This is a genomic window from Pseudoalteromonas luteoviolacea NCIMB 1944 (assembly GCF_001625565.1).
Lineage (GTDB): Bacteria > Pseudomonadota > Gammaproteobacteria > Enterobacterales > Alteromonadaceae > Pseudoalteromonas > Pseudoalteromonas luteoviolacea_F.
Window position 1 is genome coordinate 1 of the sequence record NZ_AUXS01000037.1, and the last position, 57,671, is coordinate 57,671.

Here is a 57,671-nt window from a genome sequence, read left to right on the forward strand (position 1 = left end):
TGGCGGAGAGATAGGGATTTGAACCCTAGATACGCTATTAACGTATGCCGGTTTTCAAGACCGGTGCTTTCAACCACTCAGCCATCTCTCCGCAGCGGGGCGAATAATAGGGAAACACTTTTAGAATGTGAAGCTTTTTTTTTGCTTTTTTGATTGTTTGGCTAATTTTCGGCTCGTTTGTAGACAAATCCATCTGTTCTGGTGACTTTTTTATCAATCTCTTGTTATCCCTGAACTATTTGTCTCAAAATATGGTCTACTATTCGAGAAAGGTTTGCTCAAGCATGTAACTCTTGGTAATCTTTGATAAGTTTAATTATCGGAACATCGTGTTTCTTTTAAGGAGCTATAATATGGCGTTCAATCATTCGTACACTACTGAAAAAGCAGTATTGTCAACGACTGAAACTAATAAAGTGCTTAAAAACACTTATTTTCTGTTAGCAATGACTTTGGCCTTTAGTGCCATTACTGCTGCAATATCAATGACAATGGCACTGCCACGTTTCACAGGCATGATCTGTTCACTCGTGGCTATGGGTCTGATTTTTGTAATTCACAAAAAAGCACACTCTCCATCTGCAATTGGTTTAGTATTTCTTTTCACCGGTATCCTTGGTTTTGGCTTAGGTCCGATGCTTAACGCTTATTTAAGTTTACCAAATGGTGGACTGTTGATCGCACAAGCTCTAGGTTCTACGGCTTTGATCTTCTTCGGTCTTTCAGCATACGCATTGACTACTAAGAAAGACTTTTCTTTCATGGGTGGTTTCTTGACTATCGGTATTTTAGTTACGGTAGGTGTTTCTATCGTAAATATCTTTATCGGTAGCCCAATGTTGTTCATTGCAATTAATGCGGTATTTGTACTGCTTATGTCTGCAATGATCTTGTTCGAAACAAGTAAAATCGTTACTGGTGGCGAAACAAACTATGTAATTGCAACGGTTGGATTATATGTTGCTATATATAACTTGTTCACGTCATTGCTTATGCTTCTTGGCATGTCAAATGATGACTAATCTCGTCATTCTGATAAAATAAGCCCCACTTGGGGCTTTTTTTATGGGTTTTCTTTGAGCCAATTTATTATTTCAGTACATTGTGGTCCTGAAGATCATGACTCTTTACAATGTATAGAGCGCTTCGTCAGCGCCGCACTCCAACAAAAGCACACAATCAAGTGCGTTTTTTTATACCAAGAGGCTGTACTACACGCCAGCCAGCACTTTCATTTATCCAGCGATGAGCTGCAAGTCAGCAATGTTTGGCAAAACATTCACAATCTAGGTATTCCACTTAAGTTATGCGTCACCGCAGCTGAAAAACGCGGTATCAACACCGCTGATACAGGGATATTTACAGTTGCCGGTCTCGCTGAGTTCGCAATGGAAACGTGTCAAAGTGATAAATGGGTACAATTCAAATGACCAAAAAAGTATTAGTGATTTGTGACGCTTCCCCCTTTGATAGTCAAAGAATACGAGACAGTCTAGATATGGCCTTAATTTTTGCAGCTGTCGATCAGGAAGTAAGCTGGCTGTTCAAGGGCCCCTCAGTTCTGGCGCTTAAAAAAGGCCAGCAGCCAAGTAAACTAGGCATAAAAGACTTTTTGAAACAGTTAAAAACATTAGAAATTTACGATGTTGACCGAATTTTTGTTTGCGAGTCTGCCCTGGCACAATTTGCATTGACTCCCGACCAAATGAGCATAGATATTGAGGCCTTAAACATTGATCAGCAAAAAGTGTTGATTAGCACACAAGAGCATGTGATTAAGTTATGAGTTCTACATTACACATTTTTTCAAAGCCCAAAAGCTATTACACTGCTTTTGATATAAACCTTGTTAGCGAACATGACAAAGTTTTACTGCAACAAGACGCGTGTTATGACCAATCTCAGTTTGCTTTAAACTGCCCTGTTCAAATCTATATGCTGGAAACATGTGCGATAGCTCGCGCAGTGACGCCAATAGACTCGATACAGCAAGTCGATGACCTGAGCTGGGTTGATCTTATTGCCAAATGTGACAAATCAATAACGTGGTAAATTATGCTAGAAGTAGATAACAAAATAATTGAAACCGACAAAGAGGGCTATCTTTTAGATCATTCAGACTGGGATGAGAGCCTCGCACCAATCATAGCGTCTCAAGAAAATATTACTTTGACAGACGCACATTGGGAAGTCATCAAGTTTGTGCGCAACTTTTATGAAGAGTACGGTACGAGTCCCGCAATCCGTATGCTAGTAAAAGCAATTGCGAAAAAGCTTGGTGAAGACAAAGGTAAAAGCATTTATTTATATAAACTTTTCCCTAAAGGCCCAGCAAAACAAGCAACTAAAATTGCCGGTCTGCCAAAACCAGCAAAGTGCATATGAAAAAGAGAAGGTGTTACCTTCTCTTCAACTTATTGTTCTAAAAACTTGATATCATTCATCAACGGGCCAAGTAAACGGCACGTCAGGAATAGAAAGGCCTCTTGCCAATACTGATTCTGCAACACTAAGCGTTGGATCTGTTGGAGCCCATAAATCTGAATTAAACGCCGATGATGCATCTTCTGAGGCAATATCACCTAATACCCCGCTTGCATCTATATCAAATACGAAAGATCCTGAGCCATCATAACCACATGAGTTGGTTGGCGCATATTCAATATTTGCTCTATGGTCTGTACCTAAATATACATTCGTTGAAGAGTCAAACTCGAAGAATTGCCTTTGCGTAAATTCCTGCAAACTGTGGCTATTACCTGGACCGGCCCAATTACAAATAAATCCCTGTACCAAACCACTGGTTTCGTCAATATCAGTTCCATAGCCAAAATGCGCCTCGCCATTTTCCAATGTCTCATCATTAAATCCAATGTTTAATATACGGCTATGAGAGTCATTGACACCAGCCTGCCACACGTAAGCATAATCACCAGCTAAACTAGTTAAGTTGAAATTTGCACCAAAGATTGCGAAGTTTTCACTCCAACCGTCGCTATTGTCAGTACTATGATATTTATTTTTTACATCCACTTGTTGGTCACTATTGAATGCATCTGCAACAGAGTGCCCACAGTTAACAGCTGACCTTGATTGCAATGACATTTGTTCGTTATTACGCTCATAGGCAAGCGATCCCACCAATGTACGCTCATTTTGACTGCAATTGCCACCCGGGAATTCAATTCCAGCTACGCCAACTTCGCCTTCAACTGAAAAGTTTAATAACCCGGTATAGTTTGTCGCGCTGCTCCCTGGTGTATGCATCATCGACATCATTATCTCATAGTCCGAGCCTGAGACTGTATAAGTCAAACCAATACTATATTGCCAAACCCCTGACGCAAGCTCTATATTCGCAGAACTGAAGGTGATATCAGCCAGCCCTTTCGAGTTCATTTGTGTGGTTAAGTCAACTGAGCTTCCTTCGGACGGTAACCCTGCCCCATCATCTATCACAGCGGACACCATACTCGCCAATGTCATTAGCGCCATACGAGAGCGCTCTCTAACCGCGCGAAGTTGCGAATTTGTTTGCGCGACAGCACAAGCATTACCATTTTTTGCACTTGCGAGCCAAAGGCCAAGATCACCTGTTGGCAAAGTTCCTGAGCTAGTGCTTGGATCAGCAGCATCAGGGTGGCCCTGATAAGCAACTTGAGGGCCAAAGCAGTCAGCATTTACACTGTTTCTATAAAAAGAGCCAATTCTAAATACATCTCTCAGTGGCGTTTCTCCACTTAATAACGCGTCAATTCTTCTAGTTGCCCAGAAATAAGTTGGCGATGCCGGCCCTCTTGCTTCATGTGCTCGATAAACGTACTGCCGATCTTGCTCATCACTGCTATCTGAAAAAGGAGAGGCCACCGCCAGTGACTTGGGAAAATAAAGCCCTCTTTCACCCACTTCATTAGTGCTACTGTCATTTGTTGTGCCATCCTGTGTCGATGAATCATTATTCACGTCACTATTTTGATTGCCACTACTTTGACCCGAGTTGCTACTCTGATCACTCGAAGTTTGTTCACTCGCAGAGTCCTGCTGTGATTCGCTATTTACTTGAATTGGACTATCGCTCTCTGACGAAGAGCAACCAACAACCAAAGATGCCATAATTACGGGAATATAAGCTTTCATATTTGCATACCTTCTTTGTCTAACCCTGTACAAATAACTTATGCTAAAAAGTGCAGCGAAACAAAACTGACAGCATTAACACCTGTCATCAATTGTTCATAAAACACCCACCTTATGATGAGTTTTCGGCCATCTCAATGAGAATAATTATTCATTAAAATTGAGTATTAATTTCAATCATTAGATAACTTAAAGAATTACAAACACTTTCTCTAATGTAGAAATGTTAGCCTAAAACAACAGGCTTTATACAATTTCTTACATCAAATAGTGAACTTTCTCAGCGATTAGGTGCATCAAAAGCGGTAAAACGGGTTGTTAAGCCTAATTGGACGGGTCCGAGAGGCTTAACCTGTGAGCTTTGAGAGGTGTTGGGGATTCGAAACCTGATGCAGTAACTCGCTTACTTACTCAACCCGTTTCCAGATCTCGTATTCAATAAACTTTCCATCTTCAACCAATTTGTGGTGCCATAAATTGTCTTTAACTTCGTACGTAAACGACATTGTGCGGCCAATCAAGCTATCAACATTTCCTAATGTTACTGTTTCAATGAACTTATTTCCTTTCACTTGATAAGTGCCTCCACCTGCATAGTGAAACTTATTGCCGCTGCTTGTTATATAACTGAAGTGAGACCCATTGATTATCTTAGTAGAGGTTACTTGAGGTGCGGAAGCCTTAACCCTGCCCGATTCAGTGGCATATTCGCCACTGACGAACTCCCAAGTTCCAACTAATGGGTTTGCAATTGTAATAGGACTTACAAGCAAACACATCAACGCTAAATACTTCATAATTATCACCTTAATTCTTTGTAACTATTTTTAAGGCAATTATAAAATTAGGGTACTGCGATGAACAAATGCTTATTTTTCAAGTTGCCGTCGCTTCGATCATACAGCCTGCCCACAATCAGATTCATCAATAACTTTATTTATTAGGTCAAATAAACGTGCAAGCACTTTTTCAACATCTTGCCAGTTCTCTTGTTTCAGTAATAAATCAATTTGTGACACAGTTTGATATATTTCGTGACAATCAAACATCGCTGACGTGCCTTTCAAAGCATGAATGGAGCGTGCAAGGCCTTCATAGTCCTTATATTTTAGTTGATTCTGTAATTGCACGAGTTGCTCGTGCAACCCGTCAATATACTGCATTTTAAGCTGCTTAAACTCTTCATCAGGTAGACTAAGTTCATCATCAACAATAATGTTTAGATAGTGAGAAATCTTCTTTGCAAATTGCGCCCTGTCTATGGGCTTTGCTAAGTGATCTGTGAAACCTAATTTTATATACCGCTCGACTTCATGGCTCATTGTGTTTGCAGTAAGTGCAATGACAGGAGCAGTACAGCCTGTTGCTTGAATAAAGTTGAATGCTTGTTCGCCATCCATAACTGGCATTTGAATATCCATCAGGATTAAATCAAATTCATTGTCCAAAACAGCTTGGACCGCTAACTGGCCATTTTCTACTGCAGTAACATTCAGGCCCATTCTTTCTAATATACGAGTAATAAGGCGGCAGTTATCGCTGTGATCTTCTGCCAGCAACACCTCTCCTTTTAAATCTTCGGAATCTAATTCATGATTGGACTGCACATAAACATCACCTTGATGGTGAATATCTTCAAATGAAGTTACCCATTTAGTGCGTTCCGTAGTAAACAAGCTCAGCGACAAAGTAAATGACGTGCCTGAGCCAACCTCACTTTCAACTTCAATATCACCGTCAAGCTTTTGTGCCAAACTCTTAGAGATATTTAGTCCAAGTCCAGTCCCTCCATATTTTCGAGTAGTGGAGGAATCAGCTTGATAAAACGCGCTAAACAATTCTTTTTGCTCTTCTGACGTCATACCAATCCCTGTGTCTTTCACACTGATGAAAAGCCTTTCATCTTTACAGCTAACTTCAATTGAAATTTTTCCTACCGACGTAAACTTCAATGCATTTGAGGTTAAATTTAGTAATATTTGCCTTAACCTGGTCGGATCAATCACAACAAAATCGGGCAAAGGAAATTGATAATTGAGCTCAAACTCGAGTCCTTTATCACGTATTTGTTTACCGAGCAAAGACTCAACATGAGCAATCGATTGGAACAAGTTCGCTTCAATAAGCTCTACTTCAAGGCGATTAGCCTCAATCTTAGACATATCTAAAATGTCGTTTATCAACCCTAATACATGTCGTGAGTTTTGCAATATAACTGTGATGGCATGATTTCTCTCGTGCGGTTTAATATCGCCCAATATGATGCCATCGGCATAACCTATAATAGAGGTCATTGGTGTTCTAATTTCATGGCTCATATTTGCCAAGAATCGACTTTTAGCTTCGCTTGCATCGCGCAGTTCCGAAGCAAGCTGTTCCAATTCATAAGTCCGTTTAAGTACTTTCGCTTCTAGGTTTTTATTCAGCTCAATATTCTCTTCACTGGTCAAACGAACTTTATCCGCTACGGCAAATGCTAAAAACATCGCATCCAACGCGACACCAATTAGTCCGAGCAAATACAAATTAACAGCAATTGGCGGCAACAAACCTAGGTTGGTAAAGTTGCCAATCATATTTGGCACCGCCATACATACGTAGGCTAGTATGAAATATCTGGCAGGTTTAAACCCTTCTGATATACGTAAAATCCCGATATAAACGCCAAGGCACAATGCAACACCGGTGGACATAGTTGCCCATAAAAAGCCAAAACCAGGAAACAGAATACTAAATGGTGTCCCTATAGCAGCGATAACGCCAACCCAAATTGACGCAGAAGAAAGGTTTGGGTGTTTCTCCTTCAGTTTCAATAGGCAATTATAAAACAGCGCATTGCTAATTGGTGATAATGTAAAGCCAAGCCAATGTAAGTGAGCCGAATAAAAACCAAATAGTTGGTCCGAAATATGAAAGAAATGACTCCATGCAAACACCATGGTCGCCGCAAAAATCGCATAATATAGGTGAGTTAAATCTTTTGAGCCAATGTAGATGAGTAAATTGTATAAACCCAGCACGATACCAACGCTAAAGCATATCATCATGATTAAATTATCAATCACAACTTGCTCTTTAAAGTCTTTTACAGGCACCAACTCTAGCTTAATCGGAGTATAGAAATAGTCGCTTTCGAACAAGGTGACGATGTAATAGTCTTGATTTGGCAGCAGCTCAATAGTATTTCCATAATGAAACGCAAATTCATTTTGTACCATGCCACCGGAGTAATAACGTTTCACATCGTTTTTAGAATAGATCCTAGTTTCTATATTAGATAATACAGTGTTATACGGATATAGTACTAGCTGCTCGTAATTGGAAATATTCTTTATTTTGGTGACAAGCCAATAGCGACCTGAAAATAGCGCGCGATCTTGTTGCGCTTCAAGCCCACTTGCCCAGCTTGTTACGCTTTCAAATGAATCGGGGAAACGAGTGTCATCTTTTGCGGCAAGGACCAAGCCCCTGTCATGCAAATTAACCCCCGTCTCTATGCCATCGAAAACATACTGCTGAGCACTCAAAGAGCACGATATCAACAAAACTATAAAACTAAGTATTAATCTAATTCGATACATTATCGGCCTGACAACCCATTAAGATGAGCTAATAATACTCTAAAAGTTATATGTAACATCGATACCAACTCTTTGCCCCTCTCCTTTAAAGTCTTCCAACATTCCCAAAAATGAACTCAAATCAAACTTTAAGTGACTATATTCTTTATCAAACAAGTTCTTGCCCCAAAGGCCAACCTGCCAGCTTTCATATTGATATGTAATATTCGCTCGCCACAACGCGTAACTTGGTTGCATTGCATAAGGATTTTGGTTTTGGTCAAAGTAATACTCAGATTGATAGTCTACACCAATCACTGTATTTAACTCTCCGCTATTTATAGGATATGAATACGCCAGTTCAGCACCAATATTCCACTCAGAGGTAAAGGGTAGACGGTTATCCGTCAACTTATTACCTAACGGATCTATGAATTCTTCAAAGTTTGCTTCGGGAATATAGCCAATTGCCAAACGTGTTGTTAAATTGTCTACAAAGACATATTCAAGTTCTAACTCAGCGCCATAAATCGTTGACTCACCCACATTTTCTAGCAACTGTAGAGGCGGCGCATTTGGCGTAGAAGACGCTTGGTTCATAAATACTTGCTGGTCTTTGTAGTCATAATAAAACATCGCACCAGAGAGGAAGAATAGCCCGTCTCCATTTAATTTGAAGCCAACTTCATGCGCAAGAGTCTCTTCAGGGCCATAATCAGCCAGCCTTGCTTGTTCTGCAGACGAGAGCAAACCTCCATTATACCCCCCGCTTTTAGTGCCATTGGCAAGAGAGTAATATATTAGCAAGTTGTCTTTGGGTGTGTAATTCCATGCAAGCTTTCCTGAAATCCCATCGTCTTTAACTTCACCTTTGACTGTATAAAAAGGAATAATCGTGCCATCCAATTCACCTGGGGTGGTAATAAAGTTTAATCGAGAAACAGAATCATACTCCACAGATTCATCAGAATATCGAGCACCTATAGTGAACATGTGTTTCTTATCGAGTCGCCATTCGTACTGAGAAAATAGCGCAAGCGACTTAGATATTATTTCATTGTCATAGAAAAATGTCGTCGTTAAGGCCGGTGCTAAAACCCCCCTCAAGTCTCGTAAAATATCATTGTGATTATTTTGATAGATCCGCTCTTCAAGTTGGAATACCCCCAACGTCCAGTGGTTTTGACCTAGTTGACTTTGATACCTTAGTTCATTCGTAACAAGTTCACTTTTCAGCCCGAGCTCCCCTTCACATAAGCGAGCTGGGCTACCATCGCAATTAAAAGCGTGATCTCTATCTAGTCGATTAAAGCCATTTAAATAGGTCAAGTAGGCATCTTGTTGAACCTCCCATTGAAGCTCAAGCCCCCACCCTTTATATATACTTAAGTGCGGAGAATTATTGTTTACACTGACAGCCCAAAAATCTTCGCTACCATCATTAAAACCAAAACTGTCAACACATCCTGCACTCCCCGCTTCTCTTGGTGAACATTTTATCGGATTTGCAGGGTTAGGATCTTTGTATATACCGATATTGCCAACGGGCTGCACTATACCGTCCCAATGTCCGAAATAGCCTTTAATGTATGCGCTCCAGTTGTCCCATTCACCAAGGTAACTGACTCTGAGATCGCTTTGCGTTAAACCCGCTTCTGGGGAAGACTCCAAAAGGTTGTAACTTGTGTACTCGTAATCTGTGTGATTAAAAGCAAATCGGACAGCACTTTCGTCATTAATAGTCGCATTATAGGCACCTTGGGCCCTGCGCCAATCATCTGTTCCAACTCCAACTTTCACATAGCCATAATTACCATCGTCGGGGCGTTTCGACCTCACTAATAGCGCCCCTCCTGTACTATTCCTGCCAAATAAAGTGCCTTGTGGCCCCTTAAGCACCTCTACTTGTTCAATATCAAACAAGTTTGCAATTTGATTGTTGGCAGAACCCACAGATAAGCCGTCGACATACATAGCGACTGGCGAGGTATTTGCCGTGTTGTAGTCCAGCAGGCCAATGCCACGAATATTTATTGCTGGCGGCGTACCTTCAGCTGCATTTTGGCTGATCTTCAAGTTTGCCACATAATGACCAAGCTCTGTGGCATCTTTGATCCCTTGCTGTGTGATGCGCTCAGCGCTGATAGTGGAGATCGAGACGCTCACATCCTCGATATTTTGTTTACGTTTTTGGGCATATACCTCAATGACTTCCATCGAGTCATCGGTTGCATGTGTTGTATATGAACTTAAAAGTACCGGCATTAAAGATATAGATATGACAGAGAGTTTAAACATGTCCGTTCTCGTTAGTTTTTGCAGTATTCACCTTGCACTACTCAGTATAGCCCAAATGAAAAGACCTCCAATAAAATTGCAGGTCTTTTCTGTTACTTACCTCATATTATCTCTTAAGTACCATCTGGCTCAAAGCCATTTTCTCCACTGATTTCGTTTGGAAGCCCACAAATTGCTCTAGAGGTTTGCATACCGGCCATCACCGCAGCTTCAACACACCCTGCGTTGACACCCGTTTTGATCCAATCCCCTGTTATGAAAAGGTTTTTAAATATTGTGCCGTCGGTAGCTAAGCGAAAGTCACTGCTGCCAGTAACAGACAATACGTAGCGTTCACTTGGATCGACATTGACACGCCAATATTGTGAATCAAACCTTTGCTCCGTTGGCGCACTTTCAGGGTCATAAACAACATCCCAGATGAATTGATCAGCAGCTGTATAAGCTGAGGGCCACAAAGGTTTCATTTCTTTATTAAGCTTTTCAATAGCATTCGCTTTCACCTTAGCGGTTTGCTCTATTGGGAATGTGTGCTCACTTTCAGGAGGGTAATAATCACATGTAAATGCACTACAAAAATATGCTATGTTGCACGGGCCATCCGCAGGCCAATCTTCAACGGGCAATAAGTTTGACATAGCAGCCCACGTATCAAATGGTTGTGAAAAAGCACTGAGTATTGGTCGCTCTTCACTTGGCGGAGTATAGTTAAACCCAAGTTGCTCGTCAGTTTTATTTAACCACACTTGAAACGCTTGCGTTGCAACTGTTTTGACCTTTGTGCTTTGTTGTTCAAACCCATAATCAAGCGACAATAACTCAGGGCACAGGTGTTCTAATGAACCAACAGAAATACCAAATACAACTTTGTCGAAGTCACGCATACGTTTTAGCGTTTTTCTTGGCAAGGGTCTTTGATAGTGCCGCTCATATACACTTGGCCAGTCACTCCAAAATGACTCCAAGTTGATGTTATTTGCGCGAATGAGATCTGCTTGTTCATCGACAATTTGATCAAGGTTAGGTTTTGCCGGCCAGCATGGTAGGCCTTTGACATCTACAAAGGGTTGATACGCGCCATTTTTAAGCTCTACTTGCTCAATGATCGAAATTTCATCGACAACATAGTTCCCGTTCTCATCCTGTCCAGGCTTGAGATGTTCGACCTGATTAAAGAACTCGAATTTTACCCCCCGCTCGCTTAGCAACTCATAAATTGGCGAGAAAATGATGTCTCCCATGCCAGCTTGCATTTTCCACATTACACCGCCTTTATAGCAAAGCATAATTCGCAGCATTGCCAAAGATGCGACACCAGCCTCAACATCACCTCGCTCAAAGTCACCATCCACATAGCCAAATACAAGGTCATAAAAACCTCTAACTGGAGCAGATTCAACCGCGTACTCTTTGTCAGCGCCATTTCGCGCCAACCAATACTTAAAATCGTATTGATTGAGCACACCGAAGCCATTGGCATGAACTCTATCTCTGATCATCCCTACAGTCATAGCGATTGCCAAATCGGCACATATATACGCGCGTCGAACATTGGGGTTATCATCAATTAACTCGAGCGCCTCTGATCTCAGCCAGCGTTTTAACTTTCTGACAATATACCAAGTGACTAATCGATCTTTGGAATTTGATAATTTTTTGTCTTTTGCTCTCAGGCTCATTAAATCATGCAACTGAGATATAAGCAGTTTTGGTGTAGACAAAATGTCCTGAGCCTCGTCAACGGCACTGTCAAAAAATGATTTTACCTTGTCTTCCACACTGTCAAAAGCATCGGAAATTTCACCTGCCAAATGCTGTAATAGACTTCGGTCACGCTTTTTTCGCGTTTGCAGTTGAGTTTGCCGATTAGACGCCTCAATGGCCTCTTCCAGTTCATCAATCCATTTATGCAACCAGGCAACAACCAGCTCGATCAGTTGCCAAAAATGTAGATCGAGTGTGCCATCGGCAGGATTGCCGTCAATGAGTGGAAAGTCAACTGGCCACGTTTCCCATTGATTATCAATATACTCTTGTAATACAACAAAGCTATGGGGCTTAAGTGCTTGCTGCCATGTATGGATAGGCACGGTCGATGGTCGGTTCAGTTCATTATAAACCGTCTCTATCGCACGAAACGAGTTTACATAAGCCCCAAACCAAACATGCAAACCATGCTCCTCGATTCGCTCACCTAACTGTGCGTTTCTGCCACTTGCGCCTTTACCGCCTAAACGCCACCCCAATTGATAAACAGTGATGTCGTAAAGGTCTTGCCAATTTTCTTTTTCAGTTAGATAGACAGCGGCCGTCATTGCAGACACACCGCCGCCCAAAATAGCAATATGTTCTTTAGTCATGTTGTTCCCTTACTTTGTATTATAGATCTGCGGTGACGATCTCTTTTGCACCGTCTTGATCAAAGTCCATGCATAAAAAGTAAGGAAGCTTTGCAAATTGCTCACCCACTTTTATGCCGAACATTTCTTGTAAGGGAAAAGCATCCACTTGGTTAAAAGTAACCTTATATTCATCTTTCAAAAAGCCCAACTTGTGGACTTTTTTCACTGTGGATGGAGAGTGAACAACCGCACTATAAACACTGTTTTCAGCATAACCATCTGGAAACTGTTTAAATAATATTTGTGCGAGTTGTGGATTGGTAAAACCTGTGAACAGTTGTTTGAAAAAGTCGATGCTAACGCCCAAGTCATGCACACTACTGTGGATCAAATCAGCCACTTCTTTGCCAATCTCTATGGCTTCTTCAAACCATGTATCATCATCAGCAACACGATTGATCGACAACAGTTCATACCAAGCCATTTTTTTGTTTGGCTCAAAAGGCTGAAATGTCTCTAAGCTCAATGAAAAATGATCGGCCCTATCTTGGCTACTTGGCATTTGGTACTTACATAAATACTTGTTGTACCCCCAAGTTTCGCGGCCATTGACCAATGCATTGATATTATTCACTGTAATAAATGCGGGATACCAATACAGATGGGTCATTTTATTTTGTTGTTTATTGATCTGAGCAATAGGCAACCAAACGATAATATCTGTCTCTTGCATATAGCCATAATCACTAAACGGCGGTACTTTTGAGGCAATATTTTCAATATCTGTAAATGTTAAGAGGCAGTACGACGACAATGCCCTAAACGCGATGGTTTCACTTGGAACACTATTGAGCGTGGAGTCAACGTAACTTTGAATAGTTTCCAGCTCCCCTTTAACAAAAAAGCCATACATCATTGCATTTAGCATTCTGCATGGCGGTTTAGCAATTGGGTTACCGGGGAAGTGTCTATAAGGAATACGGGGCTGATCTGACATACATAACTCCTTTTCATTAAGTTTTACATAGTCAATTCTAGTCCACTTTTTATCCTTCGGTTGGCTAATTTCAACTTAATTGCTTCTTCAATACTGTACTGACACAATGCCGTAAAATGCTGTAAAGCAGACGCATTAAATTGAGCAGACAATGAATTCATAAAGCCATGTTCATACCGTGTTCGATAGCATTGTATACCGGGCATTGTTGAGAGGTGGTGGATCACAGGTTTAATATCAAAATGCTTTTCTTGGTAAGGGAAATAGATATCAACATCACATCTAGGGTGAAGCTGCAAATAGTTTCTAATTTGACCTGGATAAAATGCGATAAGTTTAGTGGTGCTTTTAATTGGCATTGCCGAAAGAGCACGCCAGCTAGCTACAGCACCTGCTGAAAAGCCAATAATCAGATCAGGTTGCTTGTCTGAGATAGCCTCAACCACTTTTTGAAAATATTTATCATGGCCTACAGAGCCAATAAATTGCTTATAGGCACTTTCTTCGTCTCTATTCAAATGCCCTTGTCTAAAAGGGTATGGAGAACATATTGAGGTATTTCCATCTAGCTCATTGACGAAGTTCTCTAAACATTTCGTTTGTCCAAATATATCACTGACGATAAGCGTATTCATAGTTTTCTCTTATTATTGAAATTAACTTAACTCGCCAACCTTGTATTTTACCTTAAGTATGATTTGTAGAACACTCTTTAATACTCAACAACAAGACCAATCCTTGAATTAACTCATTGGCCACCGCTTTAACTTGCTTTAAGGCTGGTGTACGAATTTAAATGTAGCAAATACATATAATTTGTAAAATAAATTACAATTAATATACATAACGAAAAATTATTTAATTTGTTCTGAATTGGCAATTCAAGGGGGTTTGTTGCTAAGCTTTATTAGTAACAACAACATGAGGGCTTGATGTGCGCAAAGCTTTGCTACTATTAATAATGTTGACATGTGCAGCTGAAAGTAAAAGCATTGACTGGATAATCACAGACTTCCCGCCCTATTATATGATCAGTGATGCCAATGAAGGTACGGGCCGAGACGAGTTGATCATTGACTTACTTCATCAATATTTACCAGCATACAGTGACAACAAAGTGTATTTTCCGGCAAGTCGTGCGATAAGAGCACTCAGTGACAAGCGACACACATTTTGTATGCTCTCTTTACATAAAACGCCGCAACGTCAAAAGTTCATTCAATTTAGTAATCATTACACCACGGTAGGGCTCTCCCCCACTATTGTCATGGCCAAAAAAACACTAGAGGCATTGGGCTATCAGGATCTTGAGCAAATCAAACTCAAAAATTTTATAGAACAACACAAGCTAGTGCTTGGCGTGATGATGCAACGCTCATACGGAAAACAATTAGATGCTATCATTGGCTCAATGCCTAAAGGGCAAGTTGTTGTTCGGCCTGGTCAGGATGCACTGGAAAGTTTGACACACATGTTAAGCAAAGGTCGCGTAGATGCCGTCATTGGCTATCCAAGTGAACACTTTTACTTACACCAATTAACTGGTCAAAAAGAAATGGTTCAGTTACTAATTGAAGATGTGCAACCCATTGCATATGGGTATGTTGGGTGCACTAACAATGAGGATGGTAAACAAATAATTAATGAAATTGATCAGGTTTTAAACGACGTAGCTAAAAGTCAGGCATTTAAAGAGATCATGCTAAAGTGGCTGCCAAGTTACCTCAATATCAAGCTCAGCACGCTGATGAAAACCTCTAAAGCAGAATAACCCAGATACTAAATCTCTCAGTATCTGGGACGCATCGATTAAATATTTGTCACATCGATAAACAGCGACTCATCAATGTTAGTAGATGACACCGTCGCCTCACTGAATTGATATTCGTCGCGATCAGCTTCTCTATCAATGGGTAAGTTTTCGAAGTCAAACAAGTTGGTATCTGCGAGTTGGCTTGGACTTACGTTTTGAAGAGACTTGAAAATACTGTCAACGCGTCCAGGTGTCTTTTTGTCCCACTCGATAAGCATCGCCTTGATATTCTGTCTCTGTAAGTTTTCCTGAGAGCCACATAGATTACATGGAATAATAGGGAAGTTTTTATGTTCCGCATACTTGATCAGATCTTTTTCTCGGCAATAGGTTAAAGGCCTGATAACGACGTTTCTACCATCGTCCGATCTTAATTTTGGCGGCATTGCTTTTAATCGAGAGCCATGAAACATGTTTAAAAACATCGTTTCAACAATATCATCCATGTGGTGACCCAGCGCCAATTTAGTCGCGCCGATCTTTTCAGCAAATGAATATAAGGTGCCACGGCGTAAGCGAGAACACAGACCGCAAGTTGTCTTTCCTTCAGGCACCTTCTCGCGCACGACTGAGTAGGTATCTTTATCAACGATATAATAAGGAATACCCAAAGTTTCGAAGTACTCAGGCAAAATATGCTCGGGAAAGCCCGGTTGCTTTTGATCCAAATTTACGGCGATGACTTCAAATTTAATGGGCGCAGCTTTTTGCAAATTCAGTAAGATATCTAGCATGGCAAAAGAGTCTTTACCGCCACTAATACAAGCCATTACAACATCACCCTCTTCGATCATGTTGTAATCTTTAATTGCGTTACCTACATTTCTGCGCAGTTTCTTCTGCAACTTATTAAACTCTAGTATTTCTTTTCTATCGTCTGTTTGATTCATTACGACTTCTCAAGCCCAAAACGGATGGCTTTTAATTGCTACGGGTAAAAATTTTAAGGTGTGAATTATACGGGCTTTTACATGAGGTTGGAACATATCAATTTAGATAAACAAATTACATTTCGAAAAAGTGCTCTTCTGGCATAAAAAAGCCTCAAAAATCAGCGTTTTTGAGGCTTGTAAAGGACCTTTACAATAATGAATCTAGCGCATAGCCATCATCATTTTTGCTGGCTCTTCCAAGTATGACTTCCACAAATTATTGAAACGAGCAATGGTTCCACCATCAATAACTCGATGGTCGCCAGACCAACTAACTTGCATAATAGAGCGTGATACTACGTTACCGTTTGCATCAAACCTTGGCAAATGTTGCAGCTTACCGAGCGCTACAATTGCCACTTCAGGTTTGTTAATGATCGGTGTAGCAGTCGTGCCACCAATTGCACCAATGTTAGATATCGATATCGTGCCACCTTTTAAGTCATCTGGTGATACACGCCCTTCTCTGGCCGCATCAGTAAGCTTTGTCACCGCCTCAGCAACATCGACAATCGACTTGTTTTGGCACCCTTTGATATTTGGTACCAACAAACCTAACTTACTGTCGACTGCCATACCAATATTATGGTCATCAAAATAGGTGATTTCCGTGCAGTCATCATTCACTTGAGAGTTCAAGATTGGGAACTCTTTAATTGCCAATGATAGCGCTTTGATAAAGAATGGCATCATTGTCAACTTAATGCCTTGCTTCGCATACTGCTCTTTCAAAGACAATCTCAGTGCGATTAGATCTGTTAAATCAATTTCATCACTGTAGGTAAAATGCGGAATTGTAGAAACAGATGCTACCATTTGCTTGGCCATCGCAGCTTTCATGCCGCGAATAGGCTCAACGCGTGTGCCACCAACTCTTGGCGTCGCTACTGGCGCAACTGGACTTTGAGGCTCAGTTGTCGCTACAGCTGGCGCAGCACCTTGTTTAAGGAATTTTTCTAGGTCTTCTTTATAGACACGACCATTTTTGCCACTGCCTGGGACCAATCGAATATCAATATCCATTTCGCGAGCACGGCGTCTAACTGCTGGAGAAGCGACCGCTTTACCATTGACGACAGGTGCCTGGGCTGCTGGTGTTTCGACAGCTTGTGGTTTATGTATAGCAAGCTCAGCTTCAACTGATTTCGCAGGTGTTGATGTAGCACCAACAGAGTCCGCCAAACGAACTTGGAATAATGGGCTGTGTACTTGAGCAATATCGCCCTTTTGGTAGTAAAGCTTTTCAACAATGCCATCATACTTAGCAGGTATTTGGACAAGCGCTTTGTCAGTCATCACATCGCAAACTGCTTGATCTTCTTTGATTGACTCACCTTCGCTTACTAACCACTCAACGATTTCACACTCAACTATCCCTTCACCAATATCTGGCAAGATAAAGTCTTCAAGGTGTTCACCCTGTGTGCTTACTGCCTGTTCACTCTCTTCAACAGCATTGTTCGCAGCCTCTTGTGGTGCCTCACCTGCTACGTTCATTGCAAATAGCGGCTCATGTACTTTTGCGATGTCGCCTTTTTCATAATGCAGTTGTGTGATCACACCGTCATGGACCGCAGGAATTTGTACTAAGGCTTTGTCAGTCATAACATCACAGATTGGCTGATCTTCTTTAACTGTTTCGCCGACTGCCACTAACCATTCGACAACTTCACATTCAACAATGCCTTCGCCGATATCTGGTAAAATAAACTCTTTAGACATGACTTATCCTTAAAATTCCACTGACTTTTTAATTGCTTCAAACACTTTTAGTGCATCTGGCACATACTCTTTTTCAAGTGCTAAAGGATATGGCGTATCTAAACCACAAACACGCTCAATGGGTGATTCTAAGTGTAAGAAACACTCTTTTTGAATAGTCGCCGCGATTTCTGCACCGAAGCCGTTCGTGATTGGTGCTTCATGACTGATAACCAATCGACCGGTCTTCGTCACCGATTCAATTAACGTCTCAGCATCCCAAGGTAAAATTGAGCGAAGATCGATAATTTCACAGCTGATCCCGGCTTCCTCTGCTTTAATAGCTGCCTGCTCAATGATTTCCATTTGTGCACCCCAAGCGAGCACTGTAATGTCAGAGCCCTCTTTAACCACTTCAGCCTTGCCGATTTCAATGCTGTAATCTTCTTCTGGTACTTCACCAACAGATGCGCGGTACAAACGCTTCGGTTCAAAAAAGATCACCGGGTTGTCATCTTTGATACAAGCTCTCAATAAACCTTTAGCTTGATACGGGTTACGCGGTACAACTAATTTCAAGCCTGGTGTGTGCGCAAAATATGCTTCAGGTGATTGTGAATGATACAAACCACCGGCAATGCCACCACCATAAGGGGTGCGAATTGTTAAATTGCCTACGTCGAACTCATTACCTGAACGGTAGCGGAATTTTGCCGATTCATTGACGATCTGGTCAAATGCCGGAAAAATATAGTCTGCAAATTGAATTTCAGCTAATGCTGGAGCGCCGAAAGCAGCAAGACCATTGGCAAACCCTAAAATACCTTGTTCAGTCAATGGCGTGTTAAACACACGGTGCTTGCCATATTTTTCTTGCAATCCAGACGTTGCACGGAAAACACCACCAAAATAACCAACATCTTCCCCAAAAATACACGCTTGAGGGTGTTCTGCCATACTAATATCTAGCGCCGAGTTAATGGCGTGTAACATATTCATTTTAGCCATTATTTAATTCTCCCTGCTGTCACTGGATAGGCATCTGGATATTGCTTGATATGCTCTTTGAGTTCTTCGTATTGTTTTTGTAGTGCTGGAATTGGCGTGTCGTAAACATCCGAAACAAGCTCTTCAAGTGCTGGCTTTTGTACTTTTTCTGCTACTTTCAGTGCGGCTAGGATCTCTTCACGAATTTTATCTTTAATCGCTTCGTCTTCATTCTCATCTAACCAGCCTTGTTTCAACAACCAAGATTTAAATCTGGCCACAGGGCAGCTGTTCTTGAATTCAGCTTCTTCATCTTTTGTGCGGTAACCTGAAGGATCATCAGATGTTGAGTGTGCGCCTAAACGGTAAGCAATTGACTCAATTAATACAGGTTCACCTGTAGAAACTGCAATTTCACGGGCTTTTTTAGTTGCTTCGTAAACAGCCAGTGTATCGGCACCATCTACACGAATTGTTTTGATCCCGTAACCTACACCACGAGCGGCAATACCATCCCCCTTAAACTGCTCGTCCGCAGGAGTCGAGATTGCGTAGCCATTGTTGCGCGCAAAGAATATCACCGGCGCTTTGTGAACCGCAGCCATATTCAAACCCGCGTGAAAATCACCTTCAGAAGCAGCACCTTCGCCAAAATAACAAATCGTTACGTTGTCGATTTCTGAGCTAAGCTCACCTGATTCCTTATCAATATGCTTTAGCTTTTGACCATAAGCATATCCAGTTGCCTGAGGGATCTGCGTACCTAGAGGTGATGAGATAGTCAGGTAATTCAGTTCATTCGAGCCATAATGCACAGGCATTTGACGGCCCTTACCCAAATCCTTTTCGTTTGAGAAAAGCTGGTTCATAAACTGTTCTAGTGTAAAACCTCTGTAGTGGAGGGCTGCTTGCTCACGGTACTGAGCCATGATCATATCATCTTGTTTTAACGCAGCAGCACTGGCTGTAATTGCCGCCTCTTCGCCTAAACACTGCATGTAAAAGCTTATCCGACCTTGGCGCTGAGCAGCCTGCATACGTTCATCCAACAAACGGATAAATCTCATCGTGCTATATATTTTAAGTGCAGTCTCTTTATCTAATTCAGGCTTAGTTGCGCCATCTAAGATATCTCCCTGCTCACTTAAAATTTTCAATGTTGGGATGTTAAGCGCATGACCATCGATAAACTCGAGTGCATGGCTTATATTTAACGATATGTTATTGGGGTTAGTCATAACCTACCTTCTCTTGTTGTCATCGCCAATTTGCAATACTTGCAGCCAATAGCATTGACATAAAGCCCGCGGATTGATTTTTGAATAATTAGTGCGGTAAATGCAAATTACTTAAATTAAAGCTTTTGCCACTTTACGTTAACGTAAACGGTTATTCAACTAATCCTAGATGAATAACCGATAATTTGCATTTTTATTCTGGAAAGATTTCGATACGGTTACAAAAAAACTTTTATTTCAGAGGGTTAAACAAAGTTTTCGTTCACTTCCATAGGGATTACGGTTAATAATGCACGTTGACCTAGTGCTACTTTAGCATTCGGGAAGATAATTGCTTCGCCTTCTACTTCTGCAAATATCTCTGTATTTCCATCAGTTGCAAGTAGTTCACCCTTTGCAAATCCAGTGAAGTTGACCGCAGAATCAGGGAAAGGAAATGAAAAATCTTCACATGTCCGATTAATAGTTCGATGAACAGTAAACAGCTCAAAATCTTTTGCATCAAAATCTTTATATTTAACTTCTTTTTGGCTAATTAATGCACTAAGAGTTTGCTTTGTTGCTTCAAAACTCGCCATATTATTTTGGCCAAACGGTTTCACTTGCCCAAGTTCAACAGTGAATGCGTCAGCTTCGAATTGCTTTGACGAAAAGTAGCTGAATGTTGTGGCTGACGAACTCATCATTAGCACAGTATTGACTCCGCAAGACAACAAGAACTGCAACTGTGACTTTTTCCAAGGCTTGCCATGCAAGAAAGGATAGACTGCAAATTTTTCGTTTTTTGAGCCACGGATCGCCGTATGCAAATCGTAATGGGCACGATATCGGCCAATTTCAACACTGGTGAAAAATTCGCGCACATACTTTTCTAGATTCGCGGCACGGAGTTGCTCGGGGTTATCACTCTTGTTTTCATGCGCACCATTAAACAAGCGGTTTAAATTTTCATCGACAAAACGCTTGCCAATATTAATTGACTTTGGGTTGCCATAAATAAATAGAACTCGCTGCTTTAATTCAAGTTCACCGAGGATAATTTGCTTGATCAACTCGTCGCAAATTTCGATTGGTGCTGTTTCATTTCCATGGACCGCACTTGAAAACACAAAGTCTTTTTGTGTTTCACATTGAGGCGTAAATTGGATAACACCGGTGTCTAATACTTTAACCTCAGTACCGTTTTCCAATGTAAATTGGCTCGGCGCTAATTCAAACTCATTTTCACGAGTTATGGTTAAAAAGTCCCCTGTTGCTTTTAATGTATCAAGGTACATACTGTCACCTTATGAGAGATGTGAAAAAAGAAAAAGGCCATATAAAATGGCCTTTAATAATTGGATTATTAGCTAATCACGCTATCTACTAGCGCTTTCGCAGCACTTTCAAGTTCAGCTAAATGCGTTTCACCTTTGAATGACTCAAGGTAAATTTTATAAATGTCTTCAGTACCAGACGGTCTGGCTGCAAACCAACCTGACTCTGTAACTACTTTTAACCCACCTATCGCTGCGCCGTTACCTGGCGCATGGGTAAGAATGTCTGTGATTTTGTCACCAGCTAGTGTATCAGCTTTGACATCATCTACACTGAGCGCTTTTAATCTGGCTTTTTGCCCGTCGTTTGCTGGCGCATCGATTCGTTTGTAGCTTGGTGCACCAAATGCTTGCTCTAATTCTTTATACCGTTCAGAAGGTGTTTTTCCTGTAACCGCTAAAATTTCAGCAGCTAAAAGCCCCAAAATAAAGCCGTCTTTGTCGGTATTCCAAACATCACCATTCTTTCGTAAAAATGAAGCTCCGGCACTTTCTTCACCGCCAAACGCAAGCCATTTTTCACTGAGCCCTTCAACAAACCACTTAAAACCAACTGGTACTTCGTAAACTTCATTGCCGTGGCTTTGCACAACTTTGTCAATCATGCCGCTCGATACCAAAGTTTTGCCCACTTTAATATTGTCTGCCCAATCACGGTTTTGCAGCAAATAATCAATTGCAACAGCTAAAAAATGATTGGGGTTCATCAAACCATCTTTAGTGACAATACCGTGGCGGTCATAGTCTGGGTCATTACCAATGCCAATATCATAGTCATCTTTAAGTGCAATTAGGTTGGCCATTGCGAAAGGAGAAGAGCAATCCATTCTTATTTTGCCATCTTTGTCTAACGGCATAAACGCAAACCTAGAGTCAACCTCATCATTCACAATCGTCATATTTAAGCCATATCGCTTAGCGATAACCGGCCAAAAATTAATCCCAGAACCACCGAGTGGGTCAATGCCAATATTGACGTTTGCTTTTGAAATGGCCTCAAAATCTATGACATTCGCTAAGTCTTCAACGTAAGGCGTGATCAAATCTTCATATTTGATAAAACCAGAACGCTTTGCTTTTGCATAAGGAAATAACTGCACCTCGACTAAATCTTCACGCAGCAATTGGTTTGCACGTTGCTCAATCCAGTTCGTGACATCGGTATCTGCTGGTCCGCCATTTGGCGGGTTATACTTAAAGCCGCCGTCCTCGGGTGGATTATGCGAAGGTGTTACTACGATGCCATCCGCCAATTCATGGGGATGGGTGCGATTGTGGCAAACTATAGCGTGGCTCACTACGGGCGTTGGCGTGAAATCGTCATTTTCTTGGGTAATAACCTGTACTTCATTTGCAACTAATACTTCAATCGCTGAGTTGAAAGCTGCCTCAGAAAGTGCATGTGTATCTTTACCAAGATAAAGCGGACCGAATATGTTATTGGCCTTTCTATAATCACAAATAGCTTGAGTAATCGCTAAAATATGTGACTCATTAAATTTCACGTTGTACGAACACCCGCGGTGACCTGACGTGCCAAATGCAACACATTGTTCCGGGTTAGATTCAAGATCTGGCTCATTTAAATAATAAGCTGAAACCAGCTTTGGTATGTTAGCGAGCTGTGACTTAGGAGCTTTTTTGCCTGCGTTTGGATGGTTTGCCATCACATTTCCTTATAGGTAGTCTCGAACGGTTTCTGCTTGCTGCTGAGTGTAGCCTAAAATTAGCGCAACCTCGTGCAGCATCATTTTCTTACGCGTGGTGTTTGAATTGGTCATGACCCAATATTCACTATCAGTGATATTTTTTGGATTCATACTGCTCCCGCTTTCAAGCAACGCTTCTTTACTTGTTGCGAAGTAAATTCTGTCTCGCCCTTTGATTTCAAGAACCTTATTAAACTGGGCCTTATGAGTACGATGAAATGCAGCCAAAATAAATAAAAAGCGCCCTACTACACCTTTTTGCATAGCGAGTTCTTCTTTATTTAGAATGTTAAATACGTTTGCAGACTCTCGTACTGGTTCTATTTTCTCTTCTACCTTGTTCTCAATTTGAACAGGTTCTGCTTCTTTTACTTCGGTTTGAATGGTTCCCGAATTGCCTTGAGTTGGCTCTAATTCTAATAAACGACGCAGGATCTGTGAGGCGCTCTCACCAATACTCTGCGTATTGCTTGCAATGTATTGATATAGCTCGTCATCTATTTCTATTGTTTTCATGCTTGTCCTGTCATTTTATACATCTACCGCATCTGGGGGGATTATATCTAAATTTTTCTTCTTCCTCTACGGCTTTGATTTTTGAATTAAGACTGGCAAAATAGCCGCGCAAACTTGGAGGTAGTATGTTACTTAATTTTAAACAAAGTGGATTAGACCAAAATAACGCCAAAACTGTGATCTTGATCCATGGCTTATTTGGCTCTCTTGAAAACCTAAACGTGATTGCTAGAGCATTGGAGTCAAGTTTCAATGTCATTAACGTAGATCTGCGTAATCACGGTCGGTCGTTCAAAAGTGATGACATGAATTATCAAGTTATGGCTGAGGACATACTCTCTCTGATACACCACTTTGGGTTGGATAAGGTGACTCTTGTAGGTCACTCAATGGGTGGCAAAGTAGCGATGCAAGTGGCTATGCTTGACGAGCAAAAAGTAGAAAAGCTGGTCGTTTTGGATATTGCGCCGGTAAAATACCACTCAAGACATGACACTATCATTCATGCTCTTAACCAAGTCAGTCAGCAAACGCCGACGAGTCGAAGCGCAGCAGACAAAGTGATGTCTGAGTATATTGAAGAGCTTGGTGTAAGACAATTTTTGTTGAAAAGCTTAGCCAAAAACGAGCAAGGTACGCTTGAATGGCGATTTAACTTACCGATAATAGAAGAAAATTATTCCCATATTATCGAGAACATAGATACACCTCGTACCTGTTTGTGTGATACGCTGTTTATCAAAGGAAACAACTCCGACTATATTTTGCCAGAACATAAAGATGCAATTGTCAGTGCTTTTGCAAAAGCACGAGCAAAAATCATCCAAGGAGCTGGTCATTGGCTGCATGCTGAAAAGCCCGAGGCTGTCAATCGTTCTATTATTGATTTTATTCAATAATTGTCGGATTTTTTTATACGGCGAAACTTAATTTATTGTCGTTAGATATGCTATAGTAGCCGCCGTTTAAGGTTTTAGTAGTGCAAAGATGATCAGTCAATACATAAATGAGTTTGAAACTCTTGGTTTTTACTTTGCTCTCGCATGTATATTCTTTCTTATTGGAATGGCCATTCAGGACGTTTTAAAGAAAGGTGACGTGCCTAAATTTGGTCGATACATCGTTTGGCTGGTGTTGTTTTTAGGTTGTTCAGGTTTCATAGCCAAAGGAGTTATCCAAGTGTTTTGGCAAGGTGCGGGTGTTGGTTAATGGCCAAGTCTGAATTAGATAGAACAACTATCGACTTATTTGAGAATGAAAAACGCCCAGGTCGGCCAAAAACAAATCCCTTACCCAGGGAAATGCAGCTCAAGATCAATAAGCGTAATCAAATTAAAAGAGATAGAGCAAGAGGGTTAAAGCGCGTAGAGTTCAAAGTTTCTTCAGAACTTTACCAAGCGCTGAGTGATATGGCTGAAGAACAAAATATCAGTCGTAGCGCACTCATAGAAACCATCTTGCAAGAGAAATTAGCGATTAATAGATAAAGGTAAGTAATTAATGGCAAGCGTAGGTATTTTTTTCGGCAGTGATACGGGTAACACCGAACACGTTGCTAAACTGATCCAAAAAGAACTTGGTAAAAAATTAATTGATGTAAAAGATATTGCTAAAAGCAGCAAAGCAGACATCGAAGAGTTTGACCTAATTTTATTTGGTATCCCTACTTGGTACTACGGTGAAGCACAGTGTGATTGGGATGATTTCTTCCCTGAGTTAGAAGAAATTGATTTCGAAGGTAAGCTAGTTGCAATTTTCGGTTGTGGTGACCAAGAAGATTACGCTGAGTACTTCTTAGATGCGATGGGTATGGTTAATGACATCGTGACAGAACGTGGTGCTATCGTGGTTGGCCACTGGTCAACTGAAGGCTACGAATTCGAAGCTTCTAAGGCCCTTGTTGATGACAACCACTTTGTTGGTTTAGGTATTGATGAAGACCGTCAACCAGAGCTCACTGAAAAGCGTATTAAAGATTGGTGCGCGCAAGTGCATGATGAAATGTGTTTAAGCGAGTTAGAAGATTAATTCTTCAAATTAGTCAAACAAGCTTTGACTTGTTGCCCGTGCACGTTATTCTTAAGAAAATGGTCGTGCTTATTCTTAAGAATTGAAGTAAAAGATAATAGATTGAGACAGATTAAATGACTGATCACAACTTAGAGCTTAAAAAGGCGGGCTTAAAAGTCACCTTACCACGTATAAAAATTCTCGAGATCTTGCAATCTCCTGAAAACCAACATATCAGTGCAGAAGATGTTTATAAAATTTTGCTAGATAAAGGCGAAGAAATTGGTTTAGCAACAGTATACCGTGTATTAAACCAATTTGATGATGCTGGTATTGTGACACGCCACCACTTTGAAGGCGGCAAGTCAGTTTTTGAATTATCAGGTAGCACACACCATGACCACTTAGTTTGTTTGAAGTGTGGAAAGGTTATCGAATTTGAAGATGATGTGATCGAAACTCGTCAGCTTGAAATTGCAAAAAGCAATGGTATCAAGCTAACTAACCACTCACTATACCTTTACGGTGAGTGTGAAGATGCAGAAGCTTGTAAAAAGTTTTCAGAATCTGACGACTCTTGATGACAATATACACTGTATAATTTTGATTAAGCCAGCACATTGCTGGCTTTTTTTTGCTTTAAGAATACTTACTTTAGGCTTTATGCCATTCACTAAAAGGTCACATGTTTACTGCTCAACGTTTATTGAATTCGCTTAGCTTAAATTTTTTCTAGTCCATATAACGCATCTGCCACTCGCTTTAGATCTACTTCACTGACAAAGTCATCAGACAAGGTTAAAATAGCGTTCAAGTTATTTTTAAGCTTTTCATGACTGATTGGCTCCGGCTTAAGTGCTGTCTGCAATAGATGCAAAGACATATCGGCGATAAGCAAGCGTTGTTTATCAGCCCAATTGTCATCCCCTTCTACCGCTGAATGTCGAGCAATAGCTTGCTCTACGTCATCATGGATCCCCCAACTTAAGGTTAAGATCTCCTGTCTCTTTTGTTTATCCATAGCGCCCTCCTAAGAAACAGAGTGCTATATGCATCACGGAATTTCAATTGACAATTCGTCATATACTAGTCCATTTGTTACTAGACAACATGTACAAACTTTCAGTTGTTCATTACGTTCTTAACATTTGGGGTTTTTTGGATAATATTGCACTTGTTGGGTTGTACACAGTTCAAATTCACGGGTGTTTTTATAAGGAAGCTTCATAAACCCCGCTACACCATAGTCTTGAATGCTGACCGTATATTGGATGATTTCTCTCAACAGTGCAGAAAACGCGATTTCTTGCTCCGCGTCCAGCAACCGATAATAGTAGTGTATTTTTAAACGATCACTGAGTGATTCAAAAATAATACATCCGGTATGGTGAATTTTGTTCAGCTCAAAAACACACTGAATTATTTTTTTAGGTAACTGAAGTTGCTCATCAGGGTCTTTTCCATCCTCAAAATAGGAATGAGGCCTCGTTACCTCTGAGGCAGCAACGTGGCTTACGCTATAATTTAGTTCAGGCAACTGCTCAAAGATATATGCTCCCGTTTCATCCCGTTCTAACTGAATGGTTTGTCGCGCATCAAACAAGCAGCATTTAAACAGCCCCTTTTGTTTTATTCCTTGCGCTAACATCACTGTAGCATTGACGGCGTCGGTAAATGCATCCTGCAAACCCTCGTCATGCAACATAAGGCTAGACTCAACAAATAGAGATTCTTGTTGCCAGTGAAAACTCAGCCCGCCTACTACCGGATATTTTGCCAATCGGCTTATAGACGCCAAAAACGCCTTTTCGGTATCGCCAGTATCAAACAAGAACTCTTTATAGTATCTGTCGAGCTGAGCATCATTTACATCAAGTAACTGCTGATTATGATCAGCTCGGCGTAAAAACTGTTTCCGAGAGCTATATACAACAGTGTCTGGCAAATCAGTTTGTTGTACAGTCCAAAATGGAATATAGGGCTTTGCTTGAGGTAAAGAAATATCAGGGAGATATACCTTTGCCATAGCAGGCATATTACGAATAAAGTAATCTCCTGCTGCGTCTCTGGTGACTTTATCCTTGCTTAGCATACCATCAATGACACGAGCGAACTCTATTGGCAAACCCAAGCTCGCAGCAGGAATTACTTGTGCGCCAAAACGGCAAGATTGGGCACTCGCCAGCGCATAAATTGTCGAAGCAACTCCCTGCTCATCAAAGCGAGGTGAAGAGCGCGCCCCGGACATTTGCTCGTCGCCAATAAAGTATACATCTCCCATGCGAGCATTCGTGCTGGCAATGTCCGAAGACATTAAATCCATAATATTACTGGCGACAGGCTCCCCATGAACATCTATTTGCGCATAAACAGAGCTTCCCCAGTCGACCAAAGAAAACGCATCTGATTGTTGGTCCCAGACAATATTTGATGGCTTGATATCACCGTGCACAACTGGTTGTAATGACATACCATTTTTTCGCTCACGCAGATCAAGCAAGACGTTGCGAAGCTTTAGCGCTAAGTTAACGAGATCTCGAGGCTTTAAGCGCCCTTGTTTTAAGGATATTTGCTCAAGATCCTCACCTTTTGCGCGGGCCATCATTAATATCCCTTGCTTTTTGACTCGCTCAAAAGCAAAAAACTCAGGCACCATAGGATTATTTATTTGAGATAACATGTAAGCTTCGTCTTCGAGTCGATCTCGTACACTCTGCGCTAATGTGATCCTCGAAAATTTAAACACCCACTGTGCACCGCTATCCTCAACACCAGCAAATACAAAGCCAAACGCGCCAGAGCCTATCAACTCGACATCTTGATATCCGAGTAGCGACAATTGTTTTTTACAAATGTTTAGCCATTGACGATGTTTTTTCGCATCGTGGTGCGATAGCAAATAAATCGATTGCTGTTCATTGATGTAGAAGTTGTGAATTGACTGTTTGCTCACGGCGCAACTTATTAAAACTAATTTGATGAATATATTGAAAAAAAGGCCGACAAATGTCGACCTTTTTTACAAAAAATAATGATTAGTTTGACCAAGCTTTATGCTTTTTCAATCTTAGCCCATGAATCACGAAGACCCACTGTTTGATTGAATGTTAAGCTTTCAGACTTGTTATCACGGCTATAATAACCTAAACGCTCAAACTGGAAACCCTGCTCTGGATTTGCATTGGCAAGTGAAGGCTCAAGCTTCGCGTTTGCAATGATAACCAGTGAATCTGGGTTTAATGTTGCAGTGAAATCATCTGCAGCCGCTGGGTTTGGCACGCTAAATAAACGATCATATTGACGCACTTCTGCTTCAATACAATGAGAAGCCGACACCCAGTGAATTACACCCTTAACCTTGCGGCCATCTGCTGGGTTTTTACCTAGTGTCTCAGAATCATAGGTACAGTAGATCGTTGTGATATTGCCTGAATCATCTTCTTCAATGCGCTCAGCTTTAATCACATAGGCATTACGTAAACGTACTTCTTTGCCTAACACTAAACGTTTGAACTTTTTATTCGCTTCAATACGGAAGTCTTCACGCTCAATGAAAATTTCACGCGTAAATGGTAACTCACGCTCACCCATCTCTAAAGTTGGGTGGTTTGGCGCAGATAACATTTCTACTTTATCCGCATCATAGTTTTCGATCACAATCTTCACAGGATCTAAAACTGCCATCGCACGTGGCGCATTCTCATTTAAGTCATCACGGATACACGCTTCAAGCATACCCATTTCAACCATATTATCTTGTTTTGTAATACCAATACGTTTACAGAACTCACGAATAGAAGCAGGTGTATAACCACGGCGACGCAGACCAGCAATAGTTGGCATGCGAGGGTCATCCCACCCTTCGACTTGGCCGTTTTCCACAAGATCATTGAGCTTACGCTTTGACATAACCGTGTATTCAAGATTTAAACGTGAAAACTCAATCTGTTGTGGCTGACATTCAATACTAATGTTTTCCAATACCCAGTCGTAAAGGCGACGGTTGTCTTGGAATTCAAGGGTACATAGTGAATGCGTGATACCTTCTAGCGCATCCGAAATGCAGTGCGTGAAGTCATACATTGGGTAAATGCACCATTTGTCACCCGTTTGATGGTGGTGAACAAAACGTATGCGGTAAATAATCGGATCTCGAAGCACCATGAATGAGCTTGCCATATCGATCTTTGCACGCAGCACACACTCGCCTTCTTTGAACTCGCCATTTTTCATTTTTTCAAAAAGGGCTAAGTTCTCTTCAACAGAAGTATCTCTGTGCGGGCTATTTTTACCAGGTTCAGTAAGTGTGCCACGATATTCACGCGCTTGCTCTGCTGACAAGAAACACACATACGCTAAGCCTTTTTCGATCAGCTCTACTGCGTAGCCATATAACTTGTCAAAGTAGTTTGATGAGTAGCAAATCTCACCATCCCAGTCAAAACCTAACCACTTAACGTCGTTCTGAATTGAGTTTACGTAATCGATGTCTTCTTTTTCTGGATTAGTATCGTCGAAACGTAAATTACAAAGGCCTTTGTAGTCTTGTGCAATGCCAAAGTTTAGGCAGATAGACTTTGCATGGCCTATGTGTAAAAAACCATTTGGCTCTGGCGGGAAACGCGTATGTGTAGATGCGTGTTTGCCACTTGCCAGATCTCCGTCAATGATATTTCTGATGAAGTTAGTTGGGCGATTCTCTGTATCCGCCATAGGAGGTCTTTCCTCTGAATTTGTAGCTTGTTAACTGACGCATTATTACAAAATAATTTGGGAACTTACAGCGCTTATCTACTCATAAAGTAGATTTATTTTGTGTTTTTTAAGCGCTGTGCAAATTACAGTCTAATTTACGCCATTTTGACTGTTTAAATTACTGTTATGTGTCCGCCGAATATCATTTTCAAGACACTGCCATGGCGACGTATACATGCACAAGTCAAGTTAAAGTAGATTACTTTGCAAACACTCAGTCCATACAACCTCGTCAATATTGAAGCAACATGCTCGATTGTGTAACAAACCCGATACAACATCCTTTTATCTCAACAGAAGCTCAGACCCAAACAAATCTGACGCCCGCAGACTGTAAGTGATCCGCAGGCTCAATATCACGTTCAGTTATACTTGTTTCGTTAATACACAGCATGAAAATATAACAAGTTCCACTCGTTCACTTTTCATTCAGATTATGTTTAAGTAATGGGGTCTAATTCAAAGCTAAAGACATATTGAATTTAAGTATCTTCATCGACTAAATGAACGTAATCAAGGAAATGTGATGAATAAGAAAACCTTAATGCTATCAGCTCTAATGGTAGGGGCTGTTACTTTTGGCCAATCAGCCAACGCGTCAGAAAACATCAATTCAAGTGCAACCTATAAGGTATGCCACTATAAGCTGACTGCTGCTCACAACGATTCAACAGCGCCTCTTTGGGAAACAAAAACAGTAAGACCTTGGCAAAACTGTCCTCCAAGCTGGACTATCGCAGGCCCTGGTGGTTGGGCTCCAGGCGGCGTGTATATTTATCAATATTATACATTTCGCTAATTGATGACAGGCACCCTATGCGTGCACGACCGCAGTGCTACAAATTGTATTGTGGCACTGAGTTTATTGCCCTGGGGTACATACCCCTTAACTAGTACCTGCTTCACTTGTTTTTTCACTGTTCAAACAAATCAGATGTGTCAAACAGCAAGCCAAGCTGCACTCCCAAAACTCTTATAAAAAATCAATGACACACTAAACACCTATTTGGGTCATTCTTTTGGGGTTAACGCCAATAGAAAAATACTTATTGCAGTGCAAATTATTAACCAGTATAAAACCTCTTAGAAATGATTTAAAATACTCTCTCTTGTTACTGCTTGCACTAAATACATAAAATCTCGGAATATATTTATAAATATGATCACTAAAGTACTTGAGTGGCACCTCATCTTTTTGGGCTCTGTTGTTGTTTCCCTGTTATATCTGCAAATCGTCTTATCGCCCGTATTTTTCATGGGGATTTTGGGGTTGATATCAATACAGTTTTTTGACCAAAGCACAGCTATACACATAACTACTGGATGTGCACTGCTAGGTTCAATCCTCGGCTTTTTTTGGGCAGAGCGGATCCGCAGAAGTACCGGTATTATTACATTTCATTCTTACTTACTCTCCACTCCTGAAATTGACGGGTATTCACACCCTTCTAGCAATAAACTGAAAAAATAAAATGCTTCGGCACTATTCATGATTAATATGCTATTTAGTAAGCATAGCTGCATTTCTAAATTCGTCGTATTTACAAAATTCTAAGTATGCTTATTGATAACATGTCAACCTAATTGCTATTTCCGCTCATCTCTCCACCATGCGATTAAAAAAACAATAACTAAACCAAACGGTATCAGTGCAGAAACATTATTAGCATACCCTTTAATGTGTACTAGCTTTTCAAATGGTGCAATGACCTTGTTGCCTTGAGTGATTTTTAGAATCTTATTGCGATTCTTAGAGTCATACCATATTCGAACTCGCCCATTGGGTAAGTTACTTTTAATCTGATTGTAATATGGAAAATACTCACTCACAGTAAATGAGACACTTTTTACGGTAAAATTAAGATAGTCTGAACACTTACCACTTTTGCATAGCTTCTCACTCACATCCACACTGGCTGCTTGAGATACAACAGAAAAATCTTCAAGTGTGGGCTTATTAAGCTCAGCATAATGCTGTAAGGTGAACATCGCCATTAGGCCACACGCGAAAATCACAATAGAAATAGTCACTTTTTGCATGCCTAAATCAACCCCTTAGCCATATTCTAATTCGTGAGTTAAACCAGTTTAGGTTATTTTCTGTTTTTCAAAAATATGAAAGCTTCACAAAAAAAGCTGCATAAGCAGCTTTTTAAGTCGTTAAATAGGCCAAACGCTGTTTAAAGCGCTCTATTGGTACTTTGTGCCACAGTTCTTTATCAGACATCTCCTTGCTGAAAGCTTGCAGGTCGTTTAGAACAACATAACGTTGGATCCGTTTGCGTGTTGCTGGTGTGTAGTCACCTCGATACCTTAAATCAATTAAGATATCTTTAATTTTGTGATGTAAATTTTCCCAGTCGACCGGGCCATAGACTTCTACACAGTCCGCTTTGTCACAAATGCGTTTGACATCTTTGGCCATCACTTCATAAGTTTGTTCGAACAAATTAACTTGCTCTTTTGGGCTCACCTCAAATCCTTGAAGGCCGTGCTCTGTTATGAATTGTTTTGCTTCAGAGCCATGTAAGCCTGATGCTTTAGCAAGCTTATTCGCATCGTCATACGCAACACCTGCTTGCAATAACTGTTCGACTATCTGTTCGGCACTACGGTGTTTTAAATCAAAACCGCGCCCTATTGTGAGGCCTGAACTTTGAGAAGGAACATGCAGTGTACGGCTATGATAAGGGCCACCTTCTTGCCCTTCTTGTTCAAAAGTGAACTGACCAAAATTGGGGAGTTGTATTGTCATTGTGCTTTCCCTAATGTTCGTTTTAGTACCCACCATCAAGTAGCTACGTTTTTGAAATCATATATTATCTTATTTTCCTATATCGGGTAATAAATTTAGTTTTCAACCACTCTCACAGAGAAAGTACGATTCATGTCTCTTTTTTTGAACAAGAGAAAAATACTGCAAACCTGTGTCAAGCCAATCTAGCAATGCACTTTTGGGCAATAAATTTATATGATATAGGGTTCGCTCACACATTTGACTACTAGGTGTGATGTTGAAATAGCTTTGCATCTCTTTTAGCATGGTTGCTAAATAACCTTTGGCATTGATCAATAATAATAAACCTGCCACTTTTTGATCTGTAATTTGATCGCCTTTGCACTCACGCCAAAGCTCAGGTGCATATATCTTTTCAAATAAGGTGTATTGTTCATCGTCTGAAAACCCTTCAGCTAACAAAAGCGGCTTCAACGTCAAACAACGCCATATTGAGTAATCACCCTGCAAGTATTTACTAGGGTGCGAAAAAGCATATGCAAACGCTTCTTGATAATTTGCCACAATGTCTCTCCTTAGTTGCTTTAATCACTGACGCAGAGGAAATCCCTTTGTGACAAAAAACCAAGGTTTGCACTCAATTTTTCGTTAACTCAATTTTCCTCTAATTTGTAAAAACACCATACTTAAGAAATCCGAGAGCATAGACTTAAATTCACTGTGATCATCAAAATTTGGTGGAAACGGAAAATGCGGAAATTGAACATCTACATTCGGCATATTTTGATAGTAAAATTCATCTGCGAAAAACAGTGGCTGTGTTTGGCTTGTTACCAGATCCGTAATGTATTTTGCATAAATAAATGCGTGATTTGGCCTAGTAAAAATCAATAACCTATTTTGTGTAAGGCTGACATCCTGGTCGTCCGGATTGCCGGAAAAAAGCAACGATACCTGTGTGATCACCTCTATTGCAGAGTTTTCTTCATGCAGTGTTTGCTTCTCAACTTCAATTTCTGCTTGATAGCCTTGCTCCATTAGCAATGCCTTAGCTAGCTCTAAATGTGGCAATACCCTCTTTGTAAATAAGTTATTCAAATGTTGGAGCAAACAATGACGGTTGTACTCCAAGTAGGACTGCACTTTGTTTTCTGCAACTTGATACTGCTGTTGACGCACTTGATGTTCTTCAATTAAAGCGCGTAGATTTGAACGATTATTTACAGGCATACACTTCTCCATTTTAAATTTCGGTTAGCTTTATTATTGGCTATCCCATTTGATAATTGGTCTTGGGTTTTAAGGCGCATAAATAGGTCTACTATTACGCCCTTGTTTTAAGTTTTATTCGGTTTAAATAAGGTAGGTTTTGCTAAATACTTTAGAATCCATATTGCCACTCAATATTGACCAAGTCGTTGCCTAACCAAGGTAGTTGCACAATGCCTAACCCCCACGGTAACTTCATTAGCAGAACGTCTTGCGGTTTACTTTCAACCACAACACTGACGCCATTAGCTGTGAGCTTCACTTCTCCGCTACGTTGCAAAAACATAGCCTTGAACGATTCAACAGGCATGCCTTTCAACGCATCCCAGCGAGCAACGGCTGCAGACACCAAAGTGTGTAACTCATCTAGCTCTTCTTCATTGAGCGAGTCGACTTCTTCAAATTCGTACTCAATAGGCAGGCCAAGTAAAGCATTGATCACATAAGTTTCGGTGCTATTTGGCTCTAGCGATGCCAATGAACAAAGCAGTGAATATGCTTTGTGCTGGGCTGCCGTATCTTTAAAAGTGACTTGCTCTGATTGAGACTTATCCAAGAGCGACATCTTTGTGAACAATATTTCAAAAAATGGCCACAGTAATACCACTCCAGCGTCATCACTGATCAATTGCTCTGAAGGTTGTTGGTATTGATGTTTTAATTCTGAAGCCACCTGTTCGCTATGGGTCTTGAGTGATTCAATACCCAAACGCAACATGATATTTTGATGTTTATTGGCCTGCTCCGACACTTGCGCAATGACACGGTTCACATGCTTATCTACTGCGCCCGCTTTAAGGGCACCTAACGCGTCCTGTTGCATTGACCCTCTTGCACCTTCAGTTTTTACAAAACGGTCATCAAGCGACGAGTTTAGTGATTCATTTTGGCCCAGCGCCACATCAGCAACACCCGAGACAAAGCCTTGTTCTTTTGCTATATCATGTGTCTTCGTCGCTATACTGGGGCGGAGCGAGTTGACTTTGGTTGCGACAGTTCCGTTGTGTGTTTTGTATGTGTTGAGCAGCTTTGTTGCCTCTGTCAAGGATTTAGCCGATTGCAATTCGCCAATATCAAATAACGGTACCTCAATAGAGGAACTACTATCAGTATCAAGGAGTTGCGCTTTGTCATGCGAAGTTAAGGCTATTTCGTTTGTCTCAGGCTCAGCAACCTGTTGATTTTCTTTTGCTAATTCTGCGGAGAATTCTTCTGGCGTGTGCGCAATATCTAACAGCGTTAACCACCACATTTGGTGCTTTTGAGCTTGACTTCGTATATACGGGTTCAACGCATAAACTCTTTGCCTAAGTGTATTTAACGCCGTTAAGCTCAATGAGAGCGCACGGTGTAAAGCGGTGACACGTTGCGATTGTTCTAATGTAGTAAACATGTTTTGCCAGCTTTGGATATACCCCATCATTTGCACTGTTACATCATGCGTACTATGCAATTGAAACAAAGTTCTATTTACATTGATGGCTTGATGAAACGCCATGCAATAACGCTTTAACTGTGAGACCAATAGCAACTCGCGCGCAAAATCAAGCTGTGCATGAGGCGAAGGTGATTCGTCAACTGCTACACGCTGCGTAACATTTTCTGACGTGGGGTCCACACCGGCATTAATTTGGCTTTCATTTTTTAACACACATTCAGAGTGGTTAGCTATAAACCCATCATCAGCCTGACGAGTCGACCGAGTCCACTGCGATTGCGCCGAATTGATCAATATTAAAATCCCATCGAGCTCTTTAACTAGCGACGCGCAAATTTGAACGAGGTTCAAAATGAGGGGATGACTTTGTTTTTTTGAAGCGGCCTCATCACCATGCATATCGCTTTGATAGCTAATGGGCAGTGCCTGTTCTGCCAAAAAGCGTTCTGTATGTTCTTGTATAAATTGGTCAAGCTCGGTACTGCCTAAACCAGCAATTTTTTGTATCAGTTCGTTCTTGGCCTGAATATTCAATTGCGATGTAAGTACGCTCAGTGTGAGTCTCTGTTGTGCCTGTTGAATACTTTCCACATACAAAGACTGCCCACAGTGAAATACAATTCGAGCTGACGGCTCAGCTGTACTCACATTACTCAGTGCTAAATTCGCAGCCCTTGCAAGCTGAGACTTTTCTTGCGCCGTGCCACTGTCTGCTGCTGTTTTATTTGATACCGTCAAGGCACCTTCGTGCATCTGCCGTCCCACTATGGGCTGCTCAATGACTAGCTCTCTATTTTGCAGCGGTTCAGCGACTGTTCGAGCCCGAACCAACCAGGCTTCAATTGCCAATAAAGATTCGAGGTATACTGGTATACCTCTTTGCAAATCAACCCCTTGCTTGGAATCTAGTTGATTCACTAAAATGGTGTTCAGGCTTTCAATAAATTGTTGCGGTATATTTTTAATTTGGCACAACAAGGCAAAAATTCGTTTTGCATAACGCAGCGTATACTGCGTTTTAGCCAATTGGTTTTGTATACGTTTTTCACGACCGATCAGTGTCAAAGCGCGATCCATCACTCGTAATTGTAAATACTGCTCTTTCTGCTCAGGTAATACTTCGTTCAAAAAGCGCTGCAAAGATTTTAGAATGGGTGAAGGTAAGTATTGGTCTATATCATGCTGTGCTAAGTACTGGAGCCAACTTAGCTGATTCATGGCAGGTAAATCCGCGTGTGCAAGCTGCTTGTGGAGCAGCTTTAATAAGGCATCAAGAGCGCGGATCGTCTTTCTACACCCACCGCCTATCTGAGATCTGACTTGAGCGACTAAATACTCAGTTGATCTTAATGGCTGATGCTGAGCCTCTCCACCTAAATCTGCTACATCATCACTCACACTCAACAGCTCTGCGAGTACACTTTGCTGATTCGGTTGCGCTACGACACTAGTGGTAAGTTCGGGCATAGATTTATCACCGGCTTTACGTGCCAAACATATCAGAGTGTTACAGTCGGCAGACGTTAACTGAGACTTTTCTTTGATGGCGAACCATGTTGTAAGCGCATTCAAAGCTGCTCCGCGCTTCAATAATGCTTTGAGCACAACTGTACGAGTGCGTTTATCAAAAGCGCTCTGCTCAGAATAAAACTGATATGCTTTTGCCAGCAACCTCATTCGCTGTTTAGGTATTTCGGCATCGAACACATAAGCTGTGTACAGCGATTCAATGTCTGCCCATAAATCAATCCGCGTCTGCACCGAGAGTTTACTAATGAAATCAGCGCTTTTCTGACTGATAACCCCAGCTGATATGACCGCGAGCAATGCTTTAAAATCCGATGTCTTTTGACACAAAAGTAATATCAGTTGCCTTCGCAAACTTGGCCACTCTGGCGAATTGAGCAGTTTTAAAAATATTTTTGGTTGGTTGTGCAAACTATATAAACACGCACTTTTTAGTTCCTGCCATGAGCGTGAGCTCAAATGCCCTCGCTGCTTTTGCAACACATGATCGATAACTGGCGTCGCAAACGCATAATCGTCGACTCCCAACGCATTTATTTTTCTGTATAACTGCTGTTCCAATGCTGCATAAAAAACAGGGCTAAATACCTGGGCGAAATATCCACTTGGATTATCTTTTAACGCTTGTAAATCAATATCAGGTAGCTCTAGCTCAATGTCATTGAGAGTCAGTGAGTCAACAGATGTCTTGACGTTTGGGATTTCAATTTGTAAGCAGTTGATCTCCTTATGCAACCAGTTCTTAAATAGCGACTCAAGGTCAGCAATGCTATGCTGCCCTGAGTCCACTAAGTGAGATGGGGCCTCAAGCTCAGCCCCGATATGTTCAATCGACAAGTTCATGATTAAACGTGGTCATTACGCCAGAAGAAACGCGAGTGGTTCAATGGCTTATCTAAGAATAGAGCATGCCATAAGAAGTCACCGTGATGCTCCTCTTGCTCCTCAAGGTGATAGCAACCCATGCTGAATATATGGTTTCCATCACCTTGTTGCGCATTATTGCGACGCCAAAAACCTTTACAAATCAGGTTTTGACACTTGTAAGCGCCGCCGCCATGTAGCTGTGCAGTGTTGTTTAAAGCGGTCACTTCGCTATCATCACAATGAGCAACTGCCCCACCCCGTTCAGCTGAGCAGTACTGTGCATGGATCATGGCATACCTCAAGCCGTATGCAGCACCACCTTGTCGCCCAGCTCTACAATTACGGATGTTTTTGGCTTCGATGTTGGTAACGTCTTCACCATAAATAGCACCACCATCACCACTCACTGCGTGGTTTTCAATTACACAGTTTAATTCGATTTGATCGGCGTAACGTAGATTGAATGCGCCGCCATTGCCTTCATAAGCGCTAAGCTCTTTAGAAACTTCATGAATAGCACCATCAAACGTGAAACCATGCATACTTACATGTTTAACCGTTGCATCGCGGTCTCCGCGAATTAAGAAGCGACAACCTGAATGCGCTTTAACAATGCGCGTTTCCCGCTCGTTGAAGCCAACAATCGTTAGGTTTGAACCAACTTCCACAGCTTTTTTGAGTTTATACGCTCTTGAAACCTGGCGATGACCATTGTGAGGGAACAATAAAATCGTCATGTTGCTCAAACAATCTCGAGAGAAGACATCATCAAATTCTTCCTGATTATGTATCGCAACGACTTTTTTACCGCGGCCAAAACGCCATGCATGTTCATCGACGTAGGCTTTTACAGCGGCTTGTGTTGCAAGCACATTGTCAGACGCCATGTCCCCACCAAGCTCGCAATCCGGTGAAACAGCCTCGATATGAGGGCCTTCTGGGAGTTGTAATTGCTGCGGCGAAATCTGACCTTGAACTGAGCAATCACCGATAATTTCTGCACCTTGCTCTAAGTTCAGTGTATTCGCGAGGACTAAGTCTCCTTCAACGGTTAAATTGTCCGATACGCGTGCATCACCTTTTACATCAAGTTTATGCTCCGGCATTTTACAGCCAATACCTACATTAGCACTTCCGTCAACGATGAATTCTGAAGTTCCGCGCACAGCGACATTTAAAGCTGCTTCACCCTCACTGGTATTGACAGCCACCATGGCACTCTCATTGAGTGACTCACCGACTTGAATGCCATGCTGGGTGGCCAGTTTTGCTGCGTGAATTGAACCACTGACGTACGAGTCGCCCTTGACGTGAGTATCACTGCTAAAGTTTGTCTCACCTTTAACCGCTAAATGACTATGGATATCGACATGAGGCTTGAATACAACTTGGTTCGCGGCGTCTAGCCCCTCAACAACCAAGCTACCGCGAATAGTGGTATCTTTGTCAAAGTGTACGGCTTCTTTAAAGAAAGCATTTCCATTTACAGTTAACTCTTCTCCAAGCATTAGGCTCTTAGCAAAATTGGCATCAGCTAATAAGTTCAACTTACGTTCAATTGTGGTTAAACCTTCAATGGTCACCGTATCTTTAAACAACGCATCGTCATAAACCGTTAAGTCAGAACGAAGCTCAACATCGCCTAAAATTTTCGCGCCATCTAAGCACTCTAACTGCCCTGTACCGCGTAACACGCCATTTAATTCAATGTCACCTTCAACTTTCACATCGCCGACAATATCTAGCTCCGCGTCTGGTTGGTCATTGCGGATCCCCACTTTGCCATTTTGGAATACTATTGGGTTAACCCCTTTGTGATATACCGCAAATGCATGCTCAAAGTGGTTTTGCTCAATGCTTACCTGGGCACTACGTCGAGTAGATAATTTTTCCTCTTCAGATGTGTGCATCGCCAATCCGATACGTGTTTCACCTTGAAGCTCTGAGGTGCCGTAAATATTGATATTACTTCTGAAACTTGCGTATTCGTTAACATGCAAACTGTCATCAACTTCTAAACGACCCTGCACGGATAAGTCTCTTCTAAAGCAAGCATCTTCACCGACATCAAGAACATAATCAGGCCGTTCAACGCCTAGCCCTAAATTACCATGACTAAAGACCAGCTGTGCTTTGCCACTGGGGTCATCAACTCGAATAGCCTGTTGATCTGTTTCACAAATATGCAATCTTGCCGTTGCCTGATAAGGGGCTAATGATAAGTTGCCCCCCACATTAGCGTCAGCTCTAAACGTAGCGTCATTGTTGACCGTGAGTGCATCTCGCCCTTCTGTACCTTCGATCTCAACACTGCCACCAGCATAATGTTCGCCAGAGACACTCAAAGTTTCGTTAATTTGTGTATTGCGTCCAACTTGCAGGTTTGACTTGATTTCAGCATCACCATTTACGGTCAATTGGGAGTCGAACTGTGCTTCTTGGGTTAAGTGTAATTCGCCATCCAGCAGCGTCTTTCCTGCCACATGCAGGGCTGCTCTTGGTATATCCCCAGAGTTATTTGTAACACTTACATGCGCACCATTTTTAAGCTCAGCATGTCCCAGTAATTTGGTTTTGCCATCAACGTGTAATGCCAAATCTGCGTCTGAAATATTAAGTTGACCCGAGATATCTGCCTGACCTGTCACCGCAAGGTTTGCGCCATTAGTTGGCAGGGTTTGGTTTATCGCCAACTGGCCAGCAGCAGCCAATATTTCCGCATCTTCTGCGGTGTTGGTTATTCTGAAAACCGGGCTTTCTGAGAGTTGAGTTAATACAAACTGGCTATTGGCAAAATTAACTGCCGTAAGTTCATTCTCTGTGATCGTGAATTCACCGAATAGATATGAATCGCCGTAAACATTAAAGTGTGCAGACTTGTCACTCGTGCCAATCTGAGTGTGCGTCAGCGTCGCACTAAACCCGCCGCTTTCACTGTTATCACTGACAACGTGCACACCCGAGAGAGATGTTACATTCTTGTCAAATAATGCCGACTCACCAACATGCAGACTTTCTTCAGGGCTGCGCTTGAATAGGCCTATACGTTCAGCCTGTGTGCTGATAAGAGTGGTGGTATTTAGACCATTGAAATAGCTTATATCAACACTTTGAGGTTGGCCGTTATGTGCCAACACGCCCAATTTAGCACTTGTTGTCCAATCGCTTTGCACACTCTCTGAGGCAATTTTCACTTGTTCACTAAAATCCGCGCGATCAGTGACTTTAAGCAGTGGTGTAACAATGTCGCCTTTAACATGTAAAGTGTATGGCTGCTGCGCACTACCCATCACTGTTTTAGTATCATTGATATTTAACAGCGAATTACCTTCTTGATCCGCGACCAGCAGTGACGTGCGCTCAGACGCTGTGCTTTTCACTGTAAGCGTAGCTGCTTCATTAGTCGCCGCTTCCCCGACAGTTAGATTGTGCTTCACCAGCGCGTCCGCAGCTGTCAGCTTAGTATCAATGGTCACGTCGCTATTTGCATGAATTGTCGTGAATTCAGCATGATCTTGAACGTCAAGCGTTGTATTGATCAGCGCACCAACATTCGTAGGTGTGCCTAGCGGATTACCTACTCGTAATTTTTGAGTATGAGTTTGTCCGCTGATCTGTGCATCAGCTTGTACATTGATGTCACTTACCCTTGTTGTACCAGCGCTCAGAGCTTCTTCTATCTGCGCAGTCTGTGCATTTATCTGCTTATCGACAGTAAGATTTTCAGACACATATCCATCGGTTAAGATGTTGACATTTTTCTCTTTTGCTCCCGGCGTATTCGTCACCTTCAAAAAAGCCGAGTTGTTGTCACCTACATGGAGCAAATCTCCTGTGTTGGCTTGAATATCTACTTTCGCACTGGGTGACTCACTACCAACTGCAAGCATTTGGCTTATGTACGCGTTATTGCTGACAGAAATATCAGTGCCTACGTCAATTGCGTTTTCTGTGGTGACTGTACCGGAAAACTCAGCATCGCCATTACTATTTAATGCAATATGTGCTTGCGCTTCACCTTGGCCGACCAATAAATCTTGGGCAATGTGCATACTTGCCTGAGGCATATCAGTTCCAACACCAACCTTGCCTTCAGGGTTAATGATAAATGGTGTCGTATCCTTGTTATAATCATCGACTCGAAACAAATCTGTCGTATCTGATGAGCGCTTGCCAATATGAAGCTTTGCCGAAGTACTGTTCTGTTCAAGGCCAACCCCCATCATTGGCACTTCAACATGCCCATCAAAAATCGCCTCTTGCGCTTCTAGCACGCCATTGAGTTCAGTACGCTCTTCAACTGTGAGCATGTGCGCAGACGTGCTGCCTTGAAATTCTGCAGTACCCGATGCGGTGATTGATTGGGTTTGAATATGTCCGCCAACTGCAACGTCTTGTTTCGCTTCTACCTGGCCGTGTGCCGTAATAGTTGGGTTGCCTTCATCATCCAAACCAGCATCTAAGGTGTTCACAGCTCCTTTGCCAACAGATAATTCACCGGCTTGTAAATGCTGACTAATATTCGCCGTTTGAGACTTAAGCGCCTGCGTTGCTCTCACATTTCCTGTTACACGCAAAACATCGTCTGCGCTGGGGTTAACCACAACTTTGTCGTATACATTAACGCTTTGTGCATCAGCGGATAGCACATCAACTTCGCTATCTTCATTCGACACCACGACATCATGATTAATTTTGACCGCTTCCATGTCTACGCGTAACCGTTCGTTCTCACCATCAGGGCTAACCGTTAGCGGTGAAGTTACTTCAATTTCGTTAAGCGTATCTTTTTCAACCACAGCGATTGGATCATCTAATTGGTTAAAGCCAGAGAGAATTAACGATTTAAAATCATCCCCTGACGGCGTTGCGAGATCGTCAAACTCTTTAAATAATTCAGCGCGATTGCGCTTTTCGGCTAGAGATGGTTGGTCACATTCGACTAACACTTCTTGGTCACTGGATTTGTTCATTCTTCGTTTCCTTCAGGATTTATGCTATTCGGCTCGCTGGTTGCCACGATAAATTTCGAAACCACCGCGGTATCTGAGTTAATTTGTGAAAAAGACACAGGTAAAATCGGTTTAAGAAAAGGGAGTTGCGAATACCCGATTGTAAATTTTGTATTATTTGGCTGCGCAAATGCATTAGGCGTGCAAATGTGATCAATACAAAGCTGCGCTGCTAAGTAAATTACGTGATGTTCATTGAACCCATCAGGGTATAATTCACTGTGATCATCAATTACTGTTTCTACAGCTTTCAGTACCTGCAAATAAGTTTGCCCTTTAATTTCAATATCCGTTGGTTTGGGCTCGCAGGCGTACTCGGTTAATATTTGCACACAGTACGTGTTGAGCACTTCCATTCCTTGCGGTTTGCCAAGCACATATTCAATGATGTTCTCGATGATCTTCTGTGGCTCGGTAGACACTATTTCCTCAAGTAAGCCACCGATATCTTGAGCAACATTTGCAATATGCTCATATTCACCTGTAAACCTTTCGCGCTGCGCCTGACCATAGAAATTAAGCCATCCGAAATACAACCGCTCAAATAAGCTCATTTGCTCCGAATCTAGCCATATACACTGGACTTTCACATGTAAGGGTTTGAACTTAGTAATCTGGCTCTCTACTAGGGCTCTAAACTCAACGCTTTGCATACGCGTTGTCCAGTTGGGCAAAATGCAATACAAAATGCCTTGACGTGTATTTCCAAGTAAGTCACTTTCTAACAAGTAAAAGCTTTCACGGTTATGTGTTGCCATCGGCATTTGACCGTGATGTGAAAAGCCAAGGTTGCGCATTATTAAACGACCAAGGCTGGCCAGATGCGCTGTTTTAGGTGTTTTAGACAAATAGTTAAAACCGCGACACCGGTTTTCGCCAAGTATCCCCATCTCATTGAGTAAACGGCATTTGTCTATGTATTGGCGCAATAAAACGAGCCGAGATAACAAGTCCTCTTGATGGCTTGGGTCTTGATGACAGTCCCCTAGTATATTGACGTAAAAAGCAAATACTTCACGGTATTTTAGTAAGTTGGCATTGGGTAATTTCACTGCAAAACGTGCAAGCAAATGCGCTAGACTGTCATTCAAACGAGTCAGTTGCGAAATTGAAAAATCCGCCTCGAGTTGCTGCTGCAACCCACTTTCTTGATACTCTGCCATAACCATCTTAACCAAATGATTGATACCACTTATGCCACTTACAGCTTGGCTAAGTTGGGTATGTGGTAGCAAAGCAACACGCTGCCAAAATTCATCCAGCAAAGGTGACGACAACGCTTCACTTGCGAGCATTAGGTCCATGATCTGACCAAGTCGCTCAAAATGCATATACTGTGGTAAAGCTAATATATGAGGTAGAACATCTATCTGTTTATGCTGATCTGCTAGTAGCTGGTCAAATAGGTGCAAATAGCCTTTGAACTGCAGAAGTTGCGCTTTTTGTGCTGAGTCTATTTCACGGCTTAAGGATAGCTCTGTCACTGCGTAAGTCTTTGGCAGTTCATGCTGCAACGAATGATAATGACTTAAAGGTAAAAATGCCTGTGAGCTACTTGATTCTTGAGAGATAGAATCCAAACTTTGACTGATGATATTGTCGCTAATGGTTGTTTTAATCGACGCTATTTCATCACTGCTTAATGTGTAGCTTTGACCTTCAATCATCAAAGTAATACCGTCAAAAAACAGCTCTGACAAAAAGCCCAGCTCCGGTGCAAGGTTTGTTGAATTTGGGTCTATATCTTGAACTTCAATCTGCCAATATTCATATCCAGGTTGTGCACCATGCTCAACGATGAAGCGAAACTCTTCTATTTGCTCTATGTTTGGATGTACACGCAGTGCATCTAAAATATCAGAGCTATACAGATGCTTTTTAACTGGTGTGTCGTCTAAATCGGCATCTAGAATAAAACCATTTTTAAGTGCTGGTCCGACGTAGATATCGTCGATGTTCATTCCCTGTTCCAGCAACTGCTGTGCATTGTAGCGCGGAAGATTTGGCGATATTTCCAATGCAATTTTTGTAAGAATATCCGCCAACACTTGCACCAGATCCTGTGCATCTTTGAGTACTAAGTGCATCCCTACATGCACAGGCGCGGCCTGATAAAATTCAATGTTGCCGAGTTGGTGCGTTACTGTACGCGATTTGGCAAAAGTTTTATGGATCTCTTGTTGTAAGCTCTGATGTGAAGCCTGCGCATGTTGATGTGGCTGCACAACTAAATCGAGTACGGTTGCTCCATTTTCCCCATCGTTGCGCACATCGATTGTTAGGTTTTTAATCTCCGGTATGTCTAATAGCAGGCGTCGATAATCAGCCAAGGTAACACAATGACTAAACATCACCTGCTCGGAGGTTAGAAATTGTGTCAAGGTCGACTGCTCGTCGTACTCAGCATTGAGCAAATCTTCCACTGGATAATTGAGTTTATAGCTGAGGTCCGATAGCACATATGCTAAAACTTCCAGCAAGGTTATGCCTGGGTCAAATACGTTGTGGTCGCTCCAGGTATCCGGCGCTAACTTTTGCAACTGCGCAATGCCTTGCGCGCGCAGCTCTTCTAGGTCCTGCCCAGAATGTAGCGTGGCATCTGAAGCAATTTTCAGTGCGTTGATTTCCATGATTTTCCTTTGGAAAGTAATTCGATATGGGAGAAGACGCCAAAATATTTAAACTGTGAACGGTTTTCTTAATTCAGCGTCAAGTGAAAGTAAATAGGGTCACTGCACAACAAAGTTATGTTGAATTTTCCATTTACCGATCCCTTCAAACACATCCCCATCAACGTTGGTCAAAGAGATTTTGTGGTTACGAGTAGGGACCAGTATTTCGCGACAGCCATCGGATGGGTTGCAATTCTTTGAACAACAACCTTCTGGGCAGCCATCCTCTGAACAACAATCTTCTGGGCAGCAATCCTTCGAGCAACAACCTTCTGGGCAACAATCATCAGAACAACTACCATCCGGGCAGCAATCCTCAGAGCAACAACCTTCTGGGCAACAAGTTTTTGGCGAGATCTGTGCGTATTCTTTGGTTTGTTCACCTAGGCGTTTACCACGGATAACTTGCACCATATTGACCGCTTGGTGAGCTTCCAAAGCTTGTGCCACATCAGTTAAGAAGATTGTTTTTGAGAGCTCTGAGTCTGGTTTGTTCCAGGGAGTTAACGTTTCGACAATCAGCTCATTGAGTTCAACGACAGTGGTCTGAATATCGAATCTAGGATCAATCTGAATAATGATTTCCAGCTGCACTTCCACATATTTGGGGTCTTCTATACGGACGTTAAGGCCGGGAACAGAGCGGGCTTCAACTTCTTCCTGTATTTTACGCATCAAATAACGCGGCACTTTAGGTTGTAAAATATCCGTGTCGTGGTTCAGCGGGATCACCGTGATATTGACACCATCTTTTGTTTGATATGCCGTTACTGAGTGTAACTCTGGAAATGCCTGAAGAATGAAGTGTTCATAATCCCACGCAGTAAGTAGCCTGTCTCTGTGCCTCAATCGTTCGCTGACTCTACGATACAAACGGGTATCGTCCTCTTTAACTTTGGCACCGAAGCTATCAAATGGCTGAACAACCGACGTAATTGACGGATCCGTCACCAACAACTTACCAATACTGCCCGCTTCGAGAGGTTTTAAATAATGAGATTGCGCATGCTCCGTGGAGTTAAGTGTGATTTGTACAGCCTGCGAGTACACCCCTTTTAGTTTTGAGTAGATAGGTTGCTTGTAATCTCCCGCCAGCGTTTCTGAATCGATTACAGCCCTTATCCACACTTTCCCATCTTGGTTAAACTGGTCCGTCAAATCAAACTCAGGAAGTGAAAAAATGATGATCCCTGAATCAAGTAAATCATAAGTATTGTCTTGTAAGATCCTGCCTTCTTGATCACTGCCTTGTGAGTCATCACGGCTAAAATGATGCCATCTCCCCTGATTGTAGTATTCCCATTTAAATTGCGGTGGTTCGCTAAAATTGTAACCATCCACCGCTTCCAATTGGAACAAAACACTGCACTGCCCTGGCGTTGGCAGTTCGCCAAGCGCAATGTATAGATACCCAAGTTCGTCAATTTCTGGCAGTAAATGAAGGCTATTTTGGGTTTCTAAAATCTGCAACTGACGACCAATTGGCGAAATATGCTCTATCCAAATAGCATTGCCTATCGCATCTCTTTGAGCCCGAGAAATACTTTGTGTCCGGTAATGCAGTTTCACAGAGTCTAATAATGGCGTGTATGGCTCAAGAACCTGCGTCGGAATAAAGTCGCCATCATTGGGATCCCAATTAGCTAACTTCATGCTATTTTGAAATGCATAATACTCAGACACTTTTGTGTATTGTGGGTGACCAAAATCCTGATTAGATAGCTCTAATGTGTACCACTTAGGCCACTGCTTTGCTTGAGTTAAGTTAAAAGGTAAAGATAGATAATCAGCTCCACCGTTATCATCATCATAGGTAAAAACTAGGCGGTTGGTGGCAACGTTATTAACCAGCTCTGGTAGTTCTTCGCTCTGCTGCACGGCAACAAGTGGCAACAATTCTAACCCCGCATCTTCATCTGATAATTGCCATGCAGGATCATTGTAAAAAAGATCTGATACCTTTTTCGTTTGCTCACTGCTATAAGCTACATCAGACTGGGAGATCAGCACTTGGTTTTTCGGCCAAGGAAGAGTATCGCTGCTATCTGCGACATTAACTGGCGATTTTGTGACAACTTTTTTGTAAAGCAAGTAAGTCTGATAGTGAGTATCAAAATCTTCTGGTCTGCCTACCCAATTAAACTCAATACTCGCTCTCGTAACCCGTTTGCACAGTAGCTCAGGGTGTGTAAACTCAAACTTTTCAGCGAGTTGAGGAGTAAAACCAAACGGCTCAAAGGGCTTTGAAGTATCCAAAAAACCAATTCCATTATTGGCAATTAGACCATCTGCACCTAATACCGTAGCAGCCAGCTGAATTTCCTGTATCTCGCTGCGTGTTAACTGGGCAAGTGTTTCGTCTCTTTTTTGCAAATCAAGCGCGTACAGAGCATCATATTTGGATTGCTTCAACACAAATGCAATGTAAGGCAATACTTTGTCGCGACCAATAAACACATCTTTTACAGGCGCAATTGGCGCAAACAGTTCATCAACAAGAATAACCAGCTCATTATTGTTACTCAAAGACACTTGCTGTGTGTCTAGCTGAATAGGTCCGTCTTCGGTGCTCACCAGAATATCAAAACTTTCAAGCCACAAGCTTAAGTCTATTGGTGTTTCGCCAAACTCATCAGTGGAAAAGCGCAGTGCTATTACCCGCTTGCCACTACTCAAAAATAGATCTTGAGAGGCAATCTTAAAGCCGATCTCCACAGGGGGCTGCAGGTGTGCTTGCTCTATATCACCAAAAGTCATTGCGCTACTTTCAAGTTCTACCCCTTGTACCGTATCCAACAAAACATTTCGGCCGATTTTTATACCTGAGTCATCGTTTGCTTTGTTTACCGTGATGACATTGTCAACCACGGCACGGTTAATCGCGCTTGGTTCAGAGAGTTGGTAAACTAAGTCTTGTCCGTGCTCGTCCTTTCCACCATCAAATTGTGTACCTGGTTGCAGGGTCAAGGAGTCAACTTCGTTGAGTTCGATTAATACGTGCGCCGAGTCAGGTGTCGCATCTAACAGGTCGAAACCTAAAACATCACGATAGTAGTGATCTAAGTGGCGCTGCACAAAACCATTAAATTGCTGCTGAGTATGCTGCAATAAATCCACAAACGTGAGCAATAAAGCCAAATCAGGTCTGCTTGCTAAACCCTTAATTAGTGCATCACCACTGCCTGACACGATTAGCTTTGCTAATGCCGCAAATTTATCAGGCTCTGGGATCACTTTGTACCAAGTCTGAACAGGCTGCCAAGTTGCTTGACCAATAAATTGAGTATGCTGTGCAACCGTCGACAAGTAACTTAGCCACTGTTCTATAGTACGCGGCTCTATGTTAAAAAATTCACTAGAAAGCTCTGGGATCTGTCGTGCGGTTTGACTTAACCCCTTTATTTCTTTTGAATCAAGTGATTGACTACGAGACTTAAAAGTCATGAGAGTACCTTATTAATGTTATATATGAGCACATCTATGCGCTACTTGGCCTGATTGACCGTTGCTAAAAGTAAGCGGCGTGGTTCTGCTTGATACTTGGCTAGTAAAGAAGAAAAGGACGTGTTCAATAAAAGTTTAAAAACGGGTTTAAACTGACTGCTCTGCAAGGTAGAAAGGAAACACCATGTTGCTTCGGCTATTGGTTTTGCGGATCATATAAGTCAGCTCTATTAACAGAGCACCTTCGTAAACGTCTGACATATCGAATGAAATATCTTCTAAGATAATTCTTGGTTCATAGTTTAACAACACCGCAGATATCTCTTGCTTCAGCGTCACCAACGCAGATTCACTGGCATCTTCAAAAACGAAGTTAGACAAGCCTGAACCTAACTCACTCCAATAAGGTCGCTCCCCCTTCAGCGTGTTTAATGCTACAGTGATCGCTTGTTTTACTAATTCTTCGTCTTTAGCCATGTCTGGCCCTGCATCAGGGCTTGTGAACTTCGGGGGAAAACTCCATCCCCGACCAAGAAATGAATTGTCCATACAAAACTCCTCGTTATCCTATTTCCATCTTATCCGTCGCAACCACCACTTTTGCACTTTCTATGGTAATGCTCTTATCCATTTTAATTTGGCTGTCATCAGGGGTTTTTATAACCACATCTGTTTTTGCCGTCATACCTGCTTTATCTTTTTGCGATAAGGCATAACCTGAGCTGTCACCCAGTGAAATTGAGTGCTCTTTGCTGCCCTCTAAAATGATATGCGGATCTTTGAAAGTGAACTTAATTGCGGTTGCTTGCTCTTTAAACAACAACCCCCGAACATCGTATTCTTTTTTGTACCCGCCTAGCGGAGGTGGCGCGACTGGATTGTGACATGCACCGACAATAACTGGGTGCCTAGCGTCTCCACCGATAAAATCGACAAGTACTTCGGTATCAGGGTTTGGCGGCAAGAATAAACCTTCTTCTTTGCCTACATAGGTGGTCAATAACCTTGCCCAAATCGGCTCCGTCGTTAACGTGTTCAGTGTGATAGGTATTCGATGCAGTTTCTCTTTATCTGCTTTAAAAGGTGCAACTGTGCCAACTAACATCGGGGTAGGTGCCAACTCAGCCCATTTAGACCAGCCGCTTTTGGTCAAAGATAAGCCCAATGTAAATTCACAAAACCAACCTTGGTTACTCAAATGATGATGAATTTCTGTCACCATGTAGTCGGCTTTGTTGTTTTCACCAGCTCCAGATACCTTGATTGCATCTAACAACTTCAAACTGTGTAAAGCGGTTGCAACGGACATATCTACTTGAATACGGCCTTGGCTGGTATCTAACAAACGATAAACTTGCTCAGCTTTGGCTTTTTCTGCAAGCTCTAACTTATCAATAGGCATCTGAGATTTAATAACAACATCCGCCGCAGCCCCTTCTTTTTTCTCTCCCGAATCATAATTCTCTACTAACAAAGCTTGGGTTTTTATATCCCAGGCACTGTGATCAACCTTTTGCGCGTAAGAACTATTATCTAGGCATAATTCAAACTCCGTACACCCGTCCATTGCGACATTAAACTCAGTGGCAGCAGGTTTATGTTTTGTGAGATCAACGATTTGGATCCCTTCCTCTTCGTAGAGTGCAAAACCGTTGGTCAAAATCCGGTTCATGATCACTTCCCATGGTTTTTTCTCAACCATAAGATATTGATAGTGTTTTATTTTACTGTCAGCTACGGTTTTTTTTCCTGCACAGGGTTTGAGCAAGTCAGTGATGATATCTGTATCGGTCGAATCCGGTTTGTAGAGCTTACTGATTTTAGATTGAATTAGTTTATTGGCTTCTCCTTTTGCAAATACTTCAACATACGGATCGCAGCAATAGCCAATTTTTCCACCGGTTATCACACCTACAAATAAAGTAATTTGCGGGTCTTCACCAAACCCTGCTTTCACCTCAATAGACTTGCCTGGCTGAAAATCTTTATTGAGATCCAGCGTATAGGCCTCTTCGGCCATATCACCGTCTTCAAACACAATCGATAGCTCAGAGATCTGATTGAGCCCTCGGTGGGTGCTAATCTCTCGCACACCGACCTCTAGTTTCTTCTCGCTGCCATCCACTAAGATCGTATATCGAATATCCATTTTAGCGCTCCAAAGGCGGATATATAACGTATTCTCCGACCGATGCACTACGAATCGAAGGTAGCCTATTTACACTAGCAACTTGATGTACATAGTTTGCTTTACCATAAATGGAGGCCACTTCTGATACTAAGCTGTCTCCATCTTTAAACTGCAGCTCGTGGGTAAGGTCTGGTGAGCTTTTGCCTGTTCTAAGCTTAATTTCTTTATTAGATAAACACTCTGAGATATTACATTCCACTTGGGCTTTAACTCGGTTACCTTTGGCATTAACTAGTTCACTGATCACGTTAATATCGTTAAACATGCCATGAAAACCGCCATCTGCGCCATGATTAAGAACCATGTTCAACGGCATAATAGTGACAAACGCGGGTAAGTGTGTCTCTCCTTGAACGGCAAGACCATACTGTAGCATTTGCTGAATACTGTCCTCGGTTGTGGTCTCCCCACTGATACCCATTGCAAGCTGCGCAGGCGTTTCGATAATCGTGTCATCTAGCAAAAACTTAATCGTTAAAATTGACGTAGGAGATTTTTGGTAGCGGGCTGAGCCACTCTCAGAGCCAATCGCTTTTGACTCTATCAGGTAATTTTGATGAGTCACGTTGAGTGACTTGGGATCATAAGGTAAGGTTAATTCTCCCAATTTATTGCCATTACCTCGTTCGATTTTTTTATAAAATGTCACTTTGCAAAGTGGTAAACCACTTGCGTTAATACCGTCCGCTTTGTTCATAATCAGGGCCTTTTTTCTTTTCCTTGCCGCGCAAATCTAAATTCAATATGTCGTTTTATGTCCGACTCTAACTGACACAATAAGTCTTGTAGTTCAAATCGACTCACTGTATTGCTAAAGTGCTCTGCTTGGGGCGCCTGCTGCTGCGCATCATTGGACATACCGCCTGAACTTGGCTCTGCTGGTTGGGCGGGGCGATCAGCACGGATCCGTGCTTTAACCCGCACTTGATTGCACTTAATTTCCATCTTTGAGGCTCCTTACACTGGCAAGCCAGGAATAGGCACTGCCACCAAATCACGATAACTAAAACTGAGAGACTCAATAAGTACATCATTTCGGCTCGCATCAATCCCCTCCCACTCCCAGCTTTCTAAAAATGCGTTTTGCACAAGCCAAGCTTGTGATGGTAAGTAGTTGTCATCTAAGGTGGTGATCAAAATGTGGTTTTTAACTAAGTAAGTATTCCATGCATCGCCAAAAACTAGGTTTTGCAGCATCAAAAGGCTACCACCTTGAAACACGCCTCGTTTTAGAGTTAATGTTTTTGCTTGTTTTTGGTTGGCGATACTGACTCGGTTATTGGTATATTCAATCGTGCGGTTCATCTTAAGACCGCTGACTTCTTTAAACAAAATATCAATGGGATTTGGCACACCGGCGGCCATGATACCAACCAAAAATCGATACCCAACCATAGGTGTTCTAGGATCTTGAAACATATTAGCCACCTAAGCGGGCACTTTCGTGCCCTAAAAGAAAATTAAAAATTAATGGAATTCGATCTTGATGTCGTCTGCCATCATTTCTAGTGCTTCAACACTGGCTTCATTCGAACCGCCATTGATGCTAGGTGCTGTAAGTTTCTTAGGAAATGCATTGATCACTTTCCAAGTAACAATAGGCTGAGATCTGTCTTCGTTAGTCAATGAGATCGTGATGTCCTTTTTATCCACTAGGTTTAAGCTGATAGAAGAAATCCAATCGTAGAATTGGCTCTTCTGCTTAACTAGACCACGCTTCAATGTAATGTTGACATCCGTTGGTTGCCCAGGCATGTGTTTTTTTCCATAACCATCCTTGTAAGTGATAGTTTCAACACCAATGTCTAGACCAGACACCTCTGAAAACGGGATGCTTTCTTCGCCGAAGCTGACAACAAATCGATAGACGGGAATTGGATATTCTGCTGCGATATCTGCTTTAGTAGTAGCCATGTAATAACTCCAAAAAATTCGGTATTTACAGCCAAGCTGTAGTGATAATTGTGGTCTATCTGACGCTCTAAAAAGGCGTCAAATAGACATGTTTGATTAGCTAATTGCCCAAAAAAGGCGTTGATTATTAACCTTCTAGGCTCTTGTGAGAGAAAGTTAGAACAATGAATTCAGCTGGGCGAACTGCCGCAAGGCCAATTTCAATATTCATTAAGCCATTATTGATGTCGTCCTCAGTCATGGTTTGACCTAGGCCCACATTGACAAAGAATGCTTGCTCTGGCGTTTCGCCAAAGAATGCACCTGAACGCCAAAGGTTTTCTAGGTAACTTTCAATCATGGTTTTGAGTTTTAACCATGTGAACGGTGTATTTGGTTCGAATACCGCAAAGTGCGTTGCTTTTTGTACTGACTCTTCAACCATGTTGAATAAACGGCGAACAGAAACATAGCGCCACTCGTTGTCATTACCAGCAAGCGTACGCGCGCCCCACACCAAAGTGCCTTTGCCAACAAATGTACGGATAGCATTAATAGACTTACCGGACGTTGCATCTACGTTGAGGTTTTCTTGTTCTGTATTGTCGATAGCCAGTTTTGGCATTAATACTTGCGCAAGCGCCGCATTAGCTGGTGCTTTCCATACACCACGATCTTTGTCAGTTTTAGCCATCACACCAGCGATAGCAGGTGAAGGAGGAAGGTCCAGGTAGTTTTTACCAAGTTCAGCTTTTACTTGGTTGTATACATCTGCTGATGAGAACGGATAAGCAGGGTCGCCGATAGCAGCCAATTGTAGTGTCGGTAAAGTAACATCTAAAAGCTCGCACACGTCATTGATCACGACGCTACCGCCTTGCTCTTTATCTTTGATTTCACCATCTACAAGTACAACTTCTTTACCATCAGTTAGGCGGTAATATGCAGCGCCGTCACCAGCTTCGATAAATACAGTTTCCGCAGTTAGGTATTGCTTGCCAGACGGATCGTACGCTGTCGCGTTACCATAATCGCTCTCTGCATTATTTGGAGATAAATAATCTTTGGCAATATCTTCCCAGGTACCATCGGCTTTCAAAGAGACCAATGTATGCGCTGTTTCATCCTTTGGCCAAAGTACTTGCGCCATCAATGGTGATTTAACAACAACTTGCTTGGCATCATAAGTACGTGCCATTGTTGTTGTTAAATACGGGTAGTACGCAGCACCATATTTTAGACCCAGCGTTGCGCCAGCTCTTAGCGCTTTTGCATCATCAGAAATTGGGTCAATGCTCATAGAGTCTGCTTGCATTTGAACGTCAACCAATGCAAAACGATCCATTCTCTTTTCAGCATGAACAAGTGCTTTGTTTTGTACTTCGTAGTGCTTAACTGTGCTCAGGCCAATGGCTTCTGGACAAGAGATTAAGGTTACTTCGTCAACTTTATTCAACAGTGCAATTGCAGCGGTAAATTTATCTGCTTGCGCACTTTGAAGTTCACTGTTTGTAATAAGCGTTGAACTCGCTTGACCAATACTGACCACATAACATGCGCCACCACCATTGGCAAAGAAATGACTTACCGCTTGGTGTAAAAAGAAGAACGCGTCCGCTAAATTTGCGCCGTCTGAGGTGACGTTAAAGCCACCAGAAGCTTTTGGTGCAACTGCGAAACTTTCTTGGTATGCACCACCAAAAACAGCTTCAAACTCCACCATGCTAGTAATGCGCACAGGGGAATTCATATAAGCAACGTTACCTTCATCATCTAGCTTAGTTGTATAACCAATAAATGCAGGGATAGCAGTTGCCACTTCTGCAACTGATGGTGGCAGTGTTGACTTCTCTTGGACATAGACGTCTGGGGTTTTATATTGAGGCATAATATTTCCTTACGTTGATAATTACATTCTAATTAGCCGGTTCGGCAAGAATTTGGGAAAAAGAGGCGCAAAGCTGCTCGGTCATCACAGTTCAGGTGGCAAATCAATGGGAACAAACCCACCCTTTTCTCTGCGCCTCGAAAACAAAGAGCGTTTCCACGGCTCCGCCACATCAGTCCCAACCGATGTGTGTTATTAATTAATTTGTATTGCTATGACGCCATGGGTAGGAAGCTGTGAAAATTAATCTGATCTTTTTTTAAATAGCTGTTTTTTAAGTACTTAAAATAATAAAGATGAGGGGTAATCATATAGAGCAACAGTGTGTACATTTGCCAAAAACAGTTTAAAGGCTACTCGCTACCAGTTAATCAGGTGACAAACATAAGCGAGAATTAGAACGTGTTACAGTGGGTAGAAACGGTTAGAAAAGCCTGTTAAGTGTACACTCGCAAGTAAGGTGTATGCGTAGACGAGGGATTGGCATAATTGGACTTCATTACTGGACAAGTTAACACGTTGGCAATTTAACCCGGCATGAGTCGATAATTGCTGCATATATTCGGCATCAAACCGATTATTAATTGCCTGTGTTTGCAGCCAACTTTCTCTGTTTGTCGCAACCGATACATAGTTAACTTCGTAGCGCTCAACCAGCGGCTCATTAAAGTTTGCAAAAAGGGCATTGGCAACAAATCGTTTGCCGCCATACTTAGTCAAAAGCCGAAAATCAACATACTCTTCAAATTCGCCTTCGTCATTAAGCTCCTGCCAATGCTGCGTTAATTTTTCGTCAAAAAAAGCCGTTGGTGACTGAATCAAAGCATTCTGACTTTTATCGCTAAGTGTTCGTGCATGGTACTGCAACTCGTAATAGCACAGCCTGCACATGCTGGTGCTCTTCGCTAACAAATACCCTTGCTCATCAACATACAGTCGGGCACCAGCTGGAACAACAATATTGATGCCATAGTAGGCATCGCTGTAAATATCGAACTTTGTCGCTTCGAAATCAATGCTAAATTCACCAAATATTGCTTTGAACAAGTGATTAATACTGTGCAGTTCGCTAGGCGTTGCAGTACTTGAAATAAGCTCAGACATACTGCGCGTTTTAATTTTATAAAATTCGAAATTTTGATACTGAACTACACTTGGCTCAGCCACTAAATTGCTGCCAAAGTCCCACTCATCAGAAGCTGCATAGGCAGGTGCAAATAGCCAAGCTATTACGTCAAATGACTTGAACACAATACGCCGTTTCGGCGGACTATTGAGCGTTGCTTTTGTTTGCACTTTATCTAAGGTGAATAGCTTTGAAGTCTTATGCAACCCCGCTGGCAATGTGCTCTGCTTGGAATTTACCAAGGCAGTCAAATTTGTTGCCGGGATAACCCAACTCACGTTGGCAGCCCCATTTTCCAAACCCCCATTCCCTATACCCACCAATTTACCTTGGTTATCAAATACCGGCGCACCAGAAAAGCCAGGGAGTAAACTACCATCCAAATAATATATTGGAAATTCAATATCTGGAATATTCGTTTTCTTTAGTGTTTCTACAGCATAAGGTGGCAGAAACTGTTTTAAAGTTTCGGGTTTTGCGTACCCTTTTAGCAGCTCTCTCGTACTCATTGCTAAAGCGCCATGATGGAAGCCCAGTGCAGTTACGTGCTCACGATACTTTGGCTTAGTTTGTTTGAAATAGGTCACAGGTAACCACCCTTTTGGTGGCTTCGTTACTTCCAACAGCACTAAATCCGCCTCAGGCAACACTCGCAATACCTTCGCTAAGCGTTTCTTTTTTCCAAATTCGATAATGATCCGACTTTTGGCATGTGCGTCTAATACATGTAACGAAGTAACAACCCACTGGGGTTTTTGCCACAAGAATCCCGAGGCTACATTCATTTCATTGTGGGGCTTTTTGACAACCACTCTTACGGTACTCAAGCTAAGCTGTTCAGGATTGATATTAGCCAGTGTCTGAATCGAAACCAGTATGCATATCAACAGCTTTAGTCTACATATTAACTTTCCCATCATCGTTCCATTGTCAGACAGGACAAAGCATCTCATGGACTAAACTAACTCCACGTAGCTTGCTGTTTTCTGTTAATGTTTGCTCTTCAAAGCGCTTGTAAATATGTGTCCAAGGAGCCCCGAACACGCTCTTTACCTGCGTAAAATTCTGCAAATCTGTTAGCTGTGACTTGCCAATACATGGCATTTTCTCTTGTTGATGAGCACATACAGAATCGCGGATCACCAGTAACATTTTCTTTTGCTCAGAACCCTCAAACTCAGAAACAATAGCTTCACTCAAGGTCGCCCACACTCCGCCTGTTAACTCGAAGTTATTAACGATTTCGTCAAGCTCTAAACTGCCATCCGTGTAGGACAATTCATCACACCCATTCAC

General features: G+C 41.9%; 47 protein-coding genes and 1 tRNA gene (1 of these 48 running past the window's edge). 13 read left to right on the plus strand and 35 right to left on the minus strand.

The features are described from left to right. A tRNA-Ser gene (locus N483_RS13660) sits at nt 1–91 on the minus strand. A 262-nt stretch (nt 92–353) separates the two neighbouring features. Here N483_RS13660 and N483_RS13665 point away from each other — a divergent pair. From N483_RS13665 to N483_RS13685, 5 genes are read left to right on the plus strand one after another with little or no spacing between them, the layout of a single operon-like run. Next, nucleotides 354–1,022 carry a Bax inhibitor-1/YccA family protein gene (locus N483_RS13665; protein ID WP_023399406.1) on the plus strand — a complete coding sequence of 223 codons (669 nt, stop codon included), beginning with the start codon at nt 354–356 and terminating at the stop codon, nt 1,020–1,022. 54 nt (nt 1,023–1,076) lie between these two features. Further along, nucleotides 1,077–1,430 carry a sulfurtransferase complex subunit TusD gene (gene tusD / locus N483_RS13670; protein WP_036976152.1) on the plus strand — a complete coding sequence of 118 codons (354 nt, stop codon included), beginning with the start codon at nt 1,077–1,079 and terminating at the stop codon, nt 1,428–1,430. After that, nucleotides 1,427–1,786 carry a sulfurtransferase complex subunit TusC gene (gene tusC, locus N483_RS13675; protein WP_023399405.1) on the plus strand — a complete coding sequence of 120 codons (360 nt, stop codon included), beginning with the start codon at nt 1,427–1,429 and terminating at the stop codon, nt 1,784–1,786. The genes tusD and tusC overlap by 4 nt, the downstream gene beginning before the upstream one ends. After that, nucleotides 1,783–2,052: a DsrH/TusB family sulfur relay protein gene (locus N483_RS13680; RefSeq protein WP_023399404.1), complete on the plus strand. Its 270-nt coding sequence runs from the start codon at nt 1,783–1,785 to the stop codon at nt 2,050–2,052. The genes tusC and N483_RS13680 overlap by 4 nt, the downstream gene beginning before the upstream one ends. 3 nt (nt 2,053–2,055) lie before the next feature. Next, nucleotides 2,056–2,385 (plus strand): TusE/DsrC/DsvC family sulfur relay protein, encoded by a 330-nt coding sequence (locus tag N483_RS13685; RefSeq protein WP_023399403.1) that lies wholly within the window; start codon nt 2,056–2,058, stop codon nt 2,383–2,385. Nucleotides 2,386–2,436: 51 nt separating this feature from the next. On the opposite strand, the gene N483_RS13690 is transcribed toward N483_RS13685, so the two are convergent. The 7 genes from N483_RS13690 to N483_RS13720 form a co-directional block, all read right to left on the minus strand. Then, nucleotides 2,437–4,137 carry a hypothetical protein gene (locus tag N483_RS13690; protein ID WP_023399402.1) on the minus strand — a complete coding sequence of 567 codons (1,701 nt, stop codon included), beginning with the start codon at nt 4,135–4,137 and terminating at the stop codon, nt 2,437–2,439. A 407-nt stretch (nt 4,138–4,544) separates the two neighbouring features. Beyond that, nucleotides 4,545–4,934: a hypothetical protein gene (locus N483_RS13695; protein ID WP_023399401.1), complete on the minus strand. Its 390-nt coding sequence runs from the start codon at nt 4,932–4,934 to the stop codon at nt 4,545–4,547. Nucleotides 4,935–5,033: 99 nt separating this feature from the next. Continuing rightward, nucleotides 5,034–7,718, minus strand: coding sequence for an ATP-binding protein (locus N483_RS13700; protein ID WP_023399400.1), 2,685 nt, complete (start codon nt 7,716–7,718; stop codon nt 5,034–5,036). A 39-nt stretch (nt 7,719–7,757) separates the two neighbouring features. Further along, entirely contained in the window at nt 7,758–9,995 is a 2,238-nt protein-coding gene (locus N483_RS13705) for a TonB-dependent receptor (RefSeq protein ID WP_023399399.1), read from the minus strand. A 113-nt stretch (nt 9,996–10,108) separates the two neighbouring features. Further along, nucleotides 10,109–12,355: an NAD(P)-binding protein gene (locus N483_RS13710; RefSeq protein ID WP_023399398.1), complete on the minus strand. Its 2,247-nt coding sequence runs from the start codon at nt 12,353–12,355 to the stop codon at nt 10,109–10,111. A 19-nt stretch (nt 12,356–12,374) separates the two neighbouring features. Then, on the minus strand, nt 12,375–13,334 hold the full coding sequence (locus N483_RS13715; protein WP_023399397.1) for a hypothetical protein: 960 nt from the start codon (nt 13,332–13,334) through the stop codon (nt 12,375–12,377). Nucleotides 13,335–13,357: 23 nt separating this feature from the next. Then, entirely contained in the window at nt 13,358–13,969 is a 612-nt protein-coding gene (locus tag N483_RS13720) for a hypothetical protein (RefSeq protein WP_023399396.1), read from the minus strand. A 299-nt stretch (nt 13,970–14,268) separates the two neighbouring features. On the opposite strand from N483_RS13720, the gene N483_RS13725 reads away from it, so the two are divergent. Next, on the plus strand, nt 14,269–15,105 hold the full coding sequence (locus N483_RS13725; RefSeq protein WP_023399395.1) for a TIGR02285 family protein: 837 nt from the start codon (nt 14,269–14,271) through the stop codon (nt 15,103–15,105). 38 nt (nt 15,106–15,143) lie between these two features. On the opposite strand, the gene ttcA is transcribed toward N483_RS13725, so the two are convergent. The 7 genes from ttcA to seqA form a co-directional block, all read right to left on the minus strand. Further along, complete coding sequence (gene ttcA / locus N483_RS13730) at nt 15,144–16,037, minus strand: tRNA 2-thiocytidine(32) synthetase TtcA (protein WP_023399394.1); 894 nt, start codon at nt 16,035–16,037, stop codon at nt 15,144–15,146. 204 nt (nt 16,038–16,241) lie between these two features. Beyond that, the gene (locus N483_RS13735; protein ID WP_023399393.1) at nt 16,242–17,801 is read right to left on the minus strand and encodes a dihydrolipoyllysine-residue acetyltransferase; all 1,560 of its coding nucleotides are present in this window, start codon (nt 17,799–17,801) and stop codon (nt 16,242–16,244) included. A gap of 9 nt (nt 17,802–17,810) precedes the next feature. After that, complete coding sequence (locus tag N483_RS13740; protein ID WP_023399392.1) at nt 17,811–18,788, minus strand: alpha-ketoacid dehydrogenase subunit beta; 978 nt, start codon at nt 18,786–18,788, stop codon at nt 17,811–17,813. After that, complete coding sequence (locus N483_RS13745; RefSeq protein WP_023399391.1) at nt 18,788–20,005, minus strand: thiamine pyrophosphate-dependent dehydrogenase E1 component subunit alpha; 1,218 nt, start codon at nt 20,003–20,005, stop codon at nt 18,788–18,790. The genes N483_RS13740 and N483_RS13745 overlap by 1 nt, the downstream gene beginning before the upstream one ends. 245 nt (nt 20,006–20,250) lie before the next feature. Beyond that, on the minus strand, nt 20,251–21,282 hold the full coding sequence (gene astE / locus N483_RS13750) for a succinylglutamate desuccinylase (protein ID WP_023399390.1): 1,032 nt from the start codon (nt 21,280–21,282) through the stop codon (nt 20,251–20,253). Between the two features lie 68 nt (nt 21,283–21,350). Continuing rightward, the gene (pgm, locus tag N483_RS13755; protein ID WP_023399389.1) at nt 21,351–22,988 is read right to left on the minus strand and encodes a phosphoglucomutase (alpha-D-glucose-1,6-bisphosphate-dependent); all 1,638 of its coding nucleotides are present in this window, start codon (nt 22,986–22,988) and stop codon (nt 21,351–21,353) included. 9 nt (nt 22,989–22,997) lie between these two features. After that, on the minus strand, nt 22,998–23,546 hold the full coding sequence (seqA, locus tag N483_RS13760; protein WP_023399388.1) for a replication initiation negative regulator SeqA: 549 nt from the start codon (nt 23,544–23,546) through the stop codon (nt 22,998–23,000). Between the two features lie 125 nt (nt 23,547–23,671). Between seqA and N483_RS13765 the strand changes: the two genes are divergently transcribed. The 5 genes from N483_RS13765 (at nt 23,672) to fur (ending at nt 26,137) form a co-directional block, all read left to right on the plus strand. Continuing rightward, the gene (locus tag N483_RS13765) at nt 23,672–24,445 is read left to right on the plus strand and encodes an alpha/beta fold hydrolase (protein ID WP_023399387.1); all 774 of its coding nucleotides are present in this window, start codon (nt 23,672–23,674) and stop codon (nt 24,443–24,445) included. 88 nt (nt 24,446–24,533) lie between these two features. After that, nucleotides 24,534–24,755: a DUF2788 domain-containing protein gene (locus N483_RS13770; protein WP_023399386.1), complete on the plus strand. Its 222-nt coding sequence runs from the start codon at nt 24,534–24,536 to the stop codon at nt 24,753–24,755. After that, nucleotides 24,755–25,033, plus strand: a complete 279-nt coding sequence (ybfE, locus tag N483_RS13775) for a LexA regulated protein (protein WP_023399385.1) — start codon at nt 24,755–24,757, stop codon at nt 25,031–25,033. Before N483_RS13770 ends, ybfE begins: the two co-directional genes overlap by 1 nt. Nucleotides 25,034–25,046: 13 nt before the next feature. After that, nucleotides 25,047–25,574 (plus strand): flavodoxin FldA, encoded by a 528-nt coding sequence (gene fldA / locus N483_RS13780; RefSeq protein WP_023399384.1) that lies wholly within the window; start codon nt 25,047–25,049, stop codon nt 25,572–25,574. Between the two features lie 116 nt (nt 25,575–25,690). Beyond that, nucleotides 25,691–26,137 (plus strand): ferric iron uptake transcriptional regulator, encoded by a 447-nt coding sequence (gene fur / locus N483_RS13785; protein ID WP_023399383.1) that lies wholly within the window; start codon nt 25,691–25,693, stop codon nt 26,135–26,137. 140 nt (nt 26,138–26,277) lie between these two features. Here fur and N483_RS13790 read toward each other — a convergent pair whose 3' ends face one another. The 3 genes from N483_RS13790 to glnS form a co-directional block, all read right to left on the minus strand. Further along, complete coding sequence (locus N483_RS13790; protein ID WP_023399382.1) at nt 26,278–26,577, minus strand: hypothetical protein; 300 nt, start codon at nt 26,575–26,577, stop codon at nt 26,278–26,280. 120 nt (nt 26,578–26,697) lie between these two features. Next, nucleotides 26,698–28,509 (minus strand): protein kinase domain-containing protein, encoded by a 1,812-nt coding sequence (locus N483_RS13795; protein ID WP_023399381.1) that lies wholly within the window; start codon nt 28,507–28,509, stop codon nt 26,698–26,700. A gap of 98 nt (nt 28,510–28,607) precedes the next feature. Continuing rightward, on the minus strand, nt 28,608–30,269 hold the full coding sequence (glnS, locus tag N483_RS13800; protein ID WP_023399380.1) for a glutamine--tRNA ligase: 1,662 nt from the start codon (nt 30,267–30,269) through the stop codon (nt 28,608–28,610). Nucleotides 30,270–30,837: 568 nt separating this feature from the next. Here glnS and N483_RS13805 point away from each other — a divergent pair. Together N483_RS13805 and N483_RS27270 are read left to right on the plus strand one after the other, a co-directional pair. After that, a complete protein-coding gene (locus tag N483_RS13805; RefSeq protein WP_023399379.1) occupies nt 30,838–31,110 on the plus strand; it encodes a hypothetical protein in 273 nt (90 codons plus the stop codon). Between the two features lie 360 nt (nt 31,111–31,470). After that, nucleotides 31,471–31,782: a hypothetical protein gene (locus N483_RS27270; RefSeq protein ID WP_023399378.1), complete on the plus strand. Its 312-nt coding sequence runs from the start codon at nt 31,471–31,473 to the stop codon at nt 31,780–31,782. Nucleotides 31,783–31,898: 116 nt separating this feature from the next. On the opposite strand, the gene N483_RS13810 is transcribed toward N483_RS27270, so the two are convergent. From N483_RS13810 to N483_RS13890, 17 genes are all read right to left on the minus strand, one after another. Beyond that, nucleotides 31,899–32,351 carry a hypothetical protein gene (locus tag N483_RS13810; protein WP_023399377.1) on the minus strand — a complete coding sequence of 151 codons (453 nt, stop codon included), beginning with the start codon at nt 32,349–32,351 and terminating at the stop codon, nt 31,899–31,901. Nucleotides 32,352–32,463: 112 nt separating this feature from the next. After that, nucleotides 32,464–33,066, minus strand: a complete 603-nt coding sequence (locus N483_RS13815; RefSeq protein ID WP_023399376.1) for a hypothetical protein — start codon at nt 33,064–33,066, stop codon at nt 32,464–32,466. A gap of 102 nt (nt 33,067–33,168) precedes the next feature. Then, nucleotides 33,169–33,612 carry a hypothetical protein gene (locus N483_RS13820; RefSeq protein WP_023399375.1) on the minus strand — a complete coding sequence of 148 codons (444 nt, stop codon included), beginning with the start codon at nt 33,610–33,612 and terminating at the stop codon, nt 33,169–33,171. A gap of 84 nt (nt 33,613–33,696) precedes the next feature. Continuing rightward, nucleotides 33,697–34,278 carry a hypothetical protein gene (locus N483_RS13825; protein WP_023399374.1) on the minus strand — a complete coding sequence of 194 codons (582 nt, stop codon included), beginning with the start codon at nt 34,276–34,278 and terminating at the stop codon, nt 33,697–33,699. Nucleotides 34,279–34,429: 151 nt separating this feature from the next. Beyond that, nucleotides 34,430–38,125: a contractile injection system tape measure protein gene (locus N483_RS13830; RefSeq protein ID WP_063383353.1), complete on the minus strand. Its 3,696-nt coding sequence runs from the start codon at nt 38,123–38,125 to the stop codon at nt 34,430–34,432. Between the two features lie 2 nt (nt 38,126–38,127). Continuing rightward, nucleotides 38,128–43,122 carry a hypothetical protein gene (locus N483_RS13835; RefSeq protein WP_023399371.1) on the minus strand — a complete coding sequence of 1,665 codons (4,995 nt, stop codon included), beginning with the start codon at nt 43,120–43,122 and terminating at the stop codon, nt 38,128–38,130. After that, a complete protein-coding gene (locus N483_RS13840) occupies nt 43,119–45,791 on the minus strand; it encodes a hypothetical protein (RefSeq protein ID WP_023399370.1) in 2,673 nt (890 codons plus the stop codon). The genes N483_RS13835 and N483_RS13840 overlap by 4 nt, the downstream gene beginning before the upstream one ends. 99 nt (nt 45,792–45,890) lie before the next feature. Further along, nucleotides 45,891–49,277 (minus strand): hypothetical protein, encoded by a 3,387-nt coding sequence (locus N483_RS13845; RefSeq protein WP_023399369.1) that lies wholly within the window; start codon nt 49,275–49,277, stop codon nt 45,891–45,893. 147 nt (nt 49,278–49,424) lie between these two features. Beyond that, nucleotides 49,425–49,826: a GPW/gp25 family protein gene (locus tag N483_RS13850; RefSeq protein ID WP_023399368.1), complete on the minus strand. Its 402-nt coding sequence runs from the start codon at nt 49,824–49,826 to the stop codon at nt 49,425–49,427. Between the two features lie 13 nt (nt 49,827–49,839). Further along, entirely contained in the window at nt 49,840–51,426 is a 1,587-nt protein-coding gene (locus tag N483_RS13855) for a phage baseplate assembly protein V (RefSeq protein WP_023399367.1), read from the minus strand. Between the two features lies 1 nt (nt 51,427). Further along, nucleotides 51,428–52,165 (minus strand): hypothetical protein, encoded by a 738-nt coding sequence (locus N483_RS13860; protein WP_023399366.1) that lies wholly within the window; start codon nt 52,163–52,165, stop codon nt 51,428–51,430. Nucleotides 52,166–52,167: 2 nt separating this feature from the next. Next, entirely contained in the window at nt 52,168–52,413 is a 246-nt protein-coding gene (locus N483_RS13865; protein WP_023399365.1) for a hypothetical protein, read from the minus strand. Between the two features lie 12 nt (nt 52,414–52,425). Continuing rightward, nucleotides 52,426–52,887, minus strand: a complete 462-nt coding sequence (locus tag N483_RS13870) for a phage tail protein (RefSeq protein ID WP_023399364.1) — start codon at nt 52,885–52,887, stop codon at nt 52,426–52,428. A gap of 48 nt (nt 52,888–52,935) precedes the next feature. Continuing rightward, nucleotides 52,936–53,382, minus strand: a complete 447-nt coding sequence (locus tag N483_RS13875) for a phage tail protein (protein WP_023399363.1) — start codon at nt 53,380–53,382, stop codon at nt 52,936–52,938. A 127-nt stretch (nt 53,383–53,509) separates the two neighbouring features. After that, nucleotides 53,510–55,249, minus strand: coding sequence for a phage tail sheath family protein (locus tag N483_RS13880; protein ID WP_023399362.1), 1,740 nt, complete (start codon nt 55,247–55,249; stop codon nt 53,510–53,512). A 405-nt stretch (nt 55,250–55,654) separates the two neighbouring features. Next, nucleotides 55,655–57,292: a S1 family peptidase gene (locus N483_RS13885; RefSeq protein ID WP_036976145.1), complete on the minus strand. Its 1,638-nt coding sequence runs from the start codon at nt 57,290–57,292 to the stop codon at nt 55,655–55,657. A 13-nt stretch (nt 57,293–57,305) separates the two neighbouring features. Then, nucleotides 57,306–57,671, minus strand: the final stretch of a protein-coding gene (locus N483_RS13890) for a hypothetical protein (protein ID WP_023399360.1). It continues 474 nt past the right edge of the window; only the last 366 of its 840 coding nucleotides appear in the window; its start codon lies off the right edge, out of view — the gene reads right to left on this strand; it ends in the stop codon at nt 57,306–57,308.

Bases quoted from the DNA above. Each gene is read 5' to 3' on its own strand.
- N483_RS13665 (WP_023399406.1), top strand. From the start codon at position 354: ATGGCGTTCAATCATTCGTACACTACTGAAAAAGCAGTATTGTCAACG.
- tusC (WP_023399405.1), top strand. From the start codon at position 1,427: ATGACCAAAAAAGTATTAGTGATTTGTGACGCTTCCCCCTTTGATAGT.
- N483_RS13680 (WP_023399404.1), top strand. From the start codon at position 1,783: ATGAGTTCTACATTACACATTTTTTCAAAGCCCAAAAGCTATTACACT.
- N483_RS13685 (WP_023399403.1), top strand. From the start codon at position 2,056: ATGCTAGAAGTAGATAACAAAATAATTGAAACCGACAAAGAGGGCTAT.
- N483_RS13690 (WP_023399402.1), bottom strand. From the start codon at position 4,137: ATGAAAGCTTATATTCCCGTAATTATGGCATCTTTGGTTGTTGGTTGC.
- N483_RS13695 (WP_023399401.1), bottom strand. From the start codon at position 4,934: ATGAAGTATTTAGCGTTGATGTGTTTGCTTGTAAGTCCTATTACAATT.
- N483_RS13700 (WP_023399400.1), bottom strand. From the start codon at position 7,718: ATGTATCGAATTAGATTAATACTTAGTTTTATAGTTTTGTTGATATCG.
- N483_RS13705 (WP_023399399.1), bottom strand. From the start codon at position 9,995: ATGTTTAAACTCTCTGTCATATCTATATCTTTAATGCCGGTACTTTTA.
- N483_RS13710 (WP_023399398.1), bottom strand. From the start codon at position 12,355: ATGACTAAAGAACATATTGCTATTTTGGGCGGCGGTGTGTCTGCAATG.
- N483_RS13715 (WP_023399397.1), bottom strand. From the start codon at position 13,334: ATGTCAGATCAGCCCCGTATTCCTTATAGACACTTCCCCGGTAACCCA.
- N483_RS13720 (WP_023399396.1), bottom strand. From the start codon at position 13,969: ATGAATACGCTTATCGTCAGTGATATATTTGGACAAACGAAATGTTTA.
- ttcA (WP_023399394.1), bottom strand. From the start codon at position 16,037: ATGAATCAAACAGACGATAGAAAAGAAATACTAGAGTTTAATAAGTTG.
- N483_RS13735 (WP_023399393.1), bottom strand. From the start codon at position 17,801: ATGTCTAAAGAGTTTATTTTACCAGATATCGGCGAAGGCATTGTTGAA.
- N483_RS13740 (WP_023399392.1), bottom strand. From the start codon at position 18,788: ATGGCTAAAATGAATATGTTACACGCCATTAACTCGGCGCTAGATATT.
- N483_RS13745 (WP_023399391.1), bottom strand. From the start codon at position 20,005: ATGACTAACCCCAATAACATATCGTTAAATATAAGCCATGCACTCGAG.
- astE (WP_023399390.1), bottom strand. From the start codon at position 21,282: ATGTACCTTGATACATTAAAAGCAACAGGGGACTTTTTAACCATAACT.
- pgm (WP_023399389.1), bottom strand. From the start codon at position 22,988: ATGGCAAACCATCCAAACGCAGGCAAAAAAGCTCCTAAGTCACAGCTC.
- seqA (WP_023399388.1), bottom strand. From the start codon at position 23,546: ATGAAAACAATAGAAATAGATGACGAGCTATATCAATACATTGCAAGC.
- N483_RS13765 (WP_023399387.1), top strand. From the start codon at position 23,672: ATGTTACTTAATTTTAAACAAAGTGGATTAGACCAAAATAACGCCAAA.
- N483_RS13770 (WP_023399386.1), top strand. From the start codon at position 24,534: ATGATCAGTCAATACATAAATGAGTTTGAAACTCTTGGTTTTTACTTT.
- ybfE (WP_023399385.1), top strand. From the start codon at position 24,755: ATGGCCAAGTCTGAATTAGATAGAACAACTATCGACTTATTTGAGAAT.
- fldA (WP_023399384.1), top strand. From the start codon at position 25,047: ATGGCAAGCGTAGGTATTTTTTTCGGCAGTGATACGGGTAACACCGAA.
- fur (WP_023399383.1), top strand. From the start codon at position 25,691: ATGACTGATCACAACTTAGAGCTTAAAAAGGCGGGCTTAAAAGTCACC.
- N483_RS13790 (WP_023399382.1), bottom strand. From the start codon at position 26,577: ATGGATAAACAAAAGAGACAGGAGATCTTAACCTTAAGTTGGGGGATC.
- glnS (WP_023399380.1), bottom strand. From the start codon at position 30,269: ATGGCGGATACAGAGAATCGCCCAACTAACTTCATCAGAAATATCATT.
- N483_RS13805 (WP_023399379.1), top strand. From the start codon at position 30,838: ATGAATAAGAAAACCTTAATGCTATCAGCTCTAATGGTAGGGGCTGTT.
- N483_RS27270 (WP_023399378.1), top strand. From the start codon at position 31,471: ATGATCACTAAAGTACTTGAGTGGCACCTCATCTTTTTGGGCTCTGTT.
- N483_RS13810 (WP_023399377.1), bottom strand. From the start codon at position 32,351: ATGCAAAAAGTGACTATTTCTATTGTGATTTTCGCGTGTGGCCTAATG.
- N483_RS13815 (WP_023399376.1), bottom strand. From the start codon at position 33,066: ATGACAATACAACTCCCCAATTTTGGTCAGTTCACTTTTGAACAAGAA.
- N483_RS13825 (WP_023399374.1), bottom strand. From the start codon at position 34,278: ATGCCTGTAAATAATCGTTCAAATCTACGCGCTTTAATTGAAGAACAT.
- N483_RS13830 (WP_063383353.1), bottom strand. From the start codon at position 38,125: ATGAACTTGTCGATTGAACATATCGGGGCTGAGCTTGAGGCCCCATCT.
- N483_RS13835 (WP_023399371.1), bottom strand. From the start codon at position 43,122: ATGAACAAATCCAGTGACCAAGAAGTGTTAGTCGAATGTGACCAACCA.
- N483_RS13840 (WP_023399370.1), bottom strand. From the start codon at position 45,791: ATGGAAATCAACGCACTGAAAATTGCTTCAGATGCCACGCTACATTCT.
- N483_RS13845 (WP_023399369.1), bottom strand. From the start codon at position 49,277: ATGACTTTTAAGTCTCGTAGTCAATCACTTGATTCAAAAGAAATAAAG.
- N483_RS13850 (WP_023399368.1), bottom strand. From the start codon at position 49,826: ATGGACAATTCATTTCTTGGTCGGGGATGGAGTTTTCCCCCGAAGTTC.
- N483_RS13855 (WP_023399367.1), bottom strand. From the start codon at position 51,426: ATGGATATTCGATATACGATCTTAGTGGATGGCAGCGAGAAGAAACTA.
- N483_RS13860 (WP_023399366.1), bottom strand. From the start codon at position 52,165: ATGAACAAAGCGGACGGTATTAACGCAAGTGGTTTACCACTTTGCAAA.
- N483_RS13865 (WP_023399365.1), bottom strand. From the start codon at position 52,413: ATGGAAATTAAGTGCAATCAAGTGCGGGTTAAAGCACGGATCCGTGCT.
- N483_RS13870 (WP_023399364.1), bottom strand. From the start codon at position 52,887: ATGTTTCAAGATCCTAGAACACCTATGGTTGGGTATCGATTTTTGGTT.
- N483_RS13875 (WP_023399363.1), bottom strand. From the start codon at position 53,382: ATGGCTACTACTAAAGCAGATATCGCAGCAGAATATCCAATTCCCGTC.
- N483_RS13880 (WP_023399362.1), bottom strand. From the start codon at position 55,249: ATGCCTCAATATAAAACCCCAGACGTCTATGTCCAAGAGAAGTCAACA.
- N483_RS13885 (WP_036976145.1), bottom strand. From the start codon at position 57,292: ATGGGAAAGTTAATATGTAGACTAAAGCTGTTGATATGCATACTGGTT.